Here is a 53,409-nt window from a genome sequence, read left to right as displayed (position 1 = left end):
TTTGCACAGGGTTGTGAGGCGAAAGGCCCCACACAGTATGCGGAGGGCATTGCCCACCCCTCCGGGCGGGACAAAAGCTGAACCGCGGGCCTCAATCCATCAGATCGGTGAACAGGTTGTCGGTCTCGACAAACTCCAGCTTGTCCTTCTCAACCGTGCCCTCGTTGATGTCGCGCACCTCGACCCGCCCGTCGCCATAGCCGATCACCACCGTGTCGCAGATGTCGATGAACAGCCCGTTCTCGATCACCCCGGGGATCTGGTTCAGAACCAGCGCCAGCTGCCGCGGATTGCCGATCCGCTTCAGATGCAGATCCAGGATATAGTTTCCCTCGTCCGTCACAAACGGCACCTCGCCGTTCATCCGCAGGGTGGAGGTGCGGCCCATCACATCCATCGACACCAGCGTCTCCTCAAGCAGCGCCTGGCTGCTCTGCCAGCCGAACGGCAGCACCTCCACCGGCAGCGGGAAGGCGCCCAGCGTCTCCACCATCTTGCTGGCATCGGCAATCACCACCATCTGATCCGATGCCGTGGCGACGATCTTCTCCTGCAGATGCGCACCGCCGCCGCCCTTGATCAGGTTCAGGTCCGGGTCCGCCTCGTCGGCGCCGTCGATGGTAATGTCCAGCCATTTGGCTTCTTCCAGCGGCACCACATGGATCCCCGCATCCCGCGCCAGCGCCGCGGTGCGGCTGGAGGTCGGCACCGCGGTGATCCGCAATCCCTCCTTTTGCACCATCCCGCCCAGGCAGCGCACCAGCCAGGCAGCGGTGGAGCCGGTGCCCAGGCCCACCCGCATGCCGTCCTCGACCATCTCCGCCGCCCGTTTGGCCGCGACGAATTTCGCCTTATCGATGGGGGACAGTTCTCCGGTCATCACAGGTCTCCATAATCACGCTTTCCCCGCCGTTATAGGCGGTTAGCCGCCCCCACGCGAGGGGACTTTTGCACCCCCAACTGCCGCCCGGCTGGAAAGCCGTCCATTTCGCCCTAGTCCTCTAACCCTGATGGAGGGACAGAAATGCTGCAATTCGACGAGGAAACCACCCGCGTGCTGGAGGACAGCTACCAGGGCGGCGATATCACACGGCGGCGGCGCGCCAGTTTCGACGCACTGGCACCCGTGCCGGGCGACCGTATCCTGGATCTCGGCTGCGGCAACGGCCTGCTGACGCTGGAATTGGCCCGCGCCGTCGGCCCCCAGGGTCATGTCACCGGGCTGGACGCCAGCCCCGACATGCTCGCCGCCGCCCGCCAGCGGCTGCAGGGGCGCGCCAACACCACCCTGACCGAAAGCGACGCCGCAACCCTGCCGTTTGAGGCGGAAAGCTTCGACAAGGCGGTCTCGGTGCAGGTGTTCGAATACATCACCAGCCGCCGCCCAGTGCTGCGCGCCGTGCACCGTGTGCTGCAGCCAAACGGCCGCCTGGTGATCGGCGACATCCATTTCGACACCTTCGCCTGGCACAGCGACAACCGCGCCCGGATGCAGCGCTTCCTGGATATCTGGGACAACCACCTGGCCGACCGCACCGTGCCCGCCCGGCTGCCGGAAGAACTGCGCGACAGCGGCTTTGCGCTCGAAGCGATGCACCCCGTAACCATCTGCGACACCAGCCTGCGCCCGGACGGCCTGGCCGCGATGATGATCCGCCTGATCCGCGCCTATGCGGTCCAGACTGAAGCCGCCGACGAAGACGACGCCGCCGCCTGGGCGCAAGAGCAGGAGGAACTTGCGCAGGAGGGGCGGTTCTTCTTCTCCCTCACCCACTTCGTCTGCACCGCCCGGCGGCATTAGCGGGTATTCGCCCCCCCTGGACAACGGCTAGCCCCACGCGTCCAGCAGCTCTGTCTCGCACCGGCCGCTCGCTGCAGCTGTCCTGAACGCCTGCGGTGCGGGACGGTGCGGCCGTTTGATCTATCGCTATTGGGCGGCTCGAAACATCGGAAACAGGGGTGGGGCTTGGTCGGCCTTGATTAGACCCATCTCTTGGAAACCATAGCGCTTATACAGCGATAGATTTGCAGGGTTTGTCGACTCCAAGTAAGCAGGTCTTCCATCTTCGTCACAACGTTTGAGGCAGCATTCAAGCAACGCGGACCCCACCCCTTTTCCTTGGCGAATTGGATCGACCGCAATAAAAGCTAAATGCCAGCAGTCCTCATCGGGATGATAATTGTCCATCTGCCCAAAGGTTTCGAACAACGCATCATGCTTTTCTGATGAGACCGTCTGCTCAAAACAGGCGACAAGCCGTTCTTCGTCAGGGTGAATGCTTGGCGGAAGCCAAAGTGCGCCAGCAGTAAAATCATCGTTTCGAAACGCGCTACCCTGTTCAAATGCACGCCCTCCAAAGAAGTCCATTACTCGCGGGAAGTGGGTAAGGAAATCGGCAGGCTCAGGATACAGCCAACGCATGAATGGGTCGGCAGAAAATCCAAGAGCAAGTCCGCTTAACAAACTTTCTGCCTCACTTCGGGTTGATGATCTAAACATGAAATTACCTTTGGTCGTTCCACCTCGATTTTCAAATTTTAGCATGTGGGCCGCAGATACTTATTGTCAAATGCGCAATTTATTGTCCTGCTCAAGCAGCGATGGATGACTGCGTCGGGCTCTGAACATCCTATCGCTGCGCTGGGTCCGAACGGCTTCTTTCCGCCGCTCAGGGGCCTGACTGGCAAACATACATCACAAAGGCGGGTTTCCTATTGGAAACGCCGGAAACGGACACATATTCCGCCGGTCCCAGTTATAATGTTGCGTCATGAAACCCGAATACCGCCTGCACTACGCCCCCGACAACGCCTCGCTGGTCATCCGGCTGGTGCTGGAGGAGCTTGGCCAGCCGTATGAGACCGTTCTGGTCGACCGCAAGGCTCAGGCGCAAAACAGCGCGGAATACCGGGCGCTGAACCCCGGCGGGCTGATCCCGGTGCTGGAAACGCCCGACGGTGCGGTGTTCGAGACCGCCGCCATCCTCTTGTGGCTGTCCGAACGCCACGCCGCGATGGCGCCGCAGCCCGGCGGCGCAGACCGCGCGGCGTTCCTGAAATGGCTGTTCTTTGCCTCCAACACGCTGCACGCTGATCTGCGGATGCTGTTTTACCCGGACAAATACATCGGCGCTGCAAAGGCCGATCAGCAGCAGCTGCAAACCGTGCTGCGCCAACGGCTGCACCAGCATCTGACCAATCTGGATCAGGCCGCCGCCCAGCGTCCCGGCTGGCTCGGCGCGCCGCAGCCGTCGGTGCTGGACTACTACCTGGCCTGCCAGATGCGCTGGATGGCGCTGTATCCCGCGCAGGCCGACAAATCCTGGTTCACCCTGGCCCATTACCCCAGCCTGCAGCGCCTGTGCGCCTCGCTGGAAAGCCGTCCCGCCGTTGCAGCGGCCCGCGAGGCCGAGGGCCTCGGCGCCACCCCGTTCACATTCCCGGCCTACGCCAATCCCCCAGAAGGATCAGCCACCTGATGTTCCTCTCCGTTTTCGACATGTTCAAAGTGGGCATCGGCCCGTCATCCTCCCACACCATGGGACCGATGGTCGCCGCCGCGCGGTTCCTCGGCATGATGCGCGCCTCGCCGTTTGAATTCCACGGGCTGCGCGCCTCGCTGCACGGCTCGCTCGCCTTCACCGGCGTCGGCCACGCCACCGACCGCGCCACCATCCTCGGCCTCGGCGGCTTTGTTGCCCATGACTATGATGACGCCAAGGCCGAGGCCTTCCTGGCGGAGCTGGACAAGACCCGCACCATGCACCCCGAGGGTCTGGGCGCGCTGCACTTCGACCCCAAGGCCGACATGATCTTCGACTACGATCACGCGCTGCCGGGCCACGCCAACGGCATGATCCTGATGGCCACCGACGCCCAGGGCGACGTGATCCTGAAACAGGTGTTCTACTCGATCGGCGGCGGCTTTGTCGTGACCGAGGAGGAACTGGCCGCAGGCAAGGCCACCGATGAAGGCGACCCGGTCCCCTTCCCGTTCAAATCCGCGGCGGAAATGCTGGAGATGGCCAATTCCAGCGGCAAGTCGATTGCGGAGATGAAGCGCGCCAACGAGATTTCCCGCGGCAGCACCGAGAGCCTCTCCAAGGGCACTGCCCGCATCTGGCAGGTGATGAACGACTGCATCAACCGCGGGCTGGAGCGCGACGGCATCCTGCCCGGCGGATTGAAGGTCCGCCGCCGCGCCAAGGGCATCCATGACGCGCTGATGGCCGAACGCGGCATGAACCTCACCGCGCCGCACACCATCAACGACTGGATGAGCGTCTATGCGATGGCGGTGAACGAGGAAAACGCGGCCGGCGGCCAGGTCGTGACCGCGCCGACCAACGGCGCCGCAGGCACCCTTCCGGCTGTGATCCGCTACTACCTCGACCACGTGCCGGGCGCGTCCGAGGCCCACGTCGAGGACTTCCTGCTGACCGCCGCCGCAATTGCCGGCCTGGTGAAATACAACGCGTCCATTTCGGGTGCCGAGGCCGGCTGCCAGGCTGAGGTCGGCTCGGCCTCCGCGATGTCCGCAGCAGGCCTCTGCGCGGTGATGGGCGGCACGCCCGAGCAGGTGGAAAACGCCGCCGAGATCGCGCTGGAGCATCATCTGGGCATGACCTGCGATCCTGTGAAGGGCCTGGTGCAGGTTCCTTGCATCGAACGCAACGGCCTCGCAGCGATCAAAGCGGTCTCCGCCGCATCTCTCGCCCTGCGCGGCGACGGCCAGCACTTCGTGCCGCTGGACGCCTGCATCGAGACCATGCGCCAGACCGGCGCCGACATGCACGACAAGTACAAGGAAACCTCGCTCGGCGGCCTCGCCGTGAACGTGCCGAACTGCTGAGAAACCCAGCTTTCCTGCTAGGCCAGCGAGACATAAGGCCCGTGGCTGACCTTGGTTAGGCGCGTATGCGCCTGACCGGGGGGAAGGTCAGGCGCGGGCCGTGCCGCTGCGCGTCACGGCCCGAAGAGGGCGCAGCGCTCCTCTTTCTCCCGCAACTCCAGCTTGCACGAAGGCCAATGCAGGCCTAGCGTGGCGCCATGACACAGGACCGGCCCCTCCTCGGCATCGCCTTGATGCTGGGCTTCTGCATGGTGATCCCGCTTGGGGACGCCATTGCCAAACTGCTGACCAACCGGGTGCCGGTTGCCCAGATCGTCTTCATCCGCTTTGCCGCCCAGGCCGTGATCCTGCTGCCGCTGGCACTGGCCCTGCGCCTGCCGCTCAGCCTGTCGCGCCGGGTGGCACCGCTCTTGTTCCTGCGCACGCTTCTGCAGATGGGCGGCATCGCCGCCATGTTCACCGCCTTCCGCTACCTGCCGCTGGCCGACGCAGTTGCAATTGCCTTTGTGATGCCCTTTCTGATGCTGCTCCTGGGCAAATACGTGCTGAAGGAACAGGTCGGCCTGCGCCGCCTCGGCGCCTGCATCGTCGGCTTCACCGGCACCCTGCTGGTCATCCAGCCCAGCTTTGCCGCCGTCGGCTGGAACGCGCTCTGGCCGCTCTTGGTGGCGGTGATCTTTGCCCTCTTCATGCTGATCACCCGCAAGATCGCCAAGGAAACCGATCCCATCTCAGTTCAGGCCGTGGCCGGTGTCATGGGCACCGTGCTGCTGGCCCCGGTGTTCCTGATCGGCGACGCCGTTGGCCTGCCCGCCCTCTCCACCGCCCCGCCGCCGCAGGACACCTGGACCCTGCTGGCCGCAGCGGGCGCGCTTGGCACTGTTGCGCACCTCCTGATGACCTGGAGCCTGCGGTTCGCACCCACCTCCACCCTTGCCTCGATGCAATACCTGGAAATCCCGGTGGCGGTGTTCTTCGGCTGGCTGATTTTCGCAGAGCTGCCGAATACCCTCGCGGCCTTCGGCATCCTGCTGACCATCAGCGCCGGCCTCTATGCGGTGTTGCGCGAGCGCAAACCTGAAGAAACCGAAGAGCGCATCAATCCCGCCTGAAACCCGGGCCCCAAACCAGCCCGAAGTCCTAACGGTCCAGCCGGACCGCCGCCAGAAGATCCGCCAGCAGCCGCCGCGGCACAATCGCCAGCAGCCCCGGCCCCTCCGGCACCAGCAGCACCGGACCTGTCGCCCGGTTGGAGGTGCCGATCCGCCCCATCGGCGACATCCGCAACCCGTCGATGGGCCACTCCAGCCCCTCGGACCGCCCCTGCACCTCCTGCATCGGAAACAGCGAGATCACATCGCCCGCGCGGGCCGGAAGGTCGACCGGATGGATCAGGTGAAAGATCACCTCCGTCTCCCCCACCAGCACAACCGGCACATCATGACCCTGCACCAGCGTGGCAAAGGCCGCCAGCTGGTGATCCACCCGCGCGCCCAGAAACCCCACCGCCAGCACCGCCGGCGCCGCCAGCCCCCGCAGCGCCTTGTCGAAATCGGTGCTGTCCTGCTCCGCCACCGGATGCAGGCTCTCCGGCGGCAGCTGCGCCCGCACATCCTCAGACAGCGAGTCGAAGTCGCCAATCACCGCCCGCGGCACATGCCCGGCGGCCAGCGCCGCCGCCGCGCCGCCGTCTGCGGCCACCAGCACCGGCGCCAGTCCCAGCGCCTCCGCCAGTGCGCCGGACGCCATCTCGCCGCCGCCCACCAGGGTGATTGGTTCCGAAACGTTTACAATCTTAGTATTCATGCGGCGCATTCCTGCCTATTTTGGAAACAGGACACATTGTGAACACAAAATGATACGATCAATTGCACGAATTCGAGCAAAATTGGTCCTTCCAGCCTTTATGGTGAATGACAGCGTATGTGACGAAGACGAGCGAGCTGATGGTACACAACAACAAAGTCTTGACCGTATCCTATGGAACCTTTTCCTGCACATTGGAAGGGTTTGAGGATTCCTTCGACACGATGAAGGCGATTGCCGAGTATTTCCGCGACCTCGCCGCCGATGACCGCTACTTCGGAGCAGAGCCGCCGCAGCCTGACGCCGACATGCTGGCGCGCATCGCCCAGCGCGAGATCGCCCGCCAGGTTGAGGCCCGCACCGGCGAGGGCGGCATCCACCTGCGCGCCGCCACCCCGGCGCTTGCCGCTGCCCCCGCTCCGGCACCGGCAGCCCCGGCCCCTGCACCTGCGGCAGCCCCGGTTGCAGACCAGCCCGCACCCGCAGAGCAGCAGGCTGCCGAAACCGAAGACGCAGCGGAAGAAGCAGCGGTTGAAACCGCCGCGCCCGAAGCTGTCGCAGAGGGCGCCCAGGCCGCCGCAGAGGAAATCACCGAAGCGGAGGCGGTAGCCGCGGAGATTGCCGAAGCCGAAGCGGAAGAGACCGCAGCGGAGGAGATCGTCGAAGCCGAAGCCGAAGCCGAAGCCGAAGCCGAAGCCGAAGCCGAAGCCGAAGCCGAAGCCGAAGCCGAAGCCGAAGCCGAAGCCGAAGCCGAAGCCGAAGCCGAAGCCGAAGCCGAAGCCGAAGCCGAAGCCGAAGAAACCATCGCCGCTGTGCTGGGAACCGCAAGCGAAGAAGAGCCGGAACCCGCAGTTGAACTGCTGGAGATCACCGAGGCAGAAGCGGAAGCACAGGCAGACGATCTGCAAGCCGCAGCGGAACCGGAAGCGGACGAAACGGAAGAGCTGCACGACGACGCGGAACCGGAACAGGCCGAAGCCCCGGCTGCCCCGGCCGCCGCCGCCGACAGCATCGCCGCCAAGCTGCAGCGCATCCGCGCCGTGGTCGCACAGACCCCCGCCGAGGAGTTCAGCGAAGACGAACATGCCGAGGACGTGCTGGACGGCGCCGCCGACGACATCTCCAGCGCGCTGCTGGAGGATGACGCCGCCGGCGCGCCGGACTTCGATGACGAAGGCGACGACGCAATCGCCCAGGCGCTGGACCGCCTGGACCTGAATACGGACGCCCGGAAACCCGAAGACGAAGCGCCTGCCATGCAGGAACCGTTCTCCGGCGACCCGGAAGAAGCCTTCGAAGACAGCCTGTTTGAGAACCTGCGCAGCGCTGCCGCTGGCGAGGCCGCCGGGGCAGAGGACGAGAGCGCCGGCAATGAAAACCTGCTGTCGGACGGCAGCGCTGAGGACGCCGCGGAAACGCGCGAGGACACCGCAGAGGCCCCCGCCCCGGCCCGCGTCCGTGTCATCAAGGTCAAGCGCGCCCGCCTGGAAGAGGCGGTTGCCGCGGGTGAGCTGCAGGAGGAGAGCGCAGGCGGGGACCGGCTGCAAGACGCACACCCGGAACCGGCAGAGGAGACTGCCGCGCAGGACACTCTGTCCGACGAGGATGAAGCCGATCTGATGCACGAACTGGCGATGGTCGAGGCAGAGTTCCTCGCCGCGTCGGAACCGCCGCAAGAGCCCGCCGCCGCAGCAGCCGAAGATGCCGGCACGGAGCAGCCCGCCGCAGCCGGCCTGTCGGACAGCGACGTCAGCCGCCTGATGGCCGCAGCGAATGCCAAGCTTGAAGACCCGGAAACCGCCTCCTCCCTCGAGGCCTACAGCCAGCTGCGCGCCGCAGTTGCCGCCACTAAGGCTGACGGCCCGGACGGCGCGGCAGCCGGCGACGAGGCCCAGCCCTACCGCGACGACCTGGCCAGCGTGGTGCGCCCGCGCCGGCCCGAGGCCCGCCAGGGTGCCGCCGAACGCCCCGCCGCCCCGGCTGCGCGCCCGGCACCGCTGAAACTGGTGGCCGAACAGCGCATCGACGAGGGCGGCGCCCCCGCCGCTGCCCAGCCGGTGCGCCCGCGCCGGGTGTCAACTGCGCTCCTGAACGAGGACGCGGATGCCGGCGGCAGCGGCTTTGCCGCCTACGCCGAAGAGCGCGGCGCTGCCGAACTGCAGGAGCTGCTGGAGGCCGCCGCGGCCTATATGAGTTTTGTGGAAGGCCGCGACCACTTCTCGCGCCCGCAGCTGATGAACAAGGTGCGCAGCGCCGGCAGCAGCGACTTCAACCGCGAGGACGGGCTGCGCTCCTTCGGCCAGCTGTTGCGCGACGGCAAGATCGAACGCTCCGGCAACGGCCAGTTCACGGCCTCCGGCGACATCGGCTTCAAGCCCGGCAAACGCGCCGCGGGCTGACCCCTGACAGACGGCACAAAAAAGGCGGCCCCGCAAGGCCGCCTTTTTTCTTCAGGCCCAAGGCCCATCATTCATCTTTCCCGAAATACTCCGGGGTGAATTGACCGTCAGGTCAAGAGGGGCAGCGCCCCTCTTCCAGTCAGGCCTGCGGGGCAGCGCCCCACTTCTAAATCAGGCCTGCAGGGCAGCGCCCTTCCCGCTCACTCTTCGCCGGCGTCCGGGTCTTCCTTGCCGACGCCGCGGAACACGAATTTGAACGGCAGCACCCAGGCGATCCCCAGCGCCGCATAGACCAGCAGCTCCAGCCACAGCGGCGGGCGGTCCAGCCAGTTCATCACCGTAACCGCAGCCACGATGTAAACCGGCATCCCGACCAGCAGGATGATCAGGGCCCAGCGCCGCCGGGCCTTGTAGCTCAGGCCGTTTTCCTCCGCCATCAGTCAGCGAACGGGTCGGTCACCAGGATGGTGTCGTCCCGCTCCGGGCTGGTGGACAGCAGCGCGACCGGGCAATCAATCAGCTCTTCCACCCGTTTCACGTATTTGATCGCATTGGCCGGCAGATCGTTCCAGCTGCGCGCGCCTTCGGTCGACTCGCTCCAGCCCGGCATTTCCTCATAGACGGGCACGCAGCGGGCCTGCTGGTCGGCGGCGGTCGGCAGGTAGTCAAGGCGTTCGCCGTCCAGCTCATAACCGGTGCAGATCTTCAGCGTCTCAAACCCGTCCAGCACATCCAGCTTGGTCAGGCAGATGCCCTTGATGCCGGAGGTCGCACAGGTCTGGCGCACCAGGGCCGCATCAAACCAGCCGCAGCGGCGCTGGCGGCCGGTGGTGGTGCCGAACTCATGGCCGCGCTCTCCCAGGCGCTGACCGTCCGCATCGGGCTTGCCTTCCGCATCCAGCAGCTCGGTCGGGAACGGGCCTTCGCCCACACGGGTGGTATAGGCCTTCACAATGCCCAGCACATAATCGATCGAGCCCGGCCCGATGCCCACGCCAGTCGCCGCCTGGCCCGCAATCACGTTTGAAGAGGTCACAAACGGATAAGTGCCGAAATCAATGTCCAGCAGCGCGCCCTGCGCACCTTCGAACAGGATCCGCTTGCCCGCCTTGCGCTTCTCGTTCAGCACCTTCCAGACCGGCGCCGCATAGGGCAGGATCTTCGGTGCAATCTCTTTCAGCTGCTCGATCAGCGCATCGCGGTCGATGGGATCAACGCCCAGGCCTTTGCGCAGCGGATCATGGTGCTGCAGCGCCCGGTCGACGCGGGCAATCAGGGTCGCCTCATCCGCCAGATCGGCCACGCGGACCGCACGGCGGCCCACCTTATCCTCATAGGCCGGGCCGATGCCGCGGCCGGTGGTGCCGATCTTGGTGCCCTTGGAGGCCGCTTCCTCGCGCGCCCGGTCCAGCTCGCCGTGCAGCGGCAGGATCAGCGGCGTGTTCTCGGCGATCATCAGCGTCTCGGGGGTGATTTCCACACCCTGCTCGCGGACCGTTTCGATTTCCTTCAGCAGATGCCAGGGATCCAGCACCACGCCATTGCCGATGACCGACAGCTTGCCGCCGCGCACCACGCCCGAAGGCAGCGCATGCAGCTTGTAGACCTTGCCGTCAATGACCAGCGTGTGGCCGGCGTTATGGCCGCCCTGGAAGCGGGCGATCACGTCTGCACGCTCGCTCAGCCAATCCACGATCTTGCCTTTCCCTTCGTCGCCCCACTGGGCGCCGACTACGACGACATTGGCCATATCCGGTCCTTTACAGTCTGGTTCAAACCCACGCTCATATAGCGATGCTGCGCAGGCAGTGGAACCGGTTTTTCACCTTCGCAGACCGCAGACAAAGGGTTTTCCCGCCATTCCCCGGCGCAAAACACCTGCCACAGGCCCGGCGGGCTCCGCCCGGCCGGACTGCCGGGCGATTCCCTTGTGCTTCGATCCGCGAAACAACGGCGTCAGTCGATGGCGGAAAGCAGATCCGGGTTGCGCACCAAATTGCGCACGCCGTGGGCGTGATCTTCTTCAAAGACATTGTCCTCCAGCCAGGCGCCGACGGACTGGATACCAATTTTCATGACCTCCGGCCGCACGCTCCAGGTCACCTGAAACGGAGAGGCTTTCTCATTATAGCCCGGCCCTGTGGTCGACCCGCTGTACACCACCGGCGTGCCCAAATTTTCCGGCAGGTTCGGAACCTGATGCCGTCCGCCGACGTCTTCGATGCGGGCCATCTCCGTGAAATCCGCTGACTTCGGATCATTCACCAGCACCGCCACAACCGTCTCCACCCGCAGCTGCGGGTTGCTGATCGCCTCAGTCAGGCAGGTGTTCAGGCTGTGGCCCAATGCGGCCTTGGCAGTCGAATACACAAAATGGATCTCAATCGTGTCCCCAGGCACCAGGTCCCCGTGTTCGCTGCCGCCGATGACGCCCTCTACCGGGGTCAGCTCCGCATCGCTCAGGCTGCCATCATAGCGGAACCCTGTCCCATATCCCTGACCGTCGCCATTGCCGGCATAGGTGGTGAACTCTCCGCCCTTGTGTTCGGCATTCTCATGGAAATGAATATCTCAAAGCGTCATATCCGCCGCCGCAGGCGCGGTGCCAAAAGCCCGGTCATTGCTGCCCTCCGGCATATCAATGTCACGCGGCGATTGCGGACCGGCGCCCTTGCCCGCAGTGGCAGCAGCCAATGCCGCGCGTTGCTGCGCGATCACGTCATCCGCAACCGCATGCCCGGTATCTCCCGCCAAAGCCGCATTGCCGGCGAGGGCCGCACAGGCCGCGGCCATAAAGCCCGCCGTGTAAAATGTTCTGATCATATCTCAAATCCTCGTTTTGCACCCTGCCCCATAGCCAGGGCAGGGAAAGGTTTCTCAATGTTCCGGCATTCTAAGTTGCAAGAACAGGCCCGTGAATCAACGGCAGGCTTAGACTGGCGCGCGAGCGGGTTTCCGCCGCCCCGCCACGGCAGGCCCCACCCCGCCAAAGGTGTTGCGCACCCACCGTACGCCCCCTTCATGCGATCCTCATTTCCCTATGCCATCCTTCCAACTGATCGCGATCCCCCGCCATGGTTCCCGCGCGCGGGGCCATGATACGAGGCGCAGGCATCTGTGCGGCTGCCTGCGCGACACCCCGGAGACCGGCCCTGATAAAAAGGGGGTCGTCCAGGATATCCTGTCCGAGCAGGCCCCCGGCGGGGTCTGTCCACCTCCACCCGGCGGCGCCGCCCCCTTAATCGGGACACCGCGCTTAAACGGCAAAGAAACAACAGACACGGCAAGAAAAAACCGCCCCGGCCCCGAACGGCCCCGGCGGCCAAACCTGCGCGCGTTCAGCCCCGCAGCTGCACCGGCGCACCATGCGGCGTGCTCAGATACGCCTCCTCCCAGCGGCTGCGCATCACTTCGGCCTCGACACGGCTCGCCGCGCCGTCCTCGGCCAGAACCGCCTCCAGCGTTTCCAGCCAGGCGCGGAAGTAATCCTCGCCGCCGTCCAGCTCCCGGCTCAGGCCATGGCGCTTAAGCGTTGCGGAAAACCGCTCCACCCAGTCGCCCCAGCTGAACCGCCCACCCTCATTCAGATGCACGGTCAGGGCAAAGACCTGCGCATGCCAGGGTTCGGCAAAAACAGGCTCCGGCGCTGCAACCTCAGGACAGTCGCTCATAGCGGCTCCAGATAGCTTTGCCAAAGATCCAGCACCACCTCGTCCTCCGGGTGCTCGGGATGCGCCCACAGCTCACGGGCAAAGAAGCGCACCGCATAGAGCGGCTCCGGCGCCTCGCCCAGGCCGTGCGCATTTCTGTCCGGAAACACATGGGTGCCATGCAGCCGCAGGATATAACCATGCGCCCCGGCGGCGTATGCGGGCAGCCGCGTGTGGCCGCCATCCGCCAGTGCGTTATCTGCCGGGATTCGCGTCCGCACCGCCTGACCGGGCGAAAACCGCGGCGCCGGTCCGCCAGCGCGGTCCGCAGGCCCGCCCTTGGCCAGCGCGGCGGCCACATTTTCTGCTTTCAAGGCCCGCTCCGCCAGCGCGTGCAGCCCGGCAGCACCTTTGCCCTCCAGGTCGCCGCGTGTCAGCACGCCCTTCTCCACCAAAAGATCCGCCAGCGCCGAGATCCACTTTTCATAGTAGGAAAACCGCGTGTAATCCTTGGGCGGCAGCCGTTCCCGCGCATGGCGCGACGTGTCGATGTTCCACTGCCCCAGCGCGCCACAGGCCAGCGTCACCGCCAGCGCTCTTGCGTGCCAGTCCTCGGCAAAAACCGGCGCGCCTTCGGTCTCAGGCACAACCGGCCCGTCGCCGAATCGCCCGCCCATGTCATGCACCCGGGTCATGACGGCACCTTCGCCAGCCCGGTCCCGATCATGCTGTCGCGGGTCACCAGCGCCGCCAAGTCGTCCTCGCTCAGCCCCTCAGCACCTTCAGGCCGCATAGGCAGCACCAGATAGCGGACCTCGGCAGTCGAATCCCAGACCCGCACCGCGGTCTCCTCCGGCAAGGTGACGCCGAACTCCGCCAGCACCTTGCGCGGCTCACGCACCGCGCGGGCGCGGTAGGCATCGGATTTATACCAGCCCGGCGGAATGCCCAGCAGCGGCCATGGGTAGCAGCTGCACAGGGTGCAGACGACCATATTGTGCTGCTGGGCTGTGTTCTCCACCACCACCATATGCTCGCCCTGGCGGCCGTAATACCCCAGCTCCGCCAGCACCGGACCGGCATCCGCCAGCAGCGCCGCCTTGAACGCCGGATCGCGCCACGCCTTGGCCACCACCCTTGCGCCGTTCTGCGGGCCGATCTTGTTCTGATAGGTGTCGATGATCTCTTCCAGCGCGTCGGGATCGATCAGGCCTTTTTCAGTGAGAATCGTCTCCAGCGCCTTCACCCGCAGGGCAGGATCGGGCGGCAGCAGGGCGTGCGGGTGGTCGGAATGATCATGTGGCATGCCCCATGCTGCGCCGCTGCGGACGGCCCTGTCCAGTCATGTTTCATGGTGCAAACAATCACGTGGCGTGACCTGCCGGGGCCGTTCTCGGCTGCAGGCCAACTCCGCCCTTGCCCCCCCGGGCAATCTTGCCTATTTACCGCCCGGTACTTAGCCAACCGCCGCAGGGACCCATGGAAAACGTTGTACTGATCATCCATCTTCTTCTGGCTCTCGGCCTGATTGCCGTGGTTCTGCTGCAGCGCTCCGAAGGCGGCGGCCTGGGCATGGGCGGCGGCGGCGGCGGCGCGATCTCCGGCCGCGCGGCAGCAACCGCGCTCGGCAAGATAACCTGGCTCCTGGCCATCGCCTTCATCTGCACCTCGATCACCCTGACCATCATGGCGGCGCAGAAATCCGCAGGCTCCTCTGTCGCGGACCGCATCGGCGTGCCGCAGCCGGAAGACGGCGGCGAGGCTCCGGCGGTTCCGGCCCTGGGCAGCGATCTTCTGCCGCCCAGCGAGGGCGACAACGCTCCGCTGGTACCCAGCGCAGATTGATCCACTACACCTTGAGAGGGTTTTAGGAACCGCAACAGCATCTTGCGGTTCCCTTGCGCATTTCGTGCGAATCCTTTATATATGAAGTCCCGTGATGCAGCGGTTTTTGGAATGATTCCGATCACCGCCGGGCAGCTGAAATCTGACTTCTCACGGGGGCAGCCGAACACATATGGCGCGTTTTATCTTCATCACCGGCGGTGTTGTTTCATCCCTGGGCAAAGGCCTGGCTTCGGCCGCACTTGGCGCCCTTCTGCAGGCGCGGGGCTACTCGGTCCGGCTGCGCAAGCTGGACCCCTATCTGAACGTCGATCCGGGCACCATGAGCCCGTTTGAACACGGCGAAGTCTTCGTCACCGACGACGGCGCCGAGACAGATCTGGACCTGGGCCACTACGAGCGCTTTACCGGTGTTCCGGCCCGCAAGACCGACTCGATTTCCTCCGGCCGGATCTACACCAACGTGCTGGAAAAAGAGCGCCGCGGTGACTACCTGGGCAAGACCATCCAGGTCATTCCGCACGTCACCAACGAGATCAAGGACTTCATCTCCATCGGCGAGGATGAGGTCGACTTTATGCTGTGTGAGATCGGCGGCACCGTCGGCGACATCGAGGGCCTGCCCTTCTTTGAGGCGATCCGCCAGTTCGCCCAGGACAAGCCGCGCGGTCAGTGCATCTTCATGCACCTGACCCTGCTGCCCTATATCAAGGCCTCCGGCGAGCTGAAGACCAAGCCGACCCAGCACTCGGTGAAGGAACTGCGCTCCATCGGTCTGGCGCCCGACATCCTGGTCTGCCGCTCCGAAGGCCCGATCCCGGTGAAGGAACGCGAGAAGCTGGCACTGTTCTGCAACGTGCGCGCCGACAGCGTGATTGCCGCGCAGGACCTGAAGTCCATCTACGAGGCGCCGCTGGCCTACCACCGCGAAGGCCTCGACCAGGCGGTGCTGGATGCGTTCGGCATCTCCCCCGCCCCGAAACCGAACCTGGCCCGCTGGGAAGATGTGGCCGACCGCATCTACAACCCCGAAGGCGAAGTGCGGGTCGCCATCGTCGGCAAATACACCCAGCTGGAAGACGCCTATAAATCCATTGCCGAGGCGCTGACCCACGGCGGCATGTCGAACCGGGTCAAGGTCAAGATCGAATGGGTCGACGCCGAACTGTTCGACAAGGAAGACGCCGCCCCCTACCTGCAGGGCTACCACGCGATCCTGGTCCCCGGCGGCTTTGGCGAGCGCGGCACCGAGGGCAAGATCAAGGCAGCCCAGTATGCGCGCGAGAACAAGGTGCCCTACCTCGGCATCTGCCTCGGCATGCAGATGGCTGTGATTGAGGCCGCGCGCAACGTCGCGGGCATCTCCGAGGCGGGCTCCGAAGAGTTCGACCACGAGGCCGGCAAGAAACGGTTCGAGCCGGTGGTCTACCACCTGAAGGAATGGGTGCAGGGCAACATGACGGTCGAGCGCAAAGTGGGCGACGACAAGGGCGGCACCATGCGCCTTGGCGCCTATGACGCGGCGCTGGCCGAGAGCTCCAAAGTGGCGGAAGTCTATGGCAGCACCCATATCGAGGAGCGCCACCGCCATCGCTATGAAGTCGACACCAAGTATCAGGAACAGCTGGAAAAATGCGGCCTCACCTTCTCCGGCATGTCGCCGGACGGCCGCCTGCCGGAAATCGTGGAATGGACCGACCACCCGTGGTTCATCGGCGTGCAGTTCCACCCGGAACTGAAATCCAAACCCTTTGCGCCGCATCCGCTGTTCGACGATTTCGTCCGTGCGGCCAAGGACGCCTCGCGTCTGGTCTGACAAGCAGCAAAGCACCTGGAACGGAGGGCGCGGGCACATCAGCCGGCGCCCTTTTCTTTTCCCGCGGCCATGTTGACCGCGGCCGGATGCGCCCGCTAGGCTTTCAGCTTTATGGTTAACAAGTCACCGGCCCGTACCGCCTGCTTATGAGGGCCGGAAGGTAAGGGGGATATGAACATGGCGAAAACCGCCGAACAGCTGCGGAAAGAATATGAGACTGCGCTGAAAGAGCTGGGTCAGGGCAAGAAGCCCTTTTCACACGTTGTGAAGGCATGGGACGCCCTCGAGAAGGCGGTCGGAAAAGAAGAGAAGGCCGTTCTCAAGGAATACAAGTACTCGATCGACTATATGTTCGGGGACGAGGGCAAAAAAATACTGCAAAAATTCAAATCGCAATTCGACAGCGAAATCGCCATCTCTAAAAGCCCCCTCAAAACGGTTTACAACAAGGAATGGCGGGCACTTGTCAAATGCGCAAATGCCTCCAAGAACAGCGTGGTGAAGAAAAGCGGCAAAGCCGTCGAAAGTGCGCTCGACACGTTCCAAAAAGATTTTGACCTGTACAAGACAAACTATGTGAAAGGATACTGTGTCGGAGACCCCAAGGATGCAGAGAAAGCACTGGCATCCGCTGAGGCCCTGCACGAGGCCTTGAAAAAATTTTCCAATGCCGGCATCGGCCGTATCTCTGAAATCAACCAGAATCTGATCAGGCACAGGGAAAAGTCAGAACCGCTGGATGAGAAGCGCCTCGCCAAAACGATTTCCGACCAGGAAGCGAAACAGCTGAAAAAGCTGAATAAGGCCATTGACGCGAACGAAGCTGATTTGAATAACGGTTTGAAGGAACTCGTTGAATTCACCCAGCTTTTGCAGGGGAAGATGGAAAAGAAGATCCGCAAGCTGGCCTTGATCGTGAGGGAGGGAGTCACGGACGCAAAAGAGTTCCAGCGCCGTGTGAACGCCATGAAGCAGCGCAGGGGCACAGTGTTTGAAAACTGACGCCTCAGGCAGGCCGGGATCTCCCGCCCGCCCCGGATCAATCGAAGATTGATCCATCCCGGTTGGGCCCGGCGCGGCCAAGGCGGCGCTGGGAGGAAACAGAAAAAGGCGGGCCGCTGGCCCGCCTTTTGCATTTTGATTGAATACATTTCCGGCGCGCTCAGAAGCCGTGCATCCGCTTGGCCCATTGATAGGCCACCACCAGCCCCTTCATCCGCGGCAGCAGGATCAGCGAGGCCCCGACGGTGATCACCGACATGATGATCGCCAGCGTCCACGGGTCCGGGCGCAGCTGGGTGTAGACGATGTGCAGCGCAAAGCCGAGGATGTGGCCGACCACCAGAATGGTCAGATAGGCCGGGCCGTCGTCGGCGCGCTGGTGGTGCAGCTCCTGGCCGCACTCAGAGCAGCTGTCATTCACCTTGAGATAGCTGTGCAGCAGCTTGCCGCCGCCGCAGTTCGGGCAGCGCAGCCGCAGCCCCTTCAGCAAAGCGGGCTTCAGCTCCCGCTGGTCTGTCTGCAACACGTCCGCCTGGGTCATCGCGCGTCTCCTTCGGTTTGCCGGGGTGATACCGCGATTCCCGGATTGAATGCAATCAATATGCAAACATTGATATTGCATTTATTGCTGCACTCCTGCATTGAACCAATCAATCATGACGCAATGCGCCATCCACGCGCCGGGAGAGACCGCAGATGAAACAATGGACCCCTGCCCGCCTGGACAGCGGCAAACCCCGCTACCTGGAGATCGCGGAAGCGATCAAATCCGACATCGATGCGGGCGTGCTGGCCCCTGGCGACCGGCTGCCGCCGCAGCGGCGGGTGGCGCAGGAGCTGGGGATGGATTTTTCCACCGTGTCGCGCGGGTACGCGGAAGCCGTCCGGCGCGGCTACATCGAAAGCTTCGTCGGCCGCGGCACTTTCGTGCGCAGCCAGGACGCGCTGCCGGAACGCCCCGACCCGCGCCGGGCGCTGGAAGAAGATCCGATGATGAACATGCCGCCGGAGCCGGATGACCCAGGCTTGCTGGCGCGGATGCAAAAGGGGCTGGAGCATGTCTCGGCCAATCTGCTGCCTCTGCTGCGGTATCAGTCGGTGACCGGCAGCGCGCAAGACCGCGCCCTGGCGGCGGGGTGGATGCAGGCCAACGGGCTGGACTGCGTTCCGGAGCGGCTGGTGATCACGCCGGGCTCGCACGCCAGCCTCTATGCCATCCTGACGGTGCTGTGCGAACCGGGCTCTACCGTTCTGTGCGAAGAGGTGACTTATCCCGGGCTGCGCTCCATCGCCGCGCGGCTGGGGGTCCGGCTGGTTGGGCTGGCAGGCGACAAGGATGGTATCCTGCCGGAGGACTTGGAGAAGGCGATTACCTGCCAGTGGCCCGCGGCGCTGTACCTCAACCCCACCCTGCAGAACCCGACCACGCGGACCATACCGGCCAAGCGGCGGCAGGAGATTGCCGCGGTGCTGCAAAAACACGACCTGCCGCTGATCGAGGATGACGCCTATTGCTTTGTCGACAACGGCGCGCCTGCCGCGATCAGCAGCCTGGTCCCCGACCTTGGCTGGCACATCGCCGGTCTCTCCAAGTGCTTTGGCGCCGGGTTGCGGCTGGCCTACACCACGGTGCCGAAACGCGCCCTGCTGGGGCAGTTCAGCCAGGCGCTGCGGTCGATGCATGTGATGGTGTCGCCCTTGAACCTGGCGCTTCTGGGGCGCTGGATCGAGGACGGCACGGCGGCGGAAATCCAGCGGTTTATCCGCAAGGCCGCGGCGGAGCGGCAGGCGCTGGCGGCGGAGGTGCTGCAGGAGTGTTTCATCGAAAGCGATCCGCTGGCCTTTAACCTGTGGCTGACCCTGCCGCGGGGCACCAGCCGGGCTGAGCTGATGGGCCGTATGGCCGGGCGCCAGATCGGCATCATGCCCAGCGACGCCTTCACCGTCTCCAGCCTGCCGCAAGAGGCGGTGCGGGTGTGCCTGGGCGGGCCGATCACACTGGAGGACCTGCGCGGCGACCTGATTGCGCTGAACGATGCTGTCACACGCAAGGACTGGCTGGGCTGAGCCGCGGCTGATAGGATGCTGGCGCAGCCACAGGAGCCCGCATGATCCGCGCCTTCCGCAATCTGATTGAACAGCAGCTGGCCAAGGCCCAGGCCCAGGCCCAGGCCGAGGGCCAGCTGACCGGTTTGGAGGGCGAAGGCAAGCCGCTGCCCGACCGCAGCTGCGAGGCGCATGCGGACGCCGGACTGGCTGCCGGAATGCGGATCATGGCGCAGGCCGGCGCAGTGCCGGAGGAGTTCACACTGAAGAAACAGCTGGCCGCGGCGCGCCGGGACTACGCCGGATTGACCGGCCCGGCGCAGCGCAAGGCGGCAATGGCCCGGATCTCTGATCTGGAAATGCGCTGCAACATGGCGCAAGATGCGCGGAAATCCTTCTTCCGTTAGCGCAACACCCCGTTGTTTCCTGCCGGATTCGCGCTATAGACAGCGCCAAGACAGACCATTCCAAAGAAGAGTGACGCATTATGGCCAAAGACGCTTCTGTTCATCAGGAACAACTCGACCGCATCGCCGCTGGCAAGGGTTTCATTGCCGCGCTGGACCAGTCCGGCGGCTCGACCCCGAAGGCGCTGGCGCTCTATGGCGTGAACGAAGACGCATACGCGGGTGACGACGAGATGTTCGCCGAGATCCACAAGATGCGTACCCGCATCATCACCTCGCCGAGCTTTGGCAAGGAACGCATCCTGGGCGCGATCCTGTTCGAGAAGACCATGGACGGCGAGATCGACGGCAAGCCGACCGCGGAATTCCTGTGGGGCAACTGCGGCGTGGTGCCGTTCCTGAAGGTGGACAAGGGCCTGGCCGATGAGGCGGGCGGCGTGCAGATGATGAAGCCGATGCCGGAGCTGGACGCGCTGCTGGCGCGCGCCTGCACCAAGGGCATCTTTGGCACCAAGATGCGCTCTGTGATCAAGGACGCCAATGCCGAGGGCATCAAGGCGGTTGTCGCGCAGCAGTTCGAAGTGGGCCAGCAGATCGTGGCCGCGGGCCTGGTGCCGATCATCGAGCCGGAAGTGGACATCAACTCTGCCACCAAAGCAGAGGCCGAGGAGATCCTGAAGGCGGAGATCGCCGCACAGCTGGACGCCCTGCCTGAAGACACCAAGGTGGCGCTGAAGCTGACCATCCCGTCCAAGGCGGGCCTGTACGACGATCTGGCCGATCACGCCAATGTGGTGCGCGTCGTGGCGCTGTCGGGCGGCTACACCACCGATGACGCCTGCGCACGCCTGTCGCAGAATGCCAAGATGATCGCCTCCTTCAGCCGCGCGCTGACCGAGGGGCTAAACGTGTCGATGACCGATGAGGAATATGATGCGGCACTGGGGGCCAACATCTCCAAGATCTACGACGCCTCGCTGTAAGGCTCCGCAGAGCTGACATTGAGAAGGCCGCGCCTGCACCCCGGGCGCGGCCTTTTGTTTGCGGGGCCTGGGCTCAGGACCGCCCGGCGCAGCAGACCGCCAGCACCAGCCCGGCACCGCTGAGAAAGGGCAGCCAGAAGAAGCGCAGCGCGGTCAGGGTGAACCAGCCGGGCTGGTCCTCCGGCGCCTGGCCGGCACCGCCGAGCCAGGCCCAGAAGATCAGCGCCGAAGCAGAGATCATCACCCCGCTGAGCGCCAGCAGCCAGCGCGCCGATCTAGGCATCCCCCCCTCGCCGGCAGCCAGCCGTTCCGCCGTGCGGCTGGCGGCGAGCCACCCGCTCACGCCGCCTGGGTCAGCGAGGGGCGCAGCCCGGTGTAGCTGACCTTGTTTTCATTGGCGGCCAGATAGCGCTGCGCCTCCTCCCGGTCTCCAAAACTCAGCGCTTGGTCGTAAAAATAGGTGATCCGGTCCCCGGTCCGGGACAGCAGGCCGCCGCTTTCAAACAGGATAAACCACTTCTTCTGCACCAGTTGCATCAGCCTCACTCCTTTCTGAAGTCCGGCTGCGGTGCGTTCTATTGCCGCCGCCGGTTCCATTGCAGTTCGCAGGGTGCACGCAGCCGTCCGGTGGCCGCGGGGCCGCCGGTCAGCAGATTTCCAGATGCTGGATTGGCCGTTTTCGCGCCCTGCTGAAGGCAGAATTCGCCCCCAGATATTGCCAAAAAGTTAACGGGGATTGGCGCTGGTTTAACGCGGCATTTTCCCGCCAACGGGCGGCGGTTTCCCGCCTGCGCGAGCGGATTTTCGTAAAGTTTGGCGAAAGTCCGCCGTTGCAGAATCCGCAAAGCCTTTCGGAAAGGTAAACGCCGGTTGCGGGCGCGGCCCTCCCCCGCAGGCGGCACCGCCCGGCGGGCGGCGGGGCATGAGTATTTGGGGAAAGATGAAACCAGCGGGCGCGCGGTTTCGAGGCGGAGCGGGTGCTGCGCCGGGGCAAGAAAGCCGCCGCCGGGAGGGCCGCTCAGCCGCCCCGGCGCGGCGGGATGTCAGCCGAATTCCGGGGGACGCTTTTGCAGCTGGGCCGCCACCGCCTCGATCTGGTCGGGCTTGCCGATCAGCTCCAGCTGTTCGGCGCTTTCGCGCAGCAGCACCTCCGATTGCGGCGCACCGCTTTCGGCAAAGGCGATCAGCCGTTTCGCGGCGCGCACGGCAGAGGGGCTTTTGGCGGCGATCTGCTGTGCCAGCTCATTGGCGCGGCTGAGCGGGTTGCCGGACAGTTCGGTGACCAGGCCCCAGTCGAGCGCCTGCTGCGCCGCCACCTTCTCTGCCGTCCAGGTGAGGCGGCGCAGAACGTCGGTGCGCACCAGCCGCGGCAGCAGCGCCATACCGCCCATGTCAGGGATGAGGCCCCATTTCATTTCCATCACCGAGAGCTGCGAATCCGGGTGGGCGATGCGCATGTCGGCGCCCAGCGCGATCTGCAAACCGCCGCCGAAACAGGCGCCGTGGAGGGCCGCGATCACCGGCACCGGCACCCGGCGCCAGACCATCGCCACCTCCTGAAACGCATTGGCATCGTGATGGGTGCGCTCCATGATCAGGGTGCTGAGGTCGCGCTGCGCAAAACTGGCAAGCGCCGCCATGTCCAGGCCTGCGCAGAAGCTCTTGCCGGCGCCGGACAGCACCACCGCGCGGGCATCCGAGTCCGCCACCTCCTGGCCTGCGGCGATGATGTCCCCGATCATCTCCTCGTCGAGCGCATTGTGCTTGTCCGGGCGGGCAAGCGTGACATAGGCGATGTGGTCCTTGTAGCCGGTGGTGACTCTGCTCATGGTTTCTTCCCCGCTGCTGGTCTGGCTTCAGCCTGCCCCGGCGGCGGTTTGGATGCCAGTCCAACGTGGGGGAAAGATCAAAGCCCTGACGTCAGGGCTGCAGCGGCAGCCGGGCGAACCAGGGCGAATCGAGGGTCATCACGTAAAGCTGCCCGTCCATGACCTTGCCGCCGGTGGTGACGCCGAGGCGTCCGTCCGGGTCCTGCAGGGCGCGCAGGATTTTGCCCTGCCCGTCGAACCGGACCAGCATGCCGCGGTGGATCGGTGCCGGGCGCACCATCGGCCCCAGCCGCCAGATCAGCTTGCGCAGAAACGGGTATGGCATCAGTTTTTCAGACGGCAGCCGCGGGCTGGCGAAGGCGAGCCAGTAGGTGCCGTCGCCCTGCGCCTCCAGATTGTCGGGGTAGCCGGGGAGGTTATCGAGGAACACCTCCTGCTGGCCTGCCCGGTCGCCCTTGAGCCAGAGGCGGTGGACGCGGGCGCGGCCGGTCTCGTTGATCAGCAGGAAATCCTCCTCCGGCGAGAGGGCGATGCCGTTGGTGTAGACGAAGCCTTCGGCGATTTTCTCTGTGGTTCCGTCCGGATTGATGCGGGCCACATAGCCGCTGTCCGATTGCTCCCAGATGGTCAGGATCGAGGTGGGCTTGGTGCCGCCCATGGTTTCGGGGTCGAAACGGTCGGAGGAGTTGGAGAAATAGACCGTGCCGTCACGGGCTACGTCGAGCTGGTTGGCGTAGATGATCGGGACGCCGCCCAGGCTGTCTGCCAGCACTTCCAGCGTGCCGGGGCCGGTCCAGCGCAGGATGCCGCGGAAGCTGTCGGCGATGTAAAGCGCGCCGTCCGGTCCCGCCTTCAGCCCCAACGGGCGGCCGCCGAGTTTGTCTGCCAGCACCGGTTCTGTGCCGTCGATGCGGTAGAGATTGCCCGAGAGGCTGGTTGTATAGACGGTGCCGTCCGGGGTCTGGGCGATGTCCTCCGGCCCCAGCTCTCCGTCCGGCAGATGGATCAGCGCGGCCGCGTCCAGAGCGTTGTTTTCGGCATAGGGGCCGGTGAAACCCGGCGGTGCGGGCGGGTCATAGGCGATGGGATCGACCGGCACCGGCCAGAACAGGAGGTAGCCGAGGGCGGCAGCCAGCAGGGCCAGGGCAATGCGCATGAAGGAATCCCTTTGAAAGCTGCGGGCAGACTGCGCGGGGCGGGGAACGGACGCAAGCCTTGCCCGCCGCCCGCGCTTGCGCTTATCTGCACCCATGACTGGTCCCCGTTACACCCCGCTTGCGCAATCCTTGCCCGCCACCGTGCCGTTTGTCGGCCCCGAAACCCAGGAGCGCGACCGCGGCCGGCCCTTTGCCGCGCGGCTGGGGGCGAATGAGAACATATTCGGCCCCTCGCCCCGGGCGGTGGCGGCGATGGCCGGGGCCGCGGCGGAGATCTGGAAATACGGCGATGCGCAAAGCCATGACCTGCGCCAGGCGCTGGCGGCGCATCACGGGGTGCAGCCGGAGCATATCATCGTGGGTGAAGGCATCGACGGGCTGCTGGGGTATCTGGTGCGGCTGCTGGTTGGCCAGGGCGATGCGGTGGTGACCTCGCTGGGGGCCTATCCGACCTTCAATTACCATGTGGCGGGGTTCGGCGGGGTGATCCACGCGGTGCCATACAAGGACGACCGCGAGGATTTTGAGGCGCTGTTTGCCAAGGCGGCGGAGACGGATGCCAAGATCGTCTACCTTGCTAATCCGGACAATCCGATGGGCAGCTGGCACAAGGGGGCAGATATTGCCGCGGCGCTGGACCGCTTGCCCGAGGGCTGCCTGCTGCTGCTGGATGAGGCTTATGTGGAATGCGCGCCGGAGGGCACTGCGGCGCCGGTCAGCGCCGATGATCCCCGGGTGATCCGGATGCGGACCTTCTCCAAAGCCTATGCGATGGCGGGGGCGCGGGTCGGTTATGCGATCGGCCATCCGGAGCTGATTTCCGCCTTCAACAAGGTGCGCAATCATTTCGGCATGAACCGGGCGGCGCAGGCCGGCGCGCTGGCGGCGCTGCAGGATCAGGAGTGGCTGGAACAGGTGCTGGCGCAGATTGATGCGGCGCGGATGCGGATAGCGGAGATCGCGGCAGAGAACGGGCTGCGCGCCCTGCCCTCGGCCACCAATTTCGTCGCCATCGACTGCGGCGGGGACGGGGCGTTTGCTAAGGCGGTTCTGGGCGGGCTGGTGGATCAGGGGATCTTTGTGCGGATGCCCTTTGCCGAGCCGCAGAACCGCTGCATCCGGGTGAGCTGCGGTCCGGCGGCGGAGCTTAATGCCTTTGCCGCAGCCCTGCCACGCGCGCTGGCGGCGGCGCGCGCCGGCTGAAACCTGCCGGCGGGCGCTGGATCGCGGCGGTTTTACCAGACATTCACCATGGCCGGACTACCCTTAGGGTATATTACCGGGAGATATGTCATGCGTGACCCTGACCTGCCGGCTGGTATGCCGGATTTCTTTACTGCCGCGATCATGTTCGCGGGCATCAACCTGATGTGGATCTTCTTTGTGATCTGGGTGATGTACGGGCTGGTGCCGGTTCTGGTGCTGGCGGTGCTGATCAATCACTTCATCACCAGGCTGGAGATCCGCCTGAACTCGCAAAGGGCCTGAAGCCCGCCCGCCGCCTGCTGCTGCCAGGCCGTCAGCGGCCCGACAGAACCCGTGCGGCCGCATCCGTCGCCCCCTGCCCGTGCGGGATGCCCAGCGCGGTCAGCCCGGTTTCAATCCCCCCCAACAGGCCCATCACCATCTGGCCGTTCACATGCCCCATATGGCCGAGCCGGAAGTAGCCGTGCCAGTCCGGGCTGCCCGGCGGCGCCATGCCAAGACCGATGCCCAGGGTCAGCCCCAGGTTTGCCTCCAGCCAGTCGCGCAGCCTTGTGCCGTCCGGCGTCCCGATGTGCAGCGCGGTCACCGCGTGGGAGCGCAAGGACCGGTCGGCCACGTTCATCCGCAGCGGGCCATCCGCGCCCCAGGCTTCGCAGGCGGCCCAGATGGCGCGGGCCAGATGGGCGTGGCGCGCCCATACGTTTTCGATGCCTTCATCGTGGATCATGTCCAGCGCGGCGCGCAACCCGTAAAGGTGATGGGTGGGCGCAGTGCCGCCGAAATACTGGTAGAACTCTGCCGGGTTGGCGCGCGGCGCCCAGTCCCAGTAGCGGCTGATGCGCGGCAGCGCCGCCCGCGCCGCGGCGGCGCGCGCGTTGAAGAACACGAAGCTGAGGCCCGGCGGCACCATCAGCCCCTTCTGGCTGGCGGTGACCATCACATCAACGCCCCAGCCGTCCATCTCGAACGGCTCGCAACCCAGCGAAGCGATGCAATCGGCCATCAGGAGCGCCGGGTGGCCGGCCTCGTCCAGCAAGCGGCGCAGGCCCGCGATGTCGTTGCGGATCGAGCTGGAAGTGTCCACATGCACACCCAGCACCGCCTTGATGCGATGGCCCTTGTCGGCGGCAAGCGCCTCGGCGATGCGGGCCATGTCCCAGGGCGCGCGGGTGCCGAAGTCGAGGATCTCCGTCCCGACGCCCAGCCCCTGGGCCATTTCCGACCAGCCGATGGCAAAGCGGCCGGAGGACGGCACCAGCACCCGGTCGCCGGGCTGCAGAGTGTTCTGCAGCGCGGCCTCCCACGCGCCGTGGCCGTTGGCGATGTAGATCGCCGCCTGATGCCGGGTGCGGGCCACCCGCCGCAGGTCGGGGAGCAGGCCGGCGGTCATCTCCACCAGTTCGCCTGCATAGATGTTGGGCGACGGGCGGTGCATCGCCTGCAGCACTTGGTCCGGCACCACCGAGGGGCCGGGGATGGCCAGGTACTGCCGCCCTGCTGAAAGGTTCGCTGGTCCGCTCATGCCTGTTGGTCCCTGCTGCGCGGGCAGCGGCACAGCGCCCCGCGGTTGATCCATTCCGGCACAGTAGCCGGACCGCGCGCCGGGTCAATTGCCGCAAACGCAGGGTCACGGCGAATTGCGCACCGCGCCCGGCTGCAGGGCAGGACGGGCGGGCCGGGCGGGCAGATCAGTCTATTTGCTGTAGGACCTGGCCAGGCTTTCAGGCTTGGCCCCCAGGAAATACCGCAGGAGCGTCCACAGGTTGCGCGCGCCGCGCCGGAGCCAGCCCGCCCGCTGGTAGCGTGCCGCGCTGGTCAGTGCTGCGCAGGGCAGACCTGTCAGCCCGCGCAGGCGGCGCACCAGCGCCACGTCCTCCATCAGCGGCTGGTCCGGGTAGCCGCCCGCGGCCTCATACGCAGCGCACCGGACCAGCAGCCCCTGGTCGCCGTAGGGCAGTCCGAACAGGCGCGCGCGCAGGTTGGCCCAGCCTGCGACCCAGGCGGGCATCAGCCCGCGCGCCCGGAAGCGCAGGCGGAAATAGGCGGGGGCGCCCTGCCCGCTTGCCAGGTGCTGCGCCACCGCCGCGGCCCAGCCCGGCTCCAGCTGAGTGTCGGCGTGGATCACCAGAAGCCAATCCCCCTGCGCCGCCGCGCAGCCCCGGCGCAGCTGGCCGCCGCGGGACGCCGCACCGCTGATCCACCCGGCACCGGCGGCCTGGGCTATGGCGCGGGTTGCATCGGTGGAACCGCCGTCGCTGATCACCAGCTCGCGGATCAGGCCCGCTGCCAGCCCCTCCATCAGATGCTCCAGCACGGCGGGCAGCTCTTCGGCGGCGTTCAGGGTGGGAATGACGATGCTGACCGGCGCGGGCATGGGCGCTCCTTGAGGCGGATTTGCTGTTTTCTTCCGCCCTGCTTCCTATATCACTGGGCCAAGCAGTGAAACGCCCCCTTGGGATTTACCAGGCGGCACACGGGAGAGATGACATGAGCGACCGCCGCATCCTGCGCCTGAGTGGCAGCGACGCCAAGAGCTTCCTGCAGGGGCTTGTCACCAGCAATGTGGACCGGTTGAGCGACGGGCTGGTCTATGCCGCGCTGCTGACGCCGCAGGGAAAATACATCGCGGATTTCTTTCTGGCGGCAGAGGGCGATGCGGTGCTTCTGGATGTGGAGGCATCGCTGGCCGAGGGCCTGCTGAAGCGGCTGAACATGTACCGGCTGCGCGCCGATGTGCAGGTGGAGATGACCGATCTGCAGGTGACGCGCGGCACTGGGGAGATGCCGGAGGGGGCGCTGGCGGATCCGCGCCATGCGGATCTGGGCTGGCGGCTGTATGGGCCTGACGGCGGCGATGACGGCAGCAATTGGGATGCGATCCGGGTCGCCCACTGCATCCCCGAGACCGGCGTCGAGCTGGGGCCGGAGAGCTATATTCTGGAAGCCGGGTTCGAGGCGTTGCAGGGCGTCGATTTCCGCAAGGGCTGCTATGTCGGCCAGGAAGTGACGGCGCGGATGAAGCACAAGACCGAGCTGCGCAAGGGTTTGCGCACGGTGGCGGTCGAGGGCGCGGCGCCGGTTGGGACCGAGATCACCGCAGGAGGCAAGACAGTGGGCACGCTGTTCACCCAGTCCGGCGGCAAGGGCATTGCCTACCTGCGGTTTGACCGTGCCAAGGGAGAGATGCAGGCGGGGGATGCCCGCGTCACCTGGCAACCATGAGCGGGCAGCCGTGAGCGGGCTGAACCAGACGGTTCTTTCCCTGCTGGGCGCGGAGGTTGCGCGCGCCCGCCCGCTGCATGGCGGCGACCTGTCGGAGGTGCAGCTTCTTGAGCTGTCAGATGGCCGCCGGGTGGTGGCCAAGACCGGGCCTCTGGCGGCGGCGGAGGCTGCAATGCTGCGGGCGGTCCGGGGCGCGGGCGCGCCTGCGCCGCAGGTGCTGGGCACCGCCGCCCATGTGCTGCTGATGGACGCGCTGGAGGAGACCGCGGCCAGCACCCGTGGCTGGCAGGCTTTGGGACAAGCGCTGCGGCAGCTGCATTCCGGGACCGGGCCGCAGTACGGCTGGGCGGAGGATTACGCCTTTGGCCCCGTCGCAATCCCCAATGCGCCGCTGGCAAACTGGCCGGAGTTCTGGGCCGGCCGCCGCCTGCTGGCAGACCCAAGCGCCCTGCCCCGTGATCTGCGGCTGCGGGTTGAGGCGCTGTGCAAACGCCTGCCGGACCTGCTGCCCGCGGCGCCATACGCCGCCCTGCTGCATGGCGATCTGTGGAGCGGCAATGTGCTGTTCAGCGGTCCTGCTGCCTATCTGATCGACCCCGCCTGTTATTACGGGCATGGCGAAGTGGATCTGGCAATGCTGCATCTGTTCGGCGCGCCGCCTGCGGCGTTCCGCGACAGCTATGGCGCGCTGGAGCCGGGGCATGAGGCGCGCCGCCCTATCTATCAGTTGTGGCCCGCGCTGGTGCATCTGCGGCTGTTCGGTACCGGCTACCGCAGCATGGTGGAGGCCCGGCTGGAGGCGCTGGGGTTCTGACAAGCTTCTGTTCACGTCCTTGCGTTAAGGTCGCGGGCAAAACCTGCGGGTGATTTCTGAAAGGGTATTTGATGAGATTGATACTTGGTGCTTGCCTGGCCGCACTGGCGGCCGCCCCTGCGTGGGCGGACTATTGGACCTACAAGGACTGGCATATCACAACCGAGCCGCATGAGACCGAGCAGGACAGCTATCTGACCTGCCGCGCCTGGACCGGCGGCGACGGCGATCCGATCCTTGAGGTTTCCGCCTTCTCCGGCGATGCGGGCCCGCCGGATTTCTATCCGATGGCCAAGGTGCAGGAATATGCGCCGCGCCACCATCCGACGCTGATGCAGCAGGGGGGCACGGTGGATTTCATCTTTGATTTCGACCGCAGCTTTTCCATTGAGGCCGGGATTAATTCCTGGATCAATGAGGAAGGCCTGGCCGAAGCCGAAAGCGCGCTGCGGTTCGAGGACCACCTGGTGATGCTGCAAGCGATGAAACAAGGCAGCTGGGTGGAGATCTGGGCGGGCAACGACATGTTCTATGAGGCCTCGCTCAGCGGGTTTACCGCGGCCTATGGCAAGATGATGGATGAATGCGGTTTCAGCCTGGCGCTGCCTGCGGGGTGATCCCGTGGGCCAGCGGCGGCTAGCGCAAGAGTTTTCGAAAACTCATGCCAAGACTTTTCCCAAAAGTCTTGGGCGCCGCGCAGAAACAAAAAAGCCGCCCCCGAGGGAGGGCGGCTTTTCCGTCTTCCGGCACGCGTCTTGAATCAGGCGCGCTCGGAATACTCCATGGTCTCGGTGTTCACCACGATCATCTCGTCCTGGCCGACAAACGGCGGCACCATCACCTTGACGCCGTTGTCCAGGATTGCCGGCTTGAAGGAGTTCGCCGCGGTCTGGCCTTTGACGACCGGCTCGGTCTCGACGATCTTGCAGGTGACCTTCTGCGGCACGGTGGCGTTCAGCGCCTCGGCCTCGTAGAATTCCACCACGATGGTCATTCCGTCCTGCAGGAACGGACGGCGGTCGCCAAGCAGTTCCGCGGGCAGTTCGATCTGCTCATAGGTTTCGGCATCCATGAATACCAGCATGCCGTCGCTCTCATAAAGGAACTGCTGGTCTTTCTGCTCCAGGCGGACGCGCTCCACCTTGTCCGCGGAGCGGAAGCGCTCGTTGAGCTTGGAGCCGTTGCGCAGGTTGCGCATCTCGACCTGGGCAAAGGCGCCGCCCTTGCCGGGCTTCACGTGGTCGACCTTCACCGCTGCCCAAAGGCCGCCATTATGTTCCAGCACGTTGCCGGGACGGATTTCGTTGCCGTTGATCTTGGGCATAGGGAAAATGCCTTTCAGATGGTTGATGATAATTTGCAAGACCCTATATCTGGCGGGCTGATCGCTGGCAAGACAAGGATATGGTATGGAGGATCTGTGAATAAGGTATGCGCAATTTGCATGAAAGCTATGCATCTGCGCTCTATCCGAATCGTCACAATTCCGCCATAAGCAGCGCTACGCCGAAAATTGCAATAGCAAGAACAACTAAGGGATACGAGATGAGAGATTTCGTAGACGGCACCGCTTATAACAACGAGCAAGGCAACCGCGCCCGCAAACTGTTTGCAGCCGTTGTCCTGGCCGCACTGGATGATGCCATCGCCGACGACAAGAAATACGGCAATGGCCCGGAACAGATCGCCCGCTGGGCACGCTCGCGCGATGGCCGCGAAGTGCTGTCCTGCGCCGGCATCGACCCGAATGAACGGGTTGTGGAAGGCCTGATGGACTTCGTGGGCCGCGGTGTGCGGACCTCGGTTGCACTGTCGCGTGAAGAAAGCGAACGCCGCAACGCTGCGCAGGCTGAAGCCGCCTAAGGCTTCCCTTGCGCATTGCTGAAAAGCGCGCCCTCAGGGGCGCGTTTTTCTTTTGCGCACCATGGCTTTCCGCAGGGTCAGCCTGTCGCGCGGCAGCCGCCGCGGGACGCTTGTGGCACAGCGGCCATGGACGGTGCGGCTTAACCTGCTATGCAGGCCCGTGAACGACGGGGCGCAGGCAGGGAGCAAGCGATGGCGCGTGCAATCATGATCCAGGGCACCGGCAGCAATGTCGGCAAGTCGCTCTTGGTGGCAGGGCTGGCGCGCGCTTATGTGCGGCGCGGGCTGAAGGTGGCGCCGTTCAAGCCGCAGAACATGTCGAACAACGCCGCCGTCACGCCGGAGGGCGGCGAGATCGGCCGCGCGCAGGCGCTGCAGGCGCGCGCTGCCAAACGCCCGCCCCATACCGATATGAACCCCGTGCTGCTGAAACCAGAGACCGACACCGGCGCGCAGGTGATCGTGCAGGGCAAGCGCCGCGGCACCCAGGGCGCGGGATCGTTCATGCGCGACAAATCGGGCCTCCTGGAGGCGGCGCTGGAGAGCTTCCACCGGCTGGCGGCGGACGCAGATCTGGTGCTGATCGAAGGCGCGGGCTCCCCGGCTGAGACCAACCTGCGCAAGAACGACATTGCCAACATGGGCTTTGCCTGCGCCGCTGGGGTGCCGGTGGTGATTGCCGGCGACATCCACCGCGGCGGAGTGATTGCGCAGATCGTCGGCACCCATGCGGTGCTCGAACGCCATGACCTGGAGCGGGTCGCGGGCTTTATGGTCAACCGGTTCCGCGGCGACCTCAGCCTGTTTGACGGCGGGCGGGACGACATCGCCGCGCGCACCGGCTGGCCGAGCTTGGGCGTGGTGCCGTGGTTCTGGGATGCCTGGAAGCTGCCGGCCGAGGATATGATGGACATCGCCTCGCACAAGGGCGGCGCCTGCAAGGTGGTGGTGCCGCAGCTGGAGCGGATGGCGAATTTCGACGACCTGGACCCGCTGGCAGCAGAACCGGAAGTGACGGTGGAAATCGTGCCGCCGGGCCGCGCCCTGCCCGGCGATGCGGATCTGGTGATCCTGCCCGGCAGCAAATCGACCATCGGCGACCTCAATTACCTGCGCGCGCAGGGCTGGGACATCGACATCCTGGCGCATCACCGGCGCGGCGGCCATGTGCTGGGCCTGTGCGGCGGCTACCAGATGCTGGGCAAAACCATCGACGACCCTGAAGGCGTCGACGGGCGGCCCGGCAAGGTGGAGGGCCTGGGTCTCTTGAATGTGCACACTGTGATGGCGGGGGAAAAGCGGGTGACGCTGACCGAGGCGGTCACGCGCGACGGCAACCTGCCAGTCAGCGGCTACGAGATCCACATGGGGCGCACCACAGGCGCCGACTGCACCCGCGCCTGGCTGAGCATCGGCGGGCGGCCCGAAGGTGCGGCCTCCGCCGACGGGCGCGTCAAGGGCTCCTACCTGCACGGGCTGTTCTCGGCGGACGCCTTCCGCGCCAGCGTGCTGGGCGCCCTGGGGCATGAAAGCCAGGCCGGTTACGAGGATGGCGTCGACGAAGTGCTGGACGCGCTGGCCGATCACCTGGAGCGCTATATGGATCTGGACCAATTGCTGGAGCTGGCGCAGCCGGTGCGGGTCTGACCGCAGCCGCGGGGCTGGCTGCCGCCTCCTTTCTCCGTCGCCTTCGCTGATGCCGGCGGATGGCGGACGGGGTTCTGCGTCAAGGATTTACCAGCTTCGCTGGCGCGCAGCGTCCTTGATGCGGGTTCCGGTCCGCCATAGGCATCTGTCTGCGAAGGGGATGGGGAAAGGAGGCGGCTCCCTCCCCTTTTCTCTTGAGCCGGAAGCGGATCCCTGCCCCTGTTCCGGATCCGTTCCCGTTCAGACCAGATCGTGCGCCGCCAGCGCGCGGTGGATTTCGCGGCGGACCAGCTTGCGGACGTTGCGGGTGATGCGCTCGCCCAGCGGGCCTTGCAGCTCCTCGCGGACGATGGTTGCGACCAGCTCGCGCAGGGCGTCTTCGTCGAGGTAGCCCTCGCCGCTGTCCGCCAGGCTGTCCATCGCAGCATCTGTCACCGCGGTTTCAACCACCGCCTCCGCATCGGGGCTGCCGGCGGGCGCGGCAGAGGCGGGCGGCTCCTTCTCTGCCAGCTCGGTTTCCGGCTCATCCTCCGTAAGGTCTTCGTCACTGATGAGCAGCGGCTCGTCCCGCCATTCGATGGTGTCGGCACCGGCGCCGGCAAAGGGTGCCTCCGTCTGGCTGTCCGGCTCCCACTGCTCCTGCGCGGCGGCTTGCGCGGCAGTGCCGCGCGCCTCCAGTTCTGCGATCTTGCGGACAACCGAGGCCGCGCGGGCGCCTGCGGTGCTGGCAGCGAGGCTTTCCTCTGCCAGTTGGACCGGTGCTGCGTCTGCGGGTTCATCCTCTGTGCCGCTATCTTCCCCCTGCACGGCGGCACCGGCAACGGCGGCAAACAGGGTGGTTTCCGGATTGCTCCAGGGCACGCCGTCCGCAGCGGCGGCGGCGGGCTGCCCGTCCTCCGGGCTTTTTTCCTGGCCGGTATCCGGATTGTTTTCCAGGGCGTTCGACTGTGCCGCGTCCTCCCTGGGGCCGCTGTCTGCGCGGCTGGCGTCCAGATCCCGGCGGTGCCGGAACGCCAGCGGCGCATCCTCTGCCGCCGATTGCGGCCAGCCGTCCTGAGGGCCGGACCCGCCAAGGTCCGCGCCGGGGTCCTCTGCGCCGCCTGACAAAGCCTCTGCATCCGGCTCTGCGGCCAGCGGCGGCTCTTCCGCGGGTTGCAGCACCGGATTCTCTGACGCCTCCGCCCCTCCGGCGCTATTGGCCGCGCGCGCAGGTTCCTGCACCCGCAGGGCCGGCGTCAGCACCAGCCGCGCTGCCGGTTCCGGGGCCGCGGGCTGGCCGCGGCCGTCTTCGCTCACCAAGCGGCGGATCGAGGACAATACATCTTCAATCTCAGCATGGGTAACTGGGTCGGACATGTTTTATTACCACTCTTGCCTCTGAAGCAGAGTGTAGCGGCGTTGCCGCCACCGCACAACACTTAGGATGAATTGTCAGTTCCGCCCCAAGGCCTTGAGCACCCGGTCCAGATCCTTGCCGCGCTTGCTGTAATTTGCAGGCGCGTCCTTGACCAGGTTGTAATAGAGCGTCGGGTCGTAAATCTCCACCGCCAGGCCCAAATGCTCTGCGGTCAGCAGACCCTGCGCTTCAAGCAGCTGATAGGCGGCGATTGCCTGGTTGGCACGGGCATTCACCTGTTCGGTCTGGGCATCGAGGTATTCCTGCTCCGCCTGCAGCACGTCCAAGGTGGTGCGGGCGCCCAGGGTGGCTTCCTCGCGGATACCGTCAAAGGCGACCTTGGAGGCGCGCACCCGCTCACCCGAGGAAATCAGGCTGACCCGGGCGGTTTCGACGTTGAAGTAGGCGGCGCTGACGGCCTGGCGCACCGCCCGCTGGGTGCTGATCAGGGCGCCGCGCTCAGCATCCGCATTGGCCACCGCCCGGCGCCGGGTGGCGGCATTGCGGCCGCCGGCATAGAGCTGCTGGGTCATCTGGATGGCGACGCTGGAAGATTCGGCGGAGTCAAAACTGTTGTGGGTATCTTCGCTGAGCCCGGTGCTTGCCTGCAGGCTCACCGTCGGCCCAAGGCCCGCAGTGGCAGCGGCGACCTGGTAATCCCTGGCCTTGACGATGTGCTGCTGCGACAGCACATCCGGCTGGTTCCGCACCGCAACCGCCTGGGCGCTGTCGAGCGAGGCCGCCCTGCGCGGCAAGGCCGGCTGGCTGGTGATGGCGCCCGGCGCCCGTCCGACAACCTGTTCATAGGTTGCCTTGGCGGTCAGCAGCGTGCCTTCAGCATCGGTCAGGTTGGCGCGGGCCGCAGCCACGCGGCTTTCGGCCAGGGCGACATCTGTGCGGGTGACCTCGCCGACTTCGAAACGGTCCTCGGCTGCCTTCTGTTCCTCCTGCAGCAGGCGCAGGTTGTTGCGCCGCAGCGTCACGTTTTCCTGCGCTTGCAGGACACCGACATAGGCCTGCACCGCCTGCAGCAGCACGGCTTGCTCCACACCCAGCAGGGCCTGGCGTGTTGCCAGCACGGTTTCCTGGGCGGCCAGCTTGTTCAGCCGTGATGCGCCGCCGTCAAACAGCAGCTGGGTCAGCCGCAGCTGTGTCGACAGGTCGTTCTGGGTCGCGTCGGGGATGGCTTCGTTGTAGCTGCTGGCAGCAGTCACCGTCCATTCGATCAACGGGCGCAGCTGCGACAGCGCAATCGCCACATCTTCGTCCGCCGCCCGCAGCAGCGCGCGGTTCTGCTCCAGCAGGCCGCTGGTCTTATACGCGCCGATCATTGCATCGGACAGATTGTCCGCTGCCGCCTGCAGCGGCATCACCGCCGTGGCCGCTACGCCGCTGGCAAACACAAAAGCCTTAAACACACTCGCCGGGAAATTCATTCGCATCGGTTGCCTTATCTTTTGCCGCGCCGCCAGCCGCGGTGGGTTGTCTGCGAGCCGGCCGCCCCCTGTATCTGCGCCCGGCCTGTTATCATACGGTGCGGCAGCGTCTGCCGCAGCGCCCTGGCGTCCGCCTAGAGCGCAAATTCCTGTGCGGCGGCAAAGCCGGGCAGCACCGGCGCGCCGGCGTTGAATTCAAACCGCCAGGAGATCCGGCCGCCGTTCTTGTAGCCCACCTTGACCTCGCCCAAAGCGCCGCTCATCAGCAGCGCCGCAATGCGGCCGCCCTCCTTCAGCTGGTCCAGCAGGGCTGCCGGGATTTCCTCGGCCCCGCCCTGGATCAGGATCACGTCATAGGCGCCATGCTCTGCTGCGCCTTCGGCCAGCGGGCCGGTGTGCACGATGGCATTGTCAGCGGCAGTCTCGGACAGCAGCTCCTGCGCGTCGGCGGCCATGCTTTCGTCTTCCTCGACGCCGATCACCATCTGCGCGATCCGCGCTGCCACAGCGGTGGAATAGCCCAGCCCGCAGGCCACATCGAGCACCAGTTCGTCGCTTTGCAAATTCACCGCATCCAGCATCTTGGCCAGAGTGCGCGGTTCCACCAGCACCCGGCCGCCGCCCAGATCGACGTTCTGGTCGGCATAGGCTGCCTCGCGCTGTGCGCCGGGCACAAACTTCTCGCGCGGGATCGCAAGCATCGCCTCAATGATCGGGTATTTGGTGACATCCGACGGACGGATCTGGGTATCCACCATCATGCGGCGGCGCTCAGTGAAATCTGGCATCTGCTAAACTCATTTGTTCAGTCGGTCAGACCGGTTGTGGCACATACCGCCGGGCACGGCAACGGGGCCTGTTGCGCGAAAATCCGAAGTATTGCAGCGCTGCCGCGGACAGCCTTCAGGTCCGGCCGCCCGCGTTAAACCGGCCTGCGGCACCGGGCGGCCGCGCAAAAAAGGCCAGCGCCCCCCGGGGGCAGCTGGCGCAAGCGCATGGAACAATGTGCACAGATTAGCCGGGCGGCAGCAGGTGCGCCCTGCCCGCTCCCCGTGCTACAGCGCGCAGGTCCGGCAGAACGGCGACGCCGGGCGCTGGTCGAGCCAGTCGTCGCTCATATCCTCGCCGCAGATCTGACAATAGCCGTAAGAGCCTTCGCGCAGGCGGGCCAGGGCGGCGTCGATCCGGCGCAGTTCATCCAGGCTGGCCTTGGGCAGGACGGTGATCGCCCCTTCGCCGCCGCGGGCGGCAACTTGCTGCCGCACAGAGGCCATCTGCCCGGGATCCGGACGGCCCGCGGCCTGAGACGAGAGACCGGCAAGCGCCTGCCGGCGGACTTCAAGCGTTTGCTTTCTGGCGGAAAAGTTCATAGCTCATGCCCTCCAGTTCACGTTTCGCGCACCATTGCCGCAGGGTCAATTTCACAGCTTTGATCCAGGTCAAGATAGACGCGATTTGCGCGAATTGCACGACCTTATAAGTTGCAATTTCTGGAAAATGCCCCTTTCCGCCGGATGCCGCGGGCCTATCGCCCGCCCGCAGCTGCGCCCGCGCAGGTCTTGCACAGCGGCGCTGCCGGCAGCAGATCCAGCCGCGCATCGGAAATCAGATCGCCGCAGCGGGCGCAGATGCCATAGGTGCCCGCCCGGATCCGCGCCAGCGCCGCGTCGATCCGGCGCAGCTCGTCCAGTTCCGCCTTGCCGAGGCTTTCCAGCACCTCGTCGCCCTGGCGTTCGGAGGCGCGGTCCTCCCAATCCTGCGGCATCGGCGCGTCCAGCGAGTGTTCGACGCGGGCCAGATGCCCGGTCAGTTCGGCGCGGCGCGCCTCCAGTGCCTGCTTGCGGGTGGATAGGTCCATCGGGTCTGCCTCCTGTTCCGGTTCGCCCGCAGGGTAAAGCAGCGCGGCGGCAGCGGCCTTGACCTCGCTCAACCTCCGGGCTGTGAATCCTCTGGCTTGGGCCGGGGCGGCTTGCTAGATATCTGCAAACGGATTTTGAGCAGAAATGAGGAGCCTTCACCGATGATGCGGATTTTGACCTGCGCGCTGATGCTGCTGGGCCTGGCGGCCTGCGAGACCACCAAGGGCGCGGGGCGCGACATTTCCAAGGCCGGCCAGGCGATCAGCGGCGCGGCGCAGGACGTGCAGAACAGCCTCTAAGCCGCCCTGAGCAGGCCACGGCAGAGATGTGAAACGCCCGGTTTGCCGCCGGGCGTTTTTTTGTTTCGGGGTGCCGGGATCAATTGATGCCAAGCAGTTCCTTGGCCTGGCCCAGTGTCTCGATCGAGGCATCATGGTCGCCCGCCTCATGCTGCGTCTGGCCCTCGGCGCGCAGCTCCTGCACCGTTGCCAGATCCGCCTCCGCCAGGTCCGTCCCGGCAACCAGGGCCGCGTCGATTGCGGCCATGTCGGCGGGGCAATTGTGGGCAAAAACGGGTGTCGCCAGCAGAGTGATCGCGGCGGCCAAAGTCAGGTGTTTCATGATGTCATCCTCCCCAGGTGAACAGGGCGAGGATAGCACGGAATGCGTGCGTTTTCAGGCAGGCGTTGCGCAGAGGCCGCGGATGGGCGGAGAGTGGCGCATGGGCGACTCTCCGCCCGGATGGTGGCTAAACGTCAGATCAGCACGCGGAGGGCAGCGCCCGGCCCGGCGGGGTGGGAAGCGAAACGCCCGCGTCGTGCTGGAAGCACGCCTCCGGCATGACGGGGTGGGGCGGGACGGGCGCTGCCCGGCCTTTTGCCCTGTCAGAGACTCAATGCCACACTTGAACATCACAAACACGTTACCAATATAGATTGCATAATTTTCAACCAAGGAGTGCATATGGCATACACTGAAGCCCAAATCCGCGATGAAGCCTGCAAAGAAATGCTGAAGGTTTCAGGGCAAACCCTCACTACATCTGAACTCATTCAGCGCCTTTCCAAGCGCCTCAAACCAACCGGCAAGGATGCACAGCTGGCCCGAAACAGAAGCGATACTTACTTTTCTCAGAAGGTTCGCAATTTGGTTTGCCACAGAAACCAAGGCACTGGTCTTGCAGCTCGCGGCATCGCCGATTACGAAAAAGCTACAGAGTCTTGGACCCTTACAAAATTCGGCCGCAGCTACGCCGCCAACCTCAGTTGAAGTCCATTTTCTTGTAGCCGGTAGGCAACCAACTTAGCTCCGTTCCGCCGCAGTGGTCCTTATCCCAAACGAACCAAGCATAGGCAGTGGTTCCGCTGCCTTTGCGTTTCACGCCCTTTGGGTAAAAGGTAATTCTCTCGCTGAACACCCAAACCTTGCTGGGAGGCGTCTTGCTAAAAATAGTTGATCGCCGTTTAGCCCCCTCAAGAAACGCAAGTCGCAGCAGCAACGCAAATTTCTTGTCGGCAACTTTCAGTGCGGTATGAACGAAATCCTCCGCAGCATTAAACGGCGGGTTAGTAATAATGTTCGTAGCAGTTCGACTTGTCCCGCGAAAGTCGATACCGGACTCACCGAAGCCACGGTCGTATAAATCGGAACTCTCAACATTCTGCCCAGTGCTGCTCAAAACAGAACTCATCGCGCCGTCACCACAAGCGCACTCCCAAATGTCACCGGGAAATTTCTCGTTGTCGATCAGCGCATAGGTTGCCCAAGCAGGCGTCGGGTAGAAGTCAGGTCCATCTAAATCGGCAACGCGTTTTAATGTCGGCTGAGGCGCGGTAACAAACAATTGGTTCATAGCTCCCTCGTTTTCTTTCATGATACTTGAACCTCCAAACGCAGCAAGCAGGTTGTGAATCTAAAAAAAATCAACTGGTTACAAAGCAAGTCACAACTCCAGCCGTTGTATCAGTGTGCCTCTCTAGTGCCGTTACTAGAGGCATTCAAGCGCTACTTGGGGAACAGGGAGCAAGCTCATTTTCACACCACCGGCCTTCAAAAACATCGTACTAAATATTGAGGGCCGCGCCCGGTCCGAGGGTGGGTGCGAAGCGCCCGCCCGTGGGGGCGGATCGGGCGCTGCCCGGCCTCTCGGCCGGGCGGGGCTTTGGATGGGCCTAAAACAGAAAACGGGGCCGTAGCCCCGTCTTGCAACTGTCTGAAAAGGTCTCGCTTCCGGCGCAGAACAGTACCGGGCGGGCACGCAATTGGCTGCGCCAACCGCTTTCGCCCGCGCGCCCTCGGAAATGGCCAGCTTTAGCTGTCCATTTTGAGGGCGGAAATGAACGCCTCTTGCGGGATATCCACCTTGCCGAACTGGCGCATCTTCTTCTTGCCCGCTTTCTGCTTGTCCAAGAGCTTCCGCTTCCGGGTGGCGTCGCCGCCGTAGCATTTGGCGGTCACGTCCTTGCGCAGCGCGGAGAGCGTTTCGCGGGCGATCACCTTGCCGCCGATGGCGGCCTGGATCGGGATCTTGAACATGTGGCGCGGGATCAGCTCCTTGAGCTTCTCGCACATCGCCCGGCCGCGCATCTCTGCCCGGTCGCGGTGGACCATGGTGGAGAGCGCATCGACCGGCTCGTCATTCACCAGCACCGACATCTTGACCAGATTGTCCTCGCGGTAGCCGGTCATCTGGTAGTCGAAGGAGGCGTAGCCCTTGGTCACCGATTTCAGGCGGTCGTAGAAGTCGAAGACCACCTCATTGAGCGGCAGGTCATAGACCACCATGGCGCGGGAGCCGGCGTAGGACAGGTCCATCTGGATGCCGCGGCGGTCCTGGCAGAGCTTCAGCACGTCGCCGAGGTATTCGTCCGGCACCAGGATGGTCGCCTTGATCCGCGGCTCCTGCATGTGGTCGACCTTGGAGGCGTCGGGCATGTCGGCGGGGTTATGCAGCTCAATCATCTCGCCGGGCTCGTTGTCCTTGCCCTTCATGTAGACGTGATAGATCACCGATGGAGCCGTCGTGATCAGCTCGATGTTGTATTCGCGTTCGATCCGGTCGCGGATCACCTCCAGGTGCAAGAGGCCCAGGAAGCCGCAGCGGAAGCCGAAGCCGAGGGCGGCGGAGGTTTCCATTTCAAAGCTGAAGGACGCGTCGTTCAGCGCCAGCTTGTCGATGGCGTCGCGCAGGTCCTCGAATTCGGCGGAATCCACCGGGAACAGACCGCAGAACACCACCGGCTGGGCGGGTTTGAAGCCCGGCAGCGCCACCTCAGTGCCGTTGCGGTCGTTGGTGATGGTGTCGCCGACGCGGGTGTCGCGCACCTGCTTGATCGAGGCGGTGAGGAAGCCGATCTCGCCCGGGGCCAGCTCATCCACTGTCTGCATGGCGGGGCGGAAGACGCCGATGCGGTCGACGTGGTGCAGGGTGTTGTTCGACATGAACTTGACCCGCATGCCCTTTTTCAACACGCCGTCCATGATCCGGACCAGAACGATCACGCCGAGGTAGCTGTCGTACCACGAATCGACCAGCATCGCCTTCAGCGGCGCGTCGCGGGTGCCCTGCGGTGCCGGCAGGTGCTGGACGATGCTTTCCAGCGTTTCGCGGATGCCCTGGCCGGTCTTGGCTGAGACCTGGATGGCGCCGGTGGCGTCGATGCCGATCACATCCTCGATCTGCTCTGCCACCCGGTCGCAGTCGGAGGCCGGCAGGTCGATCTTGTTCAGGACGGGAACGATCTCATGATCCGCATCAATCGCCTGGTAGACGTTGGCAAGCGTCTGCGCCTCCACCCCTTGGGTCGAGTCGACGACCAGCAGCGAGCCCTCGACCGCGCGCATGGAGCGGGAGACCTCATAGGCAAAGTCGACGTGGCCGGGGGTGTCGATCAGGTTCAGCACATAGGTCTCGCCGTCGTCCGCCTTGTAGTCGATGCGGACGGTGTTGGCCTTGATGGTGATCCCGCGCTCGCGCTCGATGTCCATGGCGTCGAGCAGCTGTTCCTTCATATCGCGGTCCTTCACCGTTCCGGTCTCCTGGATGAGCCGGTCAGCAAGGGTGGATTTGCCATGGTCGATATGGGCGACGATGGAGAAATTGCGGATGTGAGCGAGGTCAGTCATGGTACGGCGTATGTATAGATTCTGGGATTTGGTCAATGGATGATGAAGAAGGCGGCGCTAGAAAGCTGGCGCGTGACCGGTTGACATGGGAGCATATTGCTTTTGCGTTTGCGCTGTCTGGCCCATTCAGTGAGATACCAACCGCACACACACGTGCGCTGCACCCAAAATCAGTATTGTTTGTGCTACGCTCCCTGCTGACCAGTAGGTCAATCTTAGTCGATCCATCCAATGCTAGCTCTTTGTTGAGCTGTGCCGATGCATGCACGGATGGCTTGTTGCACGAGCTCCCCAATGACCCTGTTTCGAACACCTCCTGGAGGAACTTGGGCAGTGAAGAGACAACTATTTCTGAGGGCCACACCAAGGTCAGCTCGCGATTGGCAACCGGTGTGTTTTTTGGGATTGGCGATACACTCGGCACATTCTTAAGTTCGTTCACCTCTCTCCATGTCCGCCAAGGGAGCAGAGAGTTCTACGCTGAGCCTGCTCACACCGAAAGTCATCGGCTTTTGGAGGGTCACCCTAAAACCGCAGATTTTCACCAATGGCTAACGCAAGCCAATGATAACGCTAGAAGTATCAACGACTACAACCCCGAAACAAAGTTCGAAGTTCTGCATTTCCTCAAAAGAGCGACCGAATGGTCCTTCTGGCACGACTGGTACCTCGGCTTTCTGACTGGCCACCCTCTCGACTGGGAACTCCAGCACCGTGTGGCACTGATTGACGACGCAATCTGGGACGCAGGCCCCGAAGCCGTCGCCGATGAAATCGAGCGCATCAAGGCAGAGATGCTCTCTGAACACCTGCCGATGGCCGAGACCATCGAGCTGAATCCGGAAACCGGCAAGTTCCGGGCGGTGCCAATCCCGGTGGAGAACGCGCCCTATATGTCCGCGCTGCTGTCGCAGATCGAAGACGCACTGGAGGATTGTCTGGGCGGCCACAATGGCCTGTCGGAGCGCGCGGGCGATGTGCGAAAGCTCAACCGGGTGCTGACCAAATACAAGGACGACCCGCAGAATGCAGAGCTGACCCTGACGCGGGTGGCGGGCAGCTTGCGGGCGCAGTTGCTGGACAGCCGCGAGCTGCCGGACAATGAGGACAACCTCGCCCTGCTGAACGCGGTGGAGGAAGGCGTGCGCGGCCTCCGGGCCAATCATCCGGAGGTCGCCGCCAACCGCGAACAGCTTGCGCAGCAGGCGTTCAAGGCGCTTGCGCCTGAGGACAAGCAGGTGCTGGAAGAGGCTCTGCCCGTGCTGACCGCCCTCAGCGAGCCAGAGTTGGCAGAGGACTTCGCGCAGGACATTCCCGAGCTGATCAACGATGCCCGGCTGCCGCTGCCTGATGGCGCACCACCCTTGCCGGCGGCTGATGCAGCCACGCGGGTGTTCAGCCGCGTGGCCAAGATGGCTTTGCTGCAGGAACAATACTGCAAGCTCACACGCAAAGGCGCCGAATGGTTTGACAGCGATACACGCAAGACCGTGCAGTTAGCTGGCATGGTTGGGGGCGGTGCGATTGCAGTAGGAGTTAACTTCGGCCCCAAACTGCTTGAACTCGTACAAATTGGCCTGCGCCTGCTTGGCGTTCTCTAACTGACCTCCCGCTCGGCGGCACGCCGGGCAGCGCCCGATCCGCCCCCACGGGCGGGCGCTTCGCACCCACCCTCGGACCGGGCTCTGCCCTCACCTTTCTGTCTCCATGTTTGGTATCAATTAGGTCTCCCCCTCCGCCATCGACTGCCCCAGCCAGTCCAGCGCGCGGGCGAGATCGGCGGCGGTGCAGGGGGCCGGGGTGACGTCGAGGTCGGCGCCCTCGCGCATCAGGTTGCGCGACCAGGCGCGGGTGTTGGCGAAGCGCAGCATCAGGGTGCTGCAGCCCAGCTGCGGGTCGGCGGCCACCCGGTGCAGCCGGTCGGCGGGCAGGAAATAGGCATCGCCCTGCCGGTAGGCCGTGGTGGTCTCAAGCCGCACCCGGGCCGGGCCGGCCGGGACCAGCGGCTGCTGCGCGTCGCGGTAGTGGTACTCGGCATAGACCTCAGCGCTGTCCGACAGCGCGTCCTCCCAGTATTCCGACACCAGCGTGCCGCTCAGCACGCGGGAGACCAGCGGCCAGCGGTGAGAATGCAGGTTCTCCTGCGCGTGGACGCCGGGCAGCCAGATATGCAGCCGCAGCGAAACCCCCGGCCGTTCGGCCAGCCTGATCTTGAAAAAACCGTTCTTATTAAACACCGAGCGGCCGGCCAGCGCCGCCAGCGCGGCCTCATCCGCGCGCAGGCCCGCCAGCTGGGCCGCCAGCCATCCGGCGGGCAGCGCCGCCAGCGCCTGCTTGGCACCGTTCAGGATCTGCAGCGTCCGGCGGCCGGCCGCCAGGCCGCCCTGCACGCGGTCCGCGAAATCTGCGAAACCGGTGTCCCCTTCTGCAAAACCGGGGCGCAGCTGCGCCGGGGGCGCCAAGGTATAAGCAACGTTCATGAATAGCATCCTCTTGCTGGTTGAAACACCAGGAGCTTTGCAAAGGACAGCGCACAAACAAACACCTGATGCGGGAGCCAGCCGCTGCCGCGCACGCCACCCGCGCACGGCAGCGGATGCGTCTGCCGCCAAAATGCGCTATACTCCCTGCACACCGCGAGACGCGCACCCCGCTGACGGGAAATGACCACAGCAAAGGAGGACGACCCGCATGGATGCAATCAAAGCCACTGAATACGCCCGCGCGCTCTATAGCGCGCATGGCGACAAGGCCGAGGCCGAAGCCGCGCAGAAGATGCGCGAATGCGAGGCAGCCGGCAAGGACAGCGAGGCTGCAGACTGGAAAGCCGTGCGCCAGGCAGTCCGCGCAATGCGCGGGCCGAACCAGACCTGAGCATCTGGCACCGCTGGAGGGCCGCGGGGTGCGGCGCTCCGGCCCCCTTTCCCGTTTACCACGATTGAAAAAGACGCCGGCCTGCGCCATAATACGGCCAGTTACGCGGGCAACAGACCCGCTTGCCAAGAACGGGGCATGAGCAGATGAAACACTTCCTGACAGCAGCGCTGTGCGCTGGATTTCTTGCAGCACTGGCGCCTGCGGGCGCCGAGGCCGGCGCCATTGAGCGCGCCTGCCGCCAGTCGGACCGCACCGCGGCCTCGCCTTCCTTATGCAACTGCATCCAGCGGGTTGCCAACCGCAGCCTGACACGGTCAGAGCGCAAGACTGTGTCCAAGTGGTTCTCCGACCCGCACCAGGCGCAGGTGGTGCGCCAGTCCAGCAACCGCGGCGACGAGCGGCTTTGGCTGCGCTATAAGGCGTTTGGCAGCCACGCCGCGCGCAGCTGCGGCTGAATTGGCGGCACGCTGATAAGGCATGTGAAGGCGTCCCTGCGGGGCGCCTTTTTTGGTTGGGCCGCCAATGAACCATGAACCGCGCTGACGGCGCGCGGCGGCCTGCGGCCTTGGTCCGCGCGGGGCAGCAGTCTGCCAGCCGGGGCATCCGGCCCGATTGATGCATCAGCGCTGCGGCATTTTCGCAAGGGGGAAAGGCTGCGGCATTGCCACCCTTGACCGCGCCGGCTCAAACCGCAAAGAACGGCCTAAGGTATTGGAGCAGTTCATATGTTGATCAAGGGCGTTTCCTTACGCGGGCTGGAAGTGTTTGAGGCTTTGGCCAAGACCGGGTCCGTGGCGCAGGCCGCCGAGATGACCGGGCTCAGCCAGCCGGCAGTCAGTCAGCAGATGCGCAACCTGGAAAAGGCGCTGAACAGCGAGCTGATCGACCACGGCCGCCGCCCGATGGTGCTGACCGCTGCCGGGCGCAGCTTCCTGGCCCGGACCGAGGCGGTGCTGTCCGAATTGCGGCTGGCCCAAAGCGAGCTGACGGTGATGGACCTCACCCACCTGCAGGCGCTGTCGATCGGGCTGATCGACGATTTCGACAATGATCTGACGCCGCGGCTGGCCACCATTCTGGCCGACAGCCTGACCCAGTGCCGGTTCAAGATGATCACCGCTTCCAGCCACGACATTGTGCGGGCGCTGGAAGCCCGCGAGTTGCACATCGCCGTTGCCGCCACCACCGGTGAACTGCGCGAAGGGCTGGTGGAATACCCGCTGGTGCGCGATCCGTTCATCCTGGTGGCGCCGCGCGGCACGGTTTCGGATGCGGCGCAGGCGGCGGAACAACTGCAAAGCCTGCCGTTCCTGCGTTATGCCCGCGACCAGCTGATCTCGCAGCAGATTGAGGGACTGCTGGTGCGCCAGAAGCTGGAGTTCGAGGACCGGTTCGAGGTCGGCTCGCATCTGGCGCTGATGGCGATGGTGGCGCGGCGGATCGGCTGGGCAATCACCACGCCGCTGGGCTATATGCGCGCGGGCCGCTTCCACGACCAGATCGATGCTTTCCCCATGCCCTTCGGGGAGATGTCCCGCACGATTTCGCTGTTCACCGCCGCCGACTGGGCCGACCGGGTGCCGCGCGATGTGGCCGAGACCGTCCGCCGCCTGGTGCAAAGCCAGATGATCGACCCGGCGGTGCAGCAGCTGCCGTTCCTGGCGGGCGGCTTCCGGGTGATTGCCGAATAGCGTCTGGACCCGAAGTCAGAGCGCCGTCTTAAGGCCCTTGGCGGCTCGCTCGATCAGATCCAGGCAGCCGTCGAAATCGCGGGTGTAATAAGGGTCCGGCACGTGATCGGCGCCGCTGTCCGGCGCGTAGTCCGTGAAAAGCCGCACCGGGGTATCGCTGCCCCTGGGACGCAGTGCCTCGATGTTTTCCAGGTTGCTGGCATCCATCGCGATAATCAGGTCGAAATTCTCGAAATCATCGCGGCGGAATTGCCGCGCGCGCAGATCGGAGATATCCAGCCCCCGCGCCCGTGCCGCTGCCTGCATCGGGCCGTAGGGCGGCTCGCCTGCGTGATAGGACGCGGTGCCGGCGCTGTCGGTCTCCGCTGCGGGGCAGAGCGCGCGGAACACGCCCTCAGCCGCCGGGGAGCGGCAGATGTTTCCTAGGCAGACAAACAGAATACGGGTAGGCATTTGGATATGGCTCCTGCTGGACGGGGGCAGTGATAGGAGGTTCCGGGGCGATGGGAAAGACCGCGCAGAAGATTGTCATCCTGACCGGTGCCGGGATTTCGGCTGAAAGCGGGCTCGGCACGTTCCGCGACGAGGGCGGCCTCTGGGCACAGCACCGGATCGAGGATGTGGCCACGCCGGAAGGTTTCGCGCGCAATCCGGACCTGGTGCACGGGTTCTACAATGCGCGGCGCAAGCAGGCCGCCGGGGCGCAGCCCAACCCGGCGCATCAGGCACTGGCGCAGCTGCAGCGGGAGCATCCGGGCGAAGTGGTGATTGTCACCCAGAATGTGGACGGCCTGCATGAGGCGGGCGGCGCAGACGGCGTTCTGCACATGCATGGAACACTGGCGGGTGCGCTCTGTGCCGCTTGCAGTCACCGCTGGCCTGCGCCGCTGAAAATGGAGACCGGCCAGCCCTGCCCCGCTTGCGCCGCGCCTGCCGGGCGGCCCGATGTGGTCTGGTTCGGCGAGATGCCGTATTTCATGGAGGAGATTTACGCCCATCTGGCGGGGGCGGATCTGTTTGCGGCCATCGGCACCTCCGGCGAGGTCTACCCGGCAGCGGCCTTCGTCGATGAGGCGCATCTGGCGGGGGCGCATACGGTGGAGCTGAACCTCGCGCCGTCGGCCGCCGCCTCCCGCTTTTCCGAGCGCCGCTTTGGCCCGGCGAGCGAGATTGTTCCTGCCTGGGTGGCGGAGCTGCTTACCTAGCCTCAGACGGCAGAAAGCCCGCCGCAAGGGCGGGCTTTGGGCGCGAAGGAGGGCTGCAGCGCGGCCTGACGCCGCGCCCGCCCTGCCTGTCACGGGATCAGTTGGAATGGCCGGAGTGATCGCCGTGGCCCTCAGCCTTGCGCTCCAGATCCACCGGCACTTCGATCTCAACCTCACCGGCCTTTTCAAACACCAGTGTGAGTTTGACCACATCGCCGTGGTTCAGTTCCTGGTTCAAGCCCATGAACATGATGTGGTCGCCGCCGCGCTTCAGCATATGGGTTTCGCCCGCGGGCACGGCAAAGCCTTCCTCCACATGCATCATCTTCATGACGCCGTCGCCGCCTTCCTTATGAGTGTGCAGCTGCACCTTGGCGGCCACGTCGGAACGCACATCGATCAGCTGATCATCGGCTTCGCCCTTATTCATGATCTCCATGAACGCCGCACCGGCCTTGGCAGTGGGCGAGGACACCCGCGCGTATTGGTCGTGCACCATGATCATGGCATCGCCCGCAAAGGCAGAGGTGGCAAAGGCAACAGCAGCCGCGGCTGCAAAGACAACAGACTTCAGGGACATCACAGTCTCCTCATAGTTGGGTTTTCAAATTTCAGATGGGTGAAGGGGTGGCCCGGTCAGGCAGCGGCCGGCGGCGCGCGGGCGCTGGCGCGCAGATGATGCTGCACAGAAGCCAGCCCCGCCTCCTGCCCTGCGGCGATCTCGCTGCAAGCTGCAACTGGCAGCACCAGCCCCGCAGGCTGCGCCACCGCATCCAGCACATGCATCACGCAATCGGGGCAGCTGTGCGGCGGCTTTACCGGCCGGCCCTCGCTGTCGACATAGATCGTGACAGCGCCGGTGCCGGTGCAGATCACCATCTGGCCTGCGGCGTCACGCTCCCCCTGCCGGGCGGCAGTGCTGTGCGCCGTCAGGGCAACGGTCAGGGCCAGAACCAGGCCAAGGCATATGCGCAAAACGCGTGTCATCACTGGCAGATATGCCCCTTGGCCGGGCCGCCTGCAAGGCACAAGTCTGCGGCAGATTGCGCAAACGCAAACACCGCGCAGGGTTGCCCCTGCGCGGTGTCCGTAATCCGATCCGGTGAAGGGATCAGGCCAGTAGGGTTAAGCCTGTGCGGCTTGTGCCTTGGCGATCTCTTTCTTCACTTTCAGCGCGTTTGCCGACAGCTCGTCGTCCTTGGCTTTAGCCAGGAACGCGTCCAGGCCGCCGCGGTGGTCGACAGAGCGCAGGGCAGCTGCGGAGATGCGCAGCTTGACGCCACGGCCCAGAACTTCGGACTGCAGGGTCACGTCGTTCAGGTTGGGCAGAAAGCGGCGCTTGGTTTTGTTGTTGGCGTGGCTGACATTGTTGCCAGTCATCGGGCCTTTTCCGGTCAGTTCGCAACGGCGCGACATATCTTCATCCTTCGTTTTTGGTGGCTCCGGCAGTCCGGTGCCAAATCACAAGGGGCGCGGCCATTGGCTGCGCCCGAAAACTGGTCCGCTGCTCTTACGCTCAACCGGCAACAGCGTCAAGTGATTCAACTCAGCTTTCTTGCCCGGCTTACTGCACCGTTTCCCGGCCCTCTGCAAGCCCTTGCAGCCGGGCATCCGCCGCCGCCCCGAGCTGCGGCCGGCCGCGCTGCCGCGCCACCCTTGCCAGCTTTTGCCAGTAGGTCCGCGACAGCCTGCGCCGGCTCCGGTGCAGATCCAGCACCCGCGCCGCATTCAGCGGCCCGTCGCGCAGCAAGGACTGCAGATCCCAGAAGCTGCCGCCTTCGCGGATCACCTGGCTGGCCGGATGGCCGCCGCAGGACAGGCGGCACAACTGCAGATCCGGAAACACCGCCTGGATGAACAGCGCGTGGCTCAGGTCCATTTTGCGGAACGGATCGAACAGCACCACCCCCTGCACGCCGTGGCGGCCGTACCGGATCAGGTCGCCCAGCGCTTCGTCAAAGGCCGCCGCCTCCTTGCGGCGGCGGTCAAAGGGTACCGCGCCCGGCGCGATGGTGTATTGCGGCGAGACCGCAATCAGGCGGCTGAGACGCAGCGCCCTGGAGAACCGCAGCGCCCCGTACCCGCCCATGGAAAACCCCATGGCGGAAACGTCCTGATAGCCTTTGGCCAGTTCCTTGAGACTGCGCGACAGCGCCTTGGTCTCGCTATTGATGTACCAGTCGTTATTGCGGGGCTGGATGTGCAGATGGGCATAGCCGTGTGCGGTCATGTTCCGGACCGGGCCGCGGTCCTCAAATTCCCCGGCCACGGCAACCCGCTGGCGGAAGGTCACGAACAGCCGCTCGCTCCTCGCGTTGAACAGCGAGGCGCGCAGCTTTTCGCCGTCAAAGACCCGGGTTTCCTGCACGGCCCCTCACCCCTTCAGGTGGGATTGCAGCATCAGCTGTGCCGCCGCTGCCGGGGTCAGCGCGCCCTCTGCAACCTGGCCCGACAGCTCTGCCATTGCGGCCTGGGCGCTGGCGGTGTGCAGCCGTGCCAAAAGCGCCTGGCGCACCTCCTGGTCGAACCAGTAACAGGACTGATCTGCCCGGCGGCGGTCCCAGTGGCCGTTTTCCTTGCGCCAGGCGGTCAGCATCTGCATCTCCTCCCAGGCCTGCTCCAGCCCGTGCTCCTCAACGGCGGAGACCATCAGCGCCTTGGGGAAGCCCTCCGGGTCCTGCGGGCGCTTGCGCAAGAGGCGCAGCGCACCGGCATAATCGGCGCAGGTGCGGGTGGCGACGGGTTTCAGCGGCCCGTCGGCCTTGTTCACCAGGATGAGGTCGGCCATTTCCATGATGCCGCGCTTCACCCCCTGCAGCTCATCGCCGCCGGCGGGCGCCAGAAGCAAGAGGAACAGGTCCGACATCTCTGCCACCACGGTTTCAGACTGGCCGACGCCGACCGTCTCGATCAGCACCACGTCGAACCCAGCCGCCTCGCACAGGGCGACGGCCTCGCGGGAGCGGCGGGCGACGCCGCCCAGGTGGCTCTGACTGGGGGACGGGCGGATAAAGGCGTTGCGCTCGCGGCTGAGGCGTTCCATCCGGGTTTTGTCGCCCAGAATGGACCCGCCGGAGCGCGCCGAACTGGGATCGACCGCCAGCACCGCGACCCGCAGGCCCAGCCCGGTCAGCATCATGCCGAAGCTTTCGATGAAGGTGGATTTGCCGACGCCCGGCGTGCCCGACAGGCCGATGCGCAGCGACTGGCGTTTGTGTTTTGCCAGGTCCGACAGCAGCTCCTGCGCTTTGGTGCGGTGATCCGCACGGCCGCTTTCCACCAGGGTGATGGCGCGGGCCAGCGCCCGGCGGTCGCCATCGAGGATTTTCTGCGTCAGTTGTCCGGTGTCCATGCGTGCCTTCCTGATGTCTTGGGCGGACCTTGGCGCAAGCCGTGCCGCAAAGTCCAGCCCCTGCCGTCCGCGGCGCAATCTACATCAGACGCCGCGGCAGGAAAGGCGGCAAATCCGCCGCGGTTGGTGCAATTTGCGGAGTGAAAGAATGGCGATTTGGCGCAGGAGAACCAAATTGCTGCTGCGATCTACCGCCCGGCGGCACCGCCGGGCAGCGCCCGTCCGCCCCCACGGGCGGGCGCTTTGCTTCCCGCCCTCGGACGGCCGCAGCCCTAAGTGGAGATTTCAAAGGCAGTTATCACGGACACACTGCTAGACCTCCCGCCTCCCTTTGGCGATAAGGCGGACATGACCAGATTGCCGATCGAAGACGCCCTCCCCGAACTGCTGGACGCATTGCGTGCCCGCGGCCGTGCCGTGCTGCAGGCGCCGCCCGGCGCGGGCAAGACCACGCGGGTGCCGCTGGCGATGCTCGAAGCCGGGGTGACCCGGGGCCGCATCGTGATGCTGGAGCCCCGCCGCCTGGCCGCCCGCGCCGCCGCTGAACGGATGGCAGAGACGCTGGGCGAGAAACCGGGCCAGACCGTCGGCTATAGGGTGCGCGGCGATGCCAAGACCTCCAAAGCAACCCGTATCGAAGTGGTGACCGAGGGCATCCTGACCCGGATGCTGCAGTCGGACCCGGACCTGCCCGGCGTTGGCGCGGTGATCTTTGACGAATTCCACGAACGCTCCCTGAATGCCGATCTGGGGCTTGGCTTATGCCTGGAGGTGGCGGGGGCGCTGCGTGATGACCTGATGCTGCTGGCGATGTCGGCAACGCTGGACGCGGAACCTGTGGCGGCGCTGATGGACGCGCCGATGGTCACCTCCGAGGGCCGCAGCTACCCGGTGGAGACGCGCTGGCTGGAGCGCCCCCTGCCCGCGCAAGGACGCCGTCTGGACGCGCTGGCGGATCTGGTGGTGCAGGCAGAGAAGGAAACCCGGGCAACCGGCGGCGGCATTCTGGTGTTCCTGCCCGGCGAGGGCGAGATCCGCCGCGCGGCAGGAGCCTTGGAGAAACGCCTGCCCGGCCATTGCCATATCCGGCCGCTGTTCGGCGCCCTGCCCTTTGCCGAACAGCGGGCAGCGATCCAGCCCGAGGCACAGGGCCGCAAGGTTGTGCTGGCGACCTCGATTGCCGAGACCTCATTGACCATTCAGGATATCCGGGTGGTGGTGGATATGGGCCAGGCGCGGCGGGCGCGGTTCGATCCCGGCTCTGGCATGTCCCGGCTGGTGACAGAGAAAGTGACCCGCGCCGAGGCCACCCAGCGCCAGGGCCGGGCGGGCCGGGTGGCAGAGGGCATCTGCTACCGGCTGTGGACCAAGGGCGAGGAAGGCGCGCTGATGGCGTTTCCGCCCGCTGAGATCGAAAGCGCCGACCTGACTGCGCTGGCGCTGGAACTGGCGCTGTGGGGCGCTGCGCCGGAGGATCTGACATTCCTTACCCTGCCGCCTGCGGGCGCGATGGCGGAGGCGCAGGCGCTGCTTGCGATGCTGGGCGCGCTGGATGCGCAGGGCCGGATCACCGATCACGGAAAGGCGCTGGCCGCCCTGCCGCTGCATCCGCGGCTTGGCCATATGCTGCTGCGGGGCGGCCCCGCCGCCGCACCGCTGGCGGCACTGCTGGGAGAGCGCGACCCGCTGCGCGGCGCGCCTGCGGATCTGTCGCTGCGGCTAAAGGCGCTGAAGGATGCAAAGGGGTTTGAGCGCAATCACCCCTATCAGCTGAACCGCCCTGTCGTGGAACGCATCAAGAGCGAGGCGCGGCGGCTGGAGAAACAGGCAGGCCGCCGCGACGCAGGTCTGCCGCCTGCGATGATGGCCGCGCTTGCCTACCCCGACCGCGTCGGCCAGCGCCGCAAGGGGGACGCGCCGCGGTTCGTGCTGTCCGGTGGCAAGGGGGCCATTTTGGACGGCGGCGACACGCTGGCAGGGGCGCCGTTCATCGTGGCGCTGGACACCGACGGCAACCCGCGCGAGGCAAAGATCCGCATGGCGGCGCAGATATCGCAAGGTGAAATCCGCGAACTGTTTGCCGATCAGATCGCTTGGAAGGACTCTTGCCAGTGGTCCAAACGCGACCGCCGGGTGGTGGCGCGCCAGCAGGAACGCTTTGGCGCCGTGGTGCTGGACGACCGGATCTGGAAGGACGTGCCGCCAGACGCTGTGGCGCAAGCCATGCTCGACGGCGTGCGCGACCTGGGCCTGCGCCTCACCGGCGCTGCGGCGCGGCTGGCCGCGCGGGTGGAACTGGTGCGGGCGGAAGGCCATGATCTGCCGGACTTCTCCCTGCCGGGCCTGACGGAGACGCTGGAGGATTGGCTGCTGCCGATGCTGGACGGGGTGAAATCGGCGGAGGACTGGAAACGCTTTGATCTGCTGCCTGCCTTGCGTGCGGCGCTGAGCTGGGAGCAGACCCAGCTGCTGGACCGCGAGGCACCGGGCAGTTTCATCACCCCGCTGGGGCGCAAGATCCCGATCAGCTATGACGGCGAGATCCCCGAAATCTCGGTCCGCCTGCAGGAGATGTTCGGGGTGACCCGCCATCCGTCCGTGGGCGGCGTGCCGCTGAAGGTCTCGCTCCTGTCGCCCGCCCAGCGCCCGATCCAGATCACCCGCGATCTGCCCGGCTTCTGGGCCGGTTCTTACGCGGATGTCAGGAAGGACATGCGCGCCCAGTACCCCAAGCACCCCTGGCCGGAAGATCCGACCCAGGAAGACCCGACGCTGCGGGCAAAACGGCGCAAGTAGCGCCGCGCACTGCGGCGCAGCCGCGCTGCCCGGCCCAAGTGCTGGCAGCGCATCTTTGATGCGGTGATCCGCGCACGGGAGACCCCGCAGGCAGCCCTCGGCGGTCCTTCAAACCGGCCCATCGCCTT

General features: G+C 65.2%; 59 protein-coding genes. 26 read left to right on the top strand and 33 right to left on the bottom strand.

Annotation, left to right across the window (positions count from 1 at the left end):
• Positions 1 to 91: 91 nt before the first annotated feature.
• On the bottom strand, positions 92 to 880 hold the full coding sequence (rpiA, locus tag AC5STB_RS13860; protein WP_495443398.1) for a ribose-5-phosphate isomerase RpiA: 789 nt from the start codon (positions 878 to 880) through the stop codon (positions 92 to 94).
• Between the two features lie 144 nt (positions 881 to 1,024).
• On the opposite strand from rpiA, the gene AC5STB_RS13855 reads away from it, so the two are divergent.
• Positions 1,025 to 1,801 (top strand): methyltransferase domain-containing protein, encoded by a 777-nt coding sequence (locus tag AC5STB_RS13855; protein WP_495443397.1) that lies wholly within the window; start codon positions 1,025 to 1,027, stop codon positions 1,799 to 1,801.
• 126 nt (positions 1,802 to 1,927) lie between these two features.
• On the opposite strand, the gene AC5STB_RS13850 is transcribed toward AC5STB_RS13855, so the two are convergent.
• The gene (locus AC5STB_RS13850; protein WP_495443396.1) at positions 1,928 to 2,545 is read right to left on the bottom strand and encodes a GNAT family N-acetyltransferase; all 618 of its coding nucleotides are present in this window, start codon (positions 2,543 to 2,545) and stop codon (positions 1,928 to 1,930) included.
• 226 nt (positions 2,546 to 2,771) lie between these two features.
• Here AC5STB_RS13850 and AC5STB_RS13845 point away from each other — a divergent pair, with 226 nt between their 5' ends.
• The 3 genes from AC5STB_RS13845 (at position 2,772) to AC5STB_RS13835 (ending at position 5,964) form a co-directional block, all read left to right on the top strand.
• Positions 2,772 to 3,479, top strand: coding sequence for a glutathione S-transferase family protein (locus AC5STB_RS13845; RefSeq protein WP_495443395.1), 708 nt, complete (start codon positions 2,772 to 2,774; stop codon positions 3,477 to 3,479).
• The gene (locus AC5STB_RS13840; protein ID WP_495443394.1) at positions 3,479 to 4,852 is read left to right on the top strand and encodes an L-serine ammonia-lyase; all 1,374 of its coding nucleotides are present in this window, start codon (positions 3,479 to 3,481) and stop codon (positions 4,850 to 4,852) included. Before AC5STB_RS13845 ends, AC5STB_RS13840 begins: the two co-directional genes overlap by 1 nt.
• A 197-nt stretch (positions 4,853 to 5,049) precedes the next feature.
• The gene (locus AC5STB_RS13835; RefSeq protein ID WP_495443393.1) at positions 5,050 to 5,964 is read left to right on the top strand and encodes a DMT family transporter; all 915 of its coding nucleotides are present in this window, start codon (positions 5,050 to 5,052) and stop codon (positions 5,962 to 5,964) included.
• Between the two features lie 28 nt (positions 5,965 to 5,992).
• Here the strand turns inward: AC5STB_RS13835 and AC5STB_RS13830 are convergent, their stop codons facing one another.
• Positions 5,993 to 6,658: a thiamine diphosphokinase gene (locus AC5STB_RS13830; RefSeq protein ID WP_495443392.1), complete on the bottom strand. Its 666-nt coding sequence runs from the start codon at positions 6,656 to 6,658 to the stop codon at positions 5,993 to 5,995.
• 119 nt (positions 6,659 to 6,777) lie between these two features.
• On the opposite strand from AC5STB_RS13830, the gene AC5STB_RS13825 reads away from it, so the two are divergent.
• Entirely contained in the window at positions 6,778 to 9,057 is a 2,280-nt protein-coding gene (locus AC5STB_RS13825) for a chemotaxis protein CheA (protein WP_495443391.1), read from the top strand.
• A gap of 200 nt (positions 9,058 to 9,257) precedes the next feature.
• Here the strand turns inward: AC5STB_RS13825 and AC5STB_RS13820 are convergent, their stop codons facing one another.
• From AC5STB_RS13820 to nthA, 7 genes are all read right to left on the bottom strand, one after another.
• Complete coding sequence (locus AC5STB_RS13820) at positions 9,258 to 9,494, bottom strand: DUF2842 domain-containing protein (protein WP_495443390.1); 237 nt, start codon at positions 9,492 to 9,494, stop codon at positions 9,258 to 9,260.
• Complete coding sequence (locus AC5STB_RS13815; protein WP_495443389.1) at positions 9,494 to 10,807, bottom strand: adenylosuccinate synthase; 1,314 nt, start codon at positions 10,805 to 10,807, stop codon at positions 9,494 to 9,496. The genes AC5STB_RS13820 and AC5STB_RS13815 overlap by 1 nt, the downstream gene beginning before the upstream one ends.
• Positions 10,808 to 11,013: 206 nt before the next feature.
• The gene (locus AC5STB_RS13810) at positions 11,014 to 11,625 is read right to left on the bottom strand and encodes a delta-class carbonic anhydrase (protein ID WP_495444604.1); all 612 of its coding nucleotides are present in this window, start codon (positions 11,623 to 11,625) and stop codon (positions 11,014 to 11,016) included.
• Between the two features lie 3 nt (positions 11,626 to 11,628).
• Positions 11,629 to 11,880, bottom strand: coding sequence for a hypothetical protein (locus AC5STB_RS13805; protein WP_495443388.1), 252 nt, complete (start codon positions 11,878 to 11,880; stop codon positions 11,629 to 11,631).
• Between the two features lie 515 nt (positions 11,881 to 12,395).
• The gene (locus AC5STB_RS13800; protein WP_495443387.1) at positions 12,396 to 12,728 is read right to left on the bottom strand and encodes a nitrile hydratase accessory protein; all 333 of its coding nucleotides are present in this window, start codon (positions 12,726 to 12,728) and stop codon (positions 12,396 to 12,398) included.
• The gene (gene nthB, locus AC5STB_RS13795; RefSeq protein ID WP_495443386.1) at positions 12,725 to 13,402 is read right to left on the bottom strand and encodes a nitrile hydratase subunit beta; all 678 of its coding nucleotides are present in this window, start codon (positions 13,400 to 13,402) and stop codon (positions 12,725 to 12,727) included. The genes AC5STB_RS13800 and nthB overlap by 4 nt, the downstream gene beginning before the upstream one ends.
• Complete coding sequence (nthA, locus tag AC5STB_RS13790) at positions 13,399 to 14,013, bottom strand: nitrile hydratase subunit alpha (protein WP_495443385.1); 615 nt, start codon at positions 14,011 to 14,013, stop codon at positions 13,399 to 13,401. The genes nthB and nthA overlap by 4 nt, the downstream gene beginning before the upstream one ends.
• 173 nt (positions 14,014 to 14,186) lie before the next feature.
• On the opposite strand from nthA, the gene secG reads away from it, so the two are divergent.
• From secG to AC5STB_RS13775, 3 genes are all read left to right on the top strand, one after another.
• Entirely contained in the window at positions 14,187 to 14,552 is a 366-nt protein-coding gene (secG, locus tag AC5STB_RS13785; protein ID WP_495443384.1) for a preprotein translocase subunit SecG, read from the top strand.
• A gap of 172 nt (positions 14,553 to 14,724) precedes the next feature.
• Positions 14,725 to 16,368 (top strand): CTP synthase, encoded by a 1,644-nt coding sequence (gene pyrG / locus AC5STB_RS13780; RefSeq protein ID WP_495443383.1) that lies wholly within the window; start codon positions 14,725 to 14,727, stop codon positions 16,366 to 16,368.
• 177 nt (positions 16,369 to 16,545) lie between these two features.
• Positions 16,546 to 17,370, top strand: coding sequence for a hypothetical protein (locus AC5STB_RS13775; protein ID WP_495443382.1), 825 nt, complete (start codon positions 16,546 to 16,548; stop codon positions 17,368 to 17,370).
• 160 nt (positions 17,371 to 17,530) lie between these two features.
• On the opposite strand, the gene AC5STB_RS13770 is transcribed toward AC5STB_RS13775, so the two are convergent.
• Positions 17,531 to 17,911 carry a DUF983 domain-containing protein gene (locus tag AC5STB_RS13770; RefSeq protein ID WP_495443381.1) on the bottom strand — a complete coding sequence of 127 codons (381 nt, stop codon included), beginning with the start codon at positions 17,909 to 17,911 and terminating at the stop codon, positions 17,531 to 17,533.
• Between the two features lie 155 nt (positions 17,912 to 18,066).
• Between AC5STB_RS13770 and AC5STB_RS13765 the strand changes: the two genes are divergently transcribed.
• The 3 genes from AC5STB_RS13765 (at position 18,067) to AC5STB_RS13755 (ending at position 20,806) form a co-directional block, all read left to right on the top strand.
• Positions 18,067 to 19,437, top strand: coding sequence for an aminotransferase-like domain-containing protein (locus AC5STB_RS13765; RefSeq protein WP_495443380.1), 1,371 nt, complete (start codon positions 18,067 to 18,069; stop codon positions 19,435 to 19,437).
• A 41-nt stretch (positions 19,438 to 19,478) separates the two neighbouring features.
• Entirely contained in the window at positions 19,479 to 19,823 is a 345-nt protein-coding gene (locus AC5STB_RS13760; protein ID WP_495443379.1) for a DnaJ family domain-containing protein, read from the top strand.
• A gap of 80 nt (positions 19,824 to 19,903) precedes the next feature.
• Positions 19,904 to 20,806: a fructose bisphosphate aldolase gene (locus AC5STB_RS13755; protein WP_495443378.1), complete on the top strand. Its 903-nt coding sequence runs from the start codon at positions 19,904 to 19,906 to the stop codon at positions 20,804 to 20,806.
• 73 nt (positions 20,807 to 20,879) lie between these two features.
• On the opposite strand, the gene AC5STB_RS13750 is transcribed toward AC5STB_RS13755, so the two are convergent.
• The 4 genes from AC5STB_RS13750 to AC5STB_RS13735 form a co-directional block, all read right to left on the bottom strand.
• Positions 20,880 to 21,149: a hypothetical protein gene (locus tag AC5STB_RS13750; protein ID WP_495443377.1), complete on the bottom strand. Its 270-nt coding sequence runs from the start codon at positions 21,147 to 21,149 to the stop codon at positions 20,880 to 20,882.
• Complete coding sequence (locus tag AC5STB_RS13745) at positions 21,146 to 21,343, bottom strand: hypothetical protein (RefSeq protein WP_495443376.1); 198 nt, start codon at positions 21,341 to 21,343, stop codon at positions 21,146 to 21,148. Before AC5STB_RS13745 ends, AC5STB_RS13750 begins: the two co-directional genes overlap by 4 nt.
• A gap of 506 nt (positions 21,344 to 21,849) precedes the next feature.
• On the bottom strand, positions 21,850 to 22,635 hold the full coding sequence (locus AC5STB_RS13740) for a crotonase/enoyl-CoA hydratase family protein (RefSeq protein ID WP_495443375.1): 786 nt from the start codon (positions 22,633 to 22,635) through the stop codon (positions 21,850 to 21,852).
• 91 nt (positions 22,636 to 22,726) lie between these two features.
• On the bottom strand, positions 22,727 to 23,791 hold the full coding sequence (locus tag AC5STB_RS13735) for an SMP-30/gluconolactonase/LRE family protein (RefSeq protein WP_495443374.1): 1,065 nt from the start codon (positions 23,789 to 23,791) through the stop codon (positions 22,727 to 22,729).
• A 94-nt stretch (positions 23,792 to 23,885) separates the two neighbouring features.
• Here AC5STB_RS13735 and AC5STB_RS13730 point away from each other — a divergent pair, with 94 nt between their 5' ends.
• Together AC5STB_RS13730 and AC5STB_RS13725 are read left to right on the top strand one after the other, a co-directional pair.
• Positions 23,886 to 24,995, top strand: a complete 1,110-nt coding sequence (locus tag AC5STB_RS13730; RefSeq protein WP_495443373.1) for a pyridoxal phosphate-dependent aminotransferase — start codon at positions 23,886 to 23,888, stop codon at positions 24,993 to 24,995.
• A 90-nt stretch (positions 24,996 to 25,085) separates the two neighbouring features.
• Complete coding sequence (locus AC5STB_RS13725) at positions 25,086 to 25,280, top strand: histidinol phosphate aminotransferase (RefSeq protein WP_495443372.1); 195 nt, start codon at positions 25,086 to 25,088, stop codon at positions 25,278 to 25,280.
• 31 nt (positions 25,281 to 25,311) lie between these two features.
• On the opposite strand, the gene AC5STB_RS13720 is transcribed toward AC5STB_RS13725, so the two are convergent.
• Together AC5STB_RS13720 and AC5STB_RS13715 are read right to left on the bottom strand one after the other, a co-directional pair.
• A complete protein-coding gene (locus tag AC5STB_RS13720) occupies positions 25,312 to 26,520 on the bottom strand; it encodes a pyridoxal-phosphate-dependent aminotransferase family protein (protein ID WP_495443371.1) in 1,209 nt (402 codons plus the stop codon).
• A gap of 171 nt (positions 26,521 to 26,691) precedes the next feature.
• Positions 26,692 to 27,372, bottom strand: coding sequence for a TIGR04283 family arsenosugar biosynthesis glycosyltransferase (locus AC5STB_RS13715; RefSeq protein WP_495443370.1), 681 nt, complete (start codon positions 27,370 to 27,372; stop codon positions 26,692 to 26,694).
• Positions 27,373 to 27,485: 113 nt separating this feature from the next.
• On the opposite strand from AC5STB_RS13715, the gene ygfZ reads away from it, so the two are divergent.
• The 3 genes from ygfZ (at position 27,486) to AC5STB_RS13700 (ending at position 29,651) form a co-directional block, all read left to right on the top strand.
• Entirely contained in the window at positions 27,486 to 28,220 is a 735-nt protein-coding gene (gene ygfZ / locus AC5STB_RS13710; RefSeq protein ID WP_495443369.1) for a CAF17-like 4Fe-4S cluster assembly/insertion protein YgfZ, read from the top strand.
• A gap of 10 nt (positions 28,221 to 28,230) precedes the next feature.
• A complete protein-coding gene (locus tag AC5STB_RS13705; protein ID WP_495443368.1) occupies positions 28,231 to 29,034 on the top strand; it encodes a fructosamine kinase family protein in 804 nt (267 codons plus the stop codon).
• A 71-nt stretch (positions 29,035 to 29,105) separates the two neighbouring features.
• Positions 29,106 to 29,651: a hypothetical protein gene (locus AC5STB_RS13700; protein ID WP_495443367.1), complete on the top strand. Its 546-nt coding sequence runs from the start codon at positions 29,106 to 29,108 to the stop codon at positions 29,649 to 29,651.
• A 143-nt stretch (positions 29,652 to 29,794) separates the two neighbouring features.
• On the opposite strand, the gene efp is transcribed toward AC5STB_RS13700, so the two are convergent.
• On the bottom strand, positions 29,795 to 30,358 hold the full coding sequence (gene efp / locus AC5STB_RS13695; protein ID WP_019296123.1) for an elongation factor P: 564 nt from the start codon (positions 30,356 to 30,358) through the stop codon (positions 29,795 to 29,797).
• Positions 30,359 to 30,579: 221 nt separating this feature from the next.
• On the opposite strand from efp, the gene AC5STB_RS13690 reads away from it, so the two are divergent.
• Positions 30,580 to 30,897, top strand: coding sequence for a DUF6280 family protein (locus AC5STB_RS13690; RefSeq protein WP_008556013.1), 318 nt, complete (start codon positions 30,580 to 30,582; stop codon positions 30,895 to 30,897).
• 192 nt (positions 30,898 to 31,089) lie between these two features.
• Positions 31,090 to 32,544, top strand: coding sequence for a cobyric acid synthase (locus AC5STB_RS13685; protein WP_495443366.1), 1,455 nt, complete (start codon positions 31,090 to 31,092; stop codon positions 32,542 to 32,544).
• A gap of 240 nt (positions 32,545 to 32,784) precedes the next feature.
• On the opposite strand, the gene AC5STB_RS13680 is transcribed toward AC5STB_RS13685, so the two are convergent.
• The 5 genes from AC5STB_RS13680 to AC5STB_RS13660 form a co-directional block, all read right to left on the bottom strand.
• On the bottom strand, positions 32,785 to 33,900 hold the full coding sequence (locus tag AC5STB_RS13680) for a hypothetical protein (RefSeq protein WP_495443365.1): 1,116 nt from the start codon (positions 33,898 to 33,900) through the stop codon (positions 32,785 to 32,787).
• Positions 33,901 to 33,975: 75 nt separating this feature from the next.
• Positions 33,976 to 35,382, bottom strand: a complete 1,407-nt coding sequence (locus tag AC5STB_RS13675) for a TolC family outer membrane protein (RefSeq protein WP_495443364.1) — start codon at positions 35,380 to 35,382, stop codon at positions 33,976 to 33,978.
• 128 nt (positions 35,383 to 35,510) lie between these two features.
• Complete coding sequence (locus AC5STB_RS13670) at positions 35,511 to 36,164, bottom strand: protein-L-isoaspartate O-methyltransferase family protein (protein ID WP_495443363.1); 654 nt, start codon at positions 36,162 to 36,164, stop codon at positions 35,511 to 35,513.
• A 267-nt stretch (positions 36,165 to 36,431) separates the two neighbouring features.
• On the bottom strand, positions 36,432 to 36,746 hold the full coding sequence (locus tag AC5STB_RS13665) for a TraR/DksA family transcriptional regulator (RefSeq protein ID WP_495443362.1): 315 nt from the start codon (positions 36,744 to 36,746) through the stop codon (positions 36,432 to 36,434).
• A gap of 155 nt (positions 36,747 to 36,901) precedes the next feature.
• On the bottom strand, positions 36,902 to 37,234 hold the full coding sequence (locus AC5STB_RS13660; RefSeq protein WP_495444603.1) for a TraR/DksA family transcriptional regulator: 333 nt from the start codon (positions 37,232 to 37,234) through the stop codon (positions 36,902 to 36,904).
• A gap of 162 nt (positions 37,235 to 37,396) precedes the next feature.
• On the opposite strand from AC5STB_RS13660, the gene AC5STB_RS13655 reads away from it, so the two are divergent.
• Positions 37,397 to 37,534, top strand: a complete 138-nt coding sequence (locus tag AC5STB_RS13655; protein ID WP_495443361.1) for an entericidin A/B family lipoprotein — start codon at positions 37,397 to 37,399, stop codon at positions 37,532 to 37,534.
• A 79-nt stretch (positions 37,535 to 37,613) separates the two neighbouring features.
• Here AC5STB_RS13655 and AC5STB_RS13650 read toward each other — a convergent pair whose 3' ends face one another.
• Positions 37,614 to 37,856, bottom strand: coding sequence for a PA2433 domain-containing protein (locus tag AC5STB_RS13650; protein ID WP_495443360.1), 243 nt, complete (start codon positions 37,854 to 37,856; stop codon positions 37,614 to 37,616).
• Between the two features lie 342 nt (positions 37,857 to 38,198).
• Between AC5STB_RS13650 and AC5STB_RS13645 the strand changes: the two genes are divergently transcribed.
• Positions 38,199 to 38,504, top strand: coding sequence for a hypothetical protein (locus tag AC5STB_RS13645; RefSeq protein WP_495443359.1), 306 nt, complete (start codon positions 38,199 to 38,201; stop codon positions 38,502 to 38,504).
• On the opposite strand, the gene AC5STB_RS13640 is transcribed toward AC5STB_RS13645, so the two are convergent.
• Both AC5STB_RS13640 and lepA read right to left on the bottom strand, forming a co-directional pair.
• Positions 38,497 to 39,108, bottom strand: a complete 612-nt coding sequence (locus AC5STB_RS13640; RefSeq protein ID WP_495443358.1) for a hypothetical protein — start codon at positions 39,106 to 39,108, stop codon at positions 38,497 to 38,499. The two genes, AC5STB_RS13645 and AC5STB_RS13640, sit on opposite strands and share 8 nt — an antisense overlap.
• A 437-nt stretch (positions 39,109 to 39,545) precedes the next feature.
• On the bottom strand, positions 39,546 to 41,360 hold the full coding sequence (lepA, locus tag AC5STB_RS13635) for a translation elongation factor 4 (RefSeq protein WP_495443357.1): 1,815 nt from the start codon (positions 41,358 to 41,360) through the stop codon (positions 39,546 to 39,548).
• A 35-nt stretch (positions 41,361 to 41,395) separates the two neighbouring features.
• Between lepA and AC5STB_RS13630 the strand changes: the two genes are divergently transcribed.
• The gene (locus AC5STB_RS13630) at positions 41,396 to 42,961 is read left to right on the top strand and encodes a hypothetical protein (protein WP_495443356.1); all 1,566 of its coding nucleotides are present in this window, start codon (positions 41,396 to 41,398) and stop codon (positions 42,959 to 42,961) included.
• A 120-nt stretch (positions 42,962 to 43,081) separates the two neighbouring features.
• Here the strand turns inward: AC5STB_RS13630 and AC5STB_RS13625 are convergent, their stop codons facing one another.
• Positions 43,082 to 43,840 (bottom strand): hypothetical protein, encoded by a 759-nt coding sequence (locus tag AC5STB_RS13625; RefSeq protein WP_495443355.1) that lies wholly within the window; start codon positions 43,838 to 43,840, stop codon positions 43,082 to 43,084.
• 211 nt (positions 43,841 to 44,051) lie between these two features.
• On the opposite strand from AC5STB_RS13625, the gene AC5STB_RS13620 reads away from it, so the two are divergent.
• From AC5STB_RS13620 to AC5STB_RS13610, 3 genes are all read left to right on the top strand, one after another.
• Positions 44,052 to 44,234, top strand: coding sequence for a hypothetical protein (locus AC5STB_RS13620; protein ID WP_495443354.1), 183 nt, complete (start codon positions 44,052 to 44,054; stop codon positions 44,232 to 44,234).
• 146 nt (positions 44,235 to 44,380) lie between these two features.
• Positions 44,381 to 44,692: a hypothetical protein gene (locus tag AC5STB_RS13615; protein ID WP_495443353.1), complete on the top strand. Its 312-nt coding sequence runs from the start codon at positions 44,381 to 44,383 to the stop codon at positions 44,690 to 44,692.
• Between the two features lie 270 nt (positions 44,693 to 44,962).
• Positions 44,963 to 45,928 (top strand): LysR family transcriptional regulator, encoded by a 966-nt coding sequence (locus AC5STB_RS13610; protein WP_495443352.1) that lies wholly within the window; start codon positions 44,963 to 44,965, stop codon positions 45,926 to 45,928.
• Between the two features lie 15 nt (positions 45,929 to 45,943).
• Here AC5STB_RS13610 and AC5STB_RS13605 read toward each other — a convergent pair whose 3' ends face one another.
• Positions 45,944 to 46,381, bottom strand: coding sequence for a low molecular weight protein-tyrosine-phosphatase (locus AC5STB_RS13605; RefSeq protein WP_495443351.1), 438 nt, complete (start codon positions 46,379 to 46,381; stop codon positions 45,944 to 45,946).
• Between the two features lie 50 nt (positions 46,382 to 46,431).
• On the opposite strand from AC5STB_RS13605, the gene AC5STB_RS13600 reads away from it, so the two are divergent.
• Complete coding sequence (locus AC5STB_RS13600) at positions 46,432 to 47,133, top strand: NAD-dependent deacylase (RefSeq protein WP_495443350.1); 702 nt, start codon at positions 46,432 to 46,434, stop codon at positions 47,131 to 47,133.
• Positions 47,134 to 47,230: 97 nt separating this feature from the next.
• Here the strand turns inward: AC5STB_RS13600 and AC5STB_RS13595 are convergent, their stop codons facing one another.
• From AC5STB_RS13595 to meaB, 5 genes are all read right to left on the bottom strand, one after another.
• Positions 47,231 to 47,713, bottom strand: a complete 483-nt coding sequence (locus AC5STB_RS13595) for a copper chaperone PCu(A)C (protein ID WP_495443349.1) — start codon at positions 47,711 to 47,713, stop codon at positions 47,231 to 47,233.
• Between the two features lie 56 nt (positions 47,714 to 47,769).
• Entirely contained in the window at positions 47,770 to 48,120 is a 351-nt protein-coding gene (locus tag AC5STB_RS13590; RefSeq protein ID WP_495443348.1) for a hypothetical protein, read from the bottom strand.
• A gap of 138 nt (positions 48,121 to 48,258) precedes the next feature.
• A complete protein-coding gene (gene rpmB, locus AC5STB_RS13585; RefSeq protein WP_495443347.1) occupies positions 48,259 to 48,549 on the bottom strand; it encodes a 50S ribosomal protein L28 in 291 nt (96 codons plus the stop codon).
• A gap of 148 nt (positions 48,550 to 48,697) precedes the next feature.
• The gene (locus AC5STB_RS13580) at positions 48,698 to 49,501 is read right to left on the bottom strand and encodes an alpha/beta hydrolase (protein WP_495443346.1); all 804 of its coding nucleotides are present in this window, start codon (positions 49,499 to 49,501) and stop codon (positions 48,698 to 48,700) included.
• 6 nt (positions 49,502 to 49,507) lie between these two features.
• A complete protein-coding gene (meaB, locus tag AC5STB_RS13575; RefSeq protein ID WP_495443345.1) occupies positions 49,508 to 50,485 on the bottom strand; it encodes a methylmalonyl Co-A mutase-associated GTPase MeaB in 978 nt (325 codons plus the stop codon).
• Positions 50,486 to 50,833: 348 nt separating this feature from the next.
• Here meaB and hrpB point away from each other — a divergent pair, with 348 nt between their 5' ends.
• On the top strand, positions 50,834 to 53,281 hold the full coding sequence (gene hrpB, locus AC5STB_RS13570; RefSeq protein WP_495443344.1) for an ATP-dependent helicase HrpB: 2,448 nt from the start codon (positions 50,834 to 50,836) through the stop codon (positions 53,279 to 53,281).
• The last annotated feature ends 128 nt before the right edge of the window (positions 53,282 to 53,409 follow it).

Source organism: Leisingera sp. CC-HEC093, assembly GCF_059429195.1.
This window is presented reverse-complemented; position numbering and strand designations above follow the sequence as displayed.

Coding starts and splice junctions, on each gene's coding strand:
- rpiA (WP_495443398.1), bottom strand. CDS start 880: ATGACCGGAGAACTGTCCCCCATCGATAAGGCGAAATTCGTCGCGGCC.
- AC5STB_RS13855 (WP_495443397.1), top strand. CDS start 1,025: ATGCTGCAATTCGACGAGGAAACCACCCGCGTGCTGGAGGACAGCTAC.
- AC5STB_RS13850 (WP_495443396.1), bottom strand. CDS start 2,545: ATGCTAAAATTTGAAAATCGAGGTGGAACGACCAAAGGTAATTTCATG.
- AC5STB_RS13845 (WP_495443395.1), top strand. CDS start 2,772: ATGAAACCCGAATACCGCCTGCACTACGCCCCCGACAACGCCTCGCTG.
- AC5STB_RS13840 (WP_495443394.1), top strand. CDS start 3,479: ATGTTCCTCTCCGTTTTCGACATGTTCAAAGTGGGCATCGGCCCGTCA.
- AC5STB_RS13835 (WP_495443393.1), top strand. CDS start 5,050: ATGACACAGGACCGGCCCCTCCTCGGCATCGCCTTGATGCTGGGCTTC.
- AC5STB_RS13830 (WP_495443392.1), bottom strand. CDS start 6,658: ATGAATACTAAGATTGTAAACGTTTCGGAACCAATCACCCTGGTGGGC.
- AC5STB_RS13820 (WP_495443390.1), bottom strand. CDS start 9,494: ATGGCGGAGGAAAACGGCCTGAGCTACAAGGCCCGGCGGCGCTGGGCC.
- AC5STB_RS13815 (WP_495443389.1), bottom strand. CDS start 10,807: ATGGCCAATGTCGTCGTAGTCGGCGCCCAGTGGGGCGACGAAGGGAAA.
- AC5STB_RS13805 (WP_495443388.1), bottom strand. CDS start 11,880: ATGATCAGAACATTTTACACGGCGGGCTTTATGGCCGCGGCCTGTGCG.
- AC5STB_RS13800 (WP_495443387.1), bottom strand. CDS start 12,728: ATGAGCGACTGTCCTGAGGTTGCAGCGCCGGAGCCTGTTTTTGCCGAA.
- nthB (WP_495443386.1), bottom strand. CDS start 13,402: ATGACCCGGGTGCATGACATGGGCGGGCGATTCGGCGACGGGCCGGTT.
- nthA (WP_495443385.1), bottom strand. CDS start 14,013: ATGCCACATGATCATTCCGACCACCCGCACGCCCTGCTGCCGCCCGAT.
- secG (WP_495443384.1), top strand. CDS start 14,187: ATGGAAAACGTTGTACTGATCATCCATCTTCTTCTGGCTCTCGGCCTG.
- pyrG (WP_495443383.1), top strand. CDS start 14,725: ATGGCGCGTTTTATCTTCATCACCGGCGGTGTTGTTTCATCCCTGGGC.
- AC5STB_RS13775 (WP_495443382.1), top strand. CDS start 16,546: ATGGCGAAAACCGCCGAACAGCTGCGGAAAGAATATGAGACTGCGCTG.
- AC5STB_RS13770 (WP_495443381.1), bottom strand. CDS start 17,911: ATGACCCAGGCGGACGTGTTGCAGACAGACCAGCGGGAGCTGAAGCCC.
- AC5STB_RS13765 (WP_495443380.1), top strand. CDS start 18,067: ATGAAACAATGGACCCCTGCCCGCCTGGACAGCGGCAAACCCCGCTAC.
- AC5STB_RS13760 (WP_495443379.1), top strand. CDS start 19,479: ATGATCCGCGCCTTCCGCAATCTGATTGAACAGCAGCTGGCCAAGGCC.
- AC5STB_RS13755 (WP_495443378.1), top strand. CDS start 19,904: ATGGCCAAAGACGCTTCTGTTCATCAGGAACAACTCGACCGCATCGCC.
- AC5STB_RS13745 (WP_495443376.1), bottom strand. CDS start 21,343: ATGCAACTGGTGCAGAAGAAGTGGTTTATCCTGTTTGAAAGCGGCGGC.
- AC5STB_RS13740 (WP_495443375.1), bottom strand. CDS start 22,635: ATGAGCAGAGTCACCACCGGCTACAAGGACCACATCGCCTATGTCACG.
- AC5STB_RS13735 (WP_495443374.1), bottom strand. CDS start 23,791: ATGCGCATTGCCCTGGCCCTGCTGGCTGCCGCCCTCGGCTACCTCCTG.
- AC5STB_RS13730 (WP_495443373.1), top strand. CDS start 23,886: ATGACTGGTCCCCGTTACACCCCGCTTGCGCAATCCTTGCCCGCCACC.
- AC5STB_RS13725 (WP_495443372.1), top strand. CDS start 25,086: ATGCGTGACCCTGACCTGCCGGCTGGTATGCCGGATTTCTTTACTGCC.
- AC5STB_RS13720 (WP_495443371.1), bottom strand. CDS start 26,520: ATGAGCGGACCAGCGAACCTTTCAGCAGGGCGGCAGTACCTGGCCATC.
- AC5STB_RS13715 (WP_495443370.1), bottom strand. CDS start 27,372: ATGCCCGCGCCGGTCAGCATCGTCATTCCCACCCTGAACGCCGCCGAA.
- ygfZ (WP_495443369.1), top strand. CDS start 27,486: ATGAGCGACCGCCGCATCCTGCGCCTGAGTGGCAGCGACGCCAAGAGC.
- AC5STB_RS13700 (WP_495443367.1), top strand. CDS start 29,106: ATGAGATTGATACTTGGTGCTTGCCTGGCCGCACTGGCGGCCGCCCCT.
- efp (WP_019296123.1), bottom strand. CDS start 30,358: ATGCCCAAGATCAACGGCAACGAAATCCGTCCCGGCAACGTGCTGGAA.
- AC5STB_RS13690 (WP_008556013.1), top strand. CDS start 30,580: ATGAGAGATTTCGTAGACGGCACCGCTTATAACAACGAGCAAGGCAAC.
- AC5STB_RS13685 (WP_495443366.1), top strand. CDS start 31,090: ATGGCGCGTGCAATCATGATCCAGGGCACCGGCAGCAATGTCGGCAAG.
- AC5STB_RS13680 (WP_495443365.1), bottom strand. CDS start 33,900: ATGTCCGACCCAGTTACCCATGCTGAGATTGAAGATGTATTGTCCTCG.
- AC5STB_RS13675 (WP_495443364.1), bottom strand. CDS start 35,382: ATGCGAATGAATTTCCCGGCGAGTGTGTTTAAGGCTTTTGTGTTTGCC.
- AC5STB_RS13670 (WP_495443363.1), bottom strand. CDS start 36,164: ATGCCAGATTTCACTGAGCGCCGCCGCATGATGGTGGATACCCAGATC.
- AC5STB_RS13665 (WP_495443362.1), bottom strand. CDS start 36,746: ATGAACTTTTCCGCCAGAAAGCAAACGCTTGAAGTCCGCCGGCAGGCG.
- AC5STB_RS13660 (WP_495444603.1), bottom strand. CDS start 37,234: ATGGACCTATCCACCCGCAAGCAGGCACTGGAGGCGCGCCGCGCCGAA.
- AC5STB_RS13655 (WP_495443361.1), top strand. CDS start 37,397: ATGATGCGGATTTTGACCTGCGCGCTGATGCTGCTGGGCCTGGCGGCC.
- AC5STB_RS13650 (WP_495443360.1), bottom strand. CDS start 37,856: ATGAAACACCTGACTTTGGCCGCCGCGATCACTCTGCTGGCGACACCC.
- AC5STB_RS13645 (WP_495443359.1), top strand. CDS start 38,199: ATGGCATACACTGAAGCCCAAATCCGCGATGAAGCCTGCAAAGAAATG.
- AC5STB_RS13640 (WP_495443358.1), bottom strand. CDS start 39,108: ATGAAAGAAAACGAGGGAGCTATGAACCAATTGTTTGTTACCGCGCCT.
- lepA (WP_495443357.1), bottom strand. CDS start 41,360: ATGACTGACCTCGCTCACATCCGCAATTTCTCCATCGTCGCCCATATC.
- AC5STB_RS13630 (WP_495443356.1), top strand. CDS start 41,396: ATGGATGATGAAGAAGGCGGCGCTAGAAAGCTGGCGCGTGACCGGTTG.
- AC5STB_RS13625 (WP_495443355.1), bottom strand. CDS start 43,840: ATGAACGTTGCTTATACCTTGGCGCCCCCGGCGCAGCTGCGCCCCGGT.
- AC5STB_RS13620 (WP_495443354.1), top strand. CDS start 44,052: ATGGATGCAATCAAAGCCACTGAATACGCCCGCGCGCTCTATAGCGCG.
- AC5STB_RS13615 (WP_495443353.1), top strand. CDS start 44,381: ATGAAACACTTCCTGACAGCAGCGCTGTGCGCTGGATTTCTTGCAGCA.
- AC5STB_RS13610 (WP_495443352.1), top strand. CDS start 44,963: ATGTTGATCAAGGGCGTTTCCTTACGCGGGCTGGAAGTGTTTGAGGCT.
- AC5STB_RS13605 (WP_495443351.1), bottom strand. CDS start 46,381: ATGCCTACCCGTATTCTGTTTGTCTGCCTAGGAAACATCTGCCGCTCC.
- AC5STB_RS13600 (WP_495443350.1), top strand. CDS start 46,432: ATGGGAAAGACCGCGCAGAAGATTGTCATCCTGACCGGTGCCGGGATT.
- AC5STB_RS13595 (WP_495443349.1), bottom strand. CDS start 47,713: ATGTCCCTGAAGTCTGTTGTCTTTGCAGCCGCGGCTGCTGTTGCCTTT.
- AC5STB_RS13590 (WP_495443348.1), bottom strand. CDS start 48,120: ATGACACGCGTTTTGCGCATATGCCTTGGCCTGGTTCTGGCCCTGACC.
- rpmB (WP_495443347.1), bottom strand. CDS start 48,549: ATGTCGCGCCGTTGCGAACTGACCGGAAAAGGCCCGATGACTGGCAAC.
- meaB (WP_495443345.1), bottom strand. CDS start 50,485: ATGGACACCGGACAACTGACGCAGAAAATCCTCGATGGCGACCGCCGG.
- hrpB (WP_495443344.1), top strand. CDS start 50,834: ATGACCAGATTGCCGATCGAAGACGCCCTCCCCGAACTGCTGGACGCA.